The sequence below is a fragment of the Gordonia sp. AC31 genome, from assembly GCF_031844505.1.
GTDB lineage: Bacteria > Actinomycetota > Actinomycetes > Mycobacteriales > Mycobacteriaceae > Gordonia > Gordonia hongkongensis.
In genome coordinates this window covers 229,507-286,811 of sequence record NZ_JAUZVK010000004.1, presented here as the reverse complement: position 1 = coordinate 286,811, position 57,305 = coordinate 229,507, and the positions used below count along the sequence as shown (strand labels likewise).

Here is a 57,305-nt window from a genome sequence, read left to right as displayed (position 1 = left end):
CGAGGACGAGTCGGAGGACGACGAGTCCGAGGAGGCGACCGCGCCCGCCGCCGGCGGCGCGGCCCCGGCCGCCGCGAAGGCCGCGTCCAAGGACGAGGCCGCCGCCGCGAAGTCCGGCGACTTCGTCTGGGACGAAGAGGAGTCCGAGGCGCTGCGTCAGGCCCGCAAGGACGCCGAGCTCACCGCCTCCGCCGACAGTGTCCGCGCGTACCTGAAGCAGATCGGCAAGGTCGCCCTCCTCAACGCCGAGGAAGAGGTCGAACTCGCCAAGCGCATCGAGGCCGGACTGTTCGCCACCGAACGTCTTCGGCGCATCATGGATGCCGGCGAGAAGCTCAGCACCGCCCAGAAGCGTGACCTGAACTGGATCTCCCGCGACGGCAACCGCGCCAAGAACCACCTGCTCGAGGCGAACCTGCGCCTCGTCGTGTCGCTGGCCAAGCGCTACACGGGCCGCGGTATGGCGTTCCTGGATCTCATCCAGGAGGGCAACCTCGGTCTGATCCGCGCGGTCGAGAAGTTCGACTACACCAAGGGCTACAAGTTCTCGACGTATGCCACCTGGTGGATCCGTCAGGCGATCACCCGCGCCATGGCCGACCAGGCCCGCACCATCCGTATCCCGGTGCACATGGTCGAGGTCATCAACAAGCTCGGTCGCATCCAGCGTGAACTCCTCCAGGACCTCGGCCGCGAGCCGACGCCGGAAGAACTCGCCAAGGAGATGGACATCACCCCGGAGAAGGTGCTGGAGATCCAGCAGTACGCCCGGGAACCCATCTCGCTGGACCAGACCATCGGCGATGAGGGCGACAGCCAGCTCGGCGACTTCATCGAGGACTCCGAAGCCGTCGTCGCGGTCGACGCGGTCAGCTTCACGCTGTTGCAGGATCAACTGCAGTCGGTGCTCGAGACCTTGTCCGAACGTGAGGCCGGCGTGGTCCGCCTCCGCTTCGGACTGACCGACGGCCAGCCCCGCACCCTCGACGAGATCGGGCAGGTGTACGGCGTGACCCGCGAGCGCATCCGTCAGATCGAGTCGAAGACGATGTCGAAGCTGCGTCACCCGTCGCGCTCGCAGGTCCTGCGCGACTATCTCGACTAGTCGGTGACGACAACACCCTGATCGCCCCCGGAACCTCACGGTTCCGGGGGCGATGTCGTTCTGCCACCCACATAGACATCGATCTGTCAATAGTTCTGCGCGCTCCGATTTGGACACGACCGGATTCTCGGGCTTTCGGGGACGCACTACATAGGATGGCGCGGTGACTTACGCAGTGACCGGGAGCAGACGCGGCGCCATGCTGGTGCGTCGTGCCACCGTCGACCTGCTGCGCACAGCATCGATGCTGTGTCTGTGACGCGACAGACCCCACCCGAGGGCGAGAACGCCACCTGCGATCCCCTCCTTCGCGTTCCACTTCGTCGCGGGCACCGAGTGCCTGCCCCAGCCTCGTCACGTCCCTGACGACGTGACTTCCCGGAAAGACCCACTATGAGAACGATTGTCCTGATCGGCCTCGTCGGCTTCGCTGCTCAGCTCGTCGACGGCAGTCTCGGCATGGCTTATGGCGTCACCACCACGACCCTCCTCCTCGCCATCGGTACCAACCCGGCTGCCGCCTCGGCCACCGTGCACCTGGCCGAGATCGGCACCACGCTGGTCTCCGGCGTCTCGCACTGGAAGTTCGGGAACGTCGACTGGCGCGTCGTGCGCCGTATCGCGATTCCGGGAGCCATCGGCGCCTTCCTCGGCGCCACGATCCTGTCGAATCTCTCCACCGAGACCGCTGCGCCGGTCATGGCCGTGATCCTGCTGCTGCTGGGGCTCTACATCCTGGTGCGGTTCACTTTCCAGGGCATCCCCCGCCACAACCTCGGCAAGCCGCTGCGCAAGCGATTCCTCAGCCCGCTCGGATTCGTCGCCGGATTCGTCGACGCCACCGGTGGCGGCGGTTGGGGTCCGGTCGGCACCCCGGCCATCCTGGCCAGCGGCCGTCTCGAGCCCCGCAAGGTGATCGGTTCGATCGACACGAGCGAGTTCATCATCGCCGTCGCAGCGAGCCTCGGCTTCCTGTTCAGTCTCGGTTCGCAGGGAATCAACTTCGCATGGGTCGCGGCCATCCTCGTCGGCGGCGTGATCGCCGCTCCGATCGCGGCCTGGCTCGTGCGTCACATCCCGCCGCGTCTGCTGGGCGCCTCGGTCGGCGGCCTGATCGTCCTCACGAACACCCGCAGCCTGCTGAAGAGCGACTTCATCGACGCCCCCGGCTCGGTGCGCAACGTCTTCTACATCGTGATCGCCATCGCCTGGGCCGCGGCGTTCGCCTACTCGCTCCGCGAGTACCTGCGCGACCGGGAGAACGAGTCCTCCGACGCGGTCACCCATTTCCGCGAGGAGCAGGAAGAGGCGCTCGTGGGCGCCGAGGGCGCGGAACGCCCCGGCTCCGAGGGAACGTCGACGTCGGACATCCCGGCCGCCGACTCCGCACCCGAACCCGATGCGGGTGCGAGCGGAACACACACCCCCACGCGGACGAGCTGACCGAACGACTCGTCCCGCGCACAACGCGTAGAGTGGTGCGACCCGGCCCCATGGCCGGGTCGCATTGCGTTCGGGCGATCGTTGTCGAGTTGTTGCCTGGTGTAAACGGTGAGTGACGACACACCGAGAGCACCGTCGGAACAATACGAACGCCCCGAGCGTCTGACAGAGTGAGGTTGACGCATCGCCCGGATGTGTCGGCTCGAAGGGAAGGCGACCGGACACCCGGCGCCGGACCGGGACGGAGGAACGAACATGACTGACATCGCCACCACAGCCCCGATCTACCTGCCGCTCACTGCCGCCGATCGCTGCGATCGCTGCGGCGCCGCAGCCAAGGTACGGGCCGTCCTGCCCAAGGGCGGCGAACTTCTCTTCTGCCGCCACCACTTCAACGAGCACGAGGCCCGCCTTGTCGAGTTGAGCGCCACCGTCGTCGAATCCGCCGGCGAGCTGGTCTGACACCTCCGACGATCGAACGCGGGCTTTCCCTACGCGCACAGAGCCCGGCCGGAGCAATCCGGCCGGGCTCTGTCGTGTCCGGGGCCTGTTCCGGGCCGACCGACCAGCGCCGCTGCGCAGCCTCTGTCAGCGCCATTCGCGCAGTGTCTATCAGCGCCACTCGCGCAGTGCGGCGATCCGTTCCTTCAGCTGATCGGCGCTCGCCATGGCGGTCGGGGGCCCGCCCAGCCGAGTCCGCAACTCGTTGTGCACCATGCCGTGTGGTTTGCCCGTGCGGTGATGATGCATCGCGACGAGCGTATTCAGTTCCTTGCGCAGGGCGTGCAAATTCTCGCCGGTGGTTCCCGCCGGCCGGCCGGGAGTGGGCGGCTCGGCAGCCGACGACTCCGAGGACGACGCGACCGTCCGCGCCGTGACCTGTTCCTCCTGGCGTTTGCGCAGGAGGGCACGCACCTGGTCGGCATCGAGCAGCCCGGGCAACCCCAGATAGTCCGACTCCTCGTCGCTACCGGCGAACGTGGCCGTGCCGAACGAGGTGCCGTCGAAGATGACCTGATCGAGTTCGGCGTCGGCATGCAGCGACTGGAACTTCGGCTCGTCCTCCCCCGGCTCGTCCTCCTGCTTGTTGGCGTCGATCAACAATTGGTCGTCGAGGCCGTCGCTCTCGCGGTGCGGCTTGCCGAGCACGTGATCGCGCTCGACCTCCATCTGGCTGGCGAGGTCGAGCAGCACCGGGACCGACGGCAGGAAGACGCTCGCGGTCTCACCCGGACGACGCGATCGCACGAACCGTCCGATGGCCTGGGCGAAGAACAGCGGCGTCGACGAGCTGGTGGCGTACACACCCACGGCCAGGCGGGGGACGTCGACACCCTCGGACACCATGCGGACCGCCACCATCCACTCGTCGGTGGACGCGGCGAACTGGCCGATCCTCGACGACGACTTCGGGTCGTCGGAGAGCACCAGCGTCGGCGGCTTGCCGGTGATGGCGGTGAGGAGTTCGGCGTAGTCGCGGGCCGCGGTCTGATCGGTGGCGATGACCAGCCCGCCCGCATCCGGTGTGCCGGTCGCACGGAGCTGTCCCAGCCGCGTGTGTGCGGCGGTGAGGACCGCCGGAATCCAGTCGCCGTGGGCGTCCAGCGCGGTACGCCAGGCGCGGGTGGTGTGCTCCGCGGAGAGCGGTTCACCCAGCCGGGCGGTGTACTCCTCACCCGCGCTGTCGCGCCAGCTGGCCTCACCGGAGTAGGCGAGGAACACGACCGGACGGACGACGCCGTCCTTCAGTGCGTCGGCGTAGCCGTAGGTGTGGTCGGCCTTGGAGCGCTGATGCCCGCCGGCCTCCGGTTCGTAGGTGACGAACGGGATCGGCGAGTCGTCGGAGCGGAAGGGTGTACCGGTCAGCAGGAGCCGGCGCTCGGCGTCGTCGAAGGCCTCCCGGATCGCCTCGCCCCACGACTTGGCATCGCCACCGTGGTGGATCTCGTCGAGGATGACCAGGGTGCGATAGTTCTCGGTGCGCACCCGGTGCCGGGCCGGATGGGCAGCCACCTGTGCATAGGTGACAACGACGCCGTGGAAGTCCGAGCTGGTCTGTCCGGCGGCGTTGGTGAACCGCGAGTCGAGCGCGATCCCGACCCGCGCGGCGGCCTCGGCCCACTGGTGCTTCAGGTGTTCGGTCGGGGCGACCACGGTGATCTTGTCGACGGTGCGGTCATCGAGGAGTTCGCGGGCGATACGCAGGCCGAACGTCGTCTTTCCGGCGCCCGGCGTCGCCACGGCGAGGAAGTCCTTCGGCTTCTGCGTCAGGTACTTGGTCAGCGCACGACGCTGCCAGGCGCGGAGCTGGAGTTTCGGGCCGGCGGTGGATCCGGGGGGTTCGGCTGACGTCACCTTCTGGGCTGCTCCTCCACGCGTGCGGGTTTCCGGCCGGACATGAAACGACCCCTCGCGTGCGGGACCCGCGCCCGAGGGGACCCGCCAACTGTACCGCCGAAGCGCGACACCTCCCGCATCCCGACACCGGGCCGCGGCGTCCGCCGCGACGGGCGCCCGTGGGCGATCCGAACGACTCGCCTGGTGACCCGGGTACCCAATCGGCCTCCCGATCGGGGATATTGAACACATCACAACGCGCAAGAGGAATCCGGTCCCACTGGCCGACGACCCGTCGTCGGTGGTTCCCGCCGTCCCGCCGGGTCCCGTGTCGACTGCGGTCACCGCGCCGATCGGCGACCCACTCGCCGATGTCGGGGCCGCGACCGAACCCCTGCGCGCGCCGCTGCGGTCCGCCCCGGCGTCCGGGGACGTCGAAGTCCTCCGCGGCGCGAAGGGGTCGACCGAACCGGACGCTGGGTCGGAGAAGACCGGGAACGACGATCCGGAACGAACCGAGGCGGCGTCCGAACCGGGTCTGCCGGTCCTGCCGAACATCCATCGCGTGGTCTGGCGCACCATCGTCAAGTCCTGGGACGACGGGATCATCGGCTGGGCCGCCCAGGCCGCGTTCTGGCAGGCGCTGTCGTTGCCGCCGCTGCTGCTCGGGCTGCTCGGCTCGGTCGGCTACGTCGCCGGCTGGTTCGGCCCAGACACCGTCGACGTCGTCTATGCCCGCATCATCGACTTCGCCGGACGAACCTTCACCCCGACGGTCGTCGACGACCTGATCACCCCGACCGTCGACAGCGTGCTCGGCCGCGGGCGGATCGGACTGATGTCGGTCGGTTTCGTCCTCTCGCTGTGGGCGGGATCGTCGGCGGTCTCGTGCTTCATCGCCTCGATCGCGCACGCACACGACCAGCACGAGGTCCGACACCCGGTGTGGCAGCGGTTCTTCGCGCTGTTCCTCTACGTCGGCTTCCTGAGCGTCGCCGTGTTCCTGCTACCCCTCGTCGCGCTCGGACCGAACTACCTGCGGGCGATCGTGCCGGAGTCGTGGGGATCGTTCGTCACCACCCTCATCGACTACGGCTACTTCCCGTTCGTCGCGGTCCTCCTGCTGTTCGTCCTGACGACGCTCTACCACCTCGCGCTGCCCAATCCCCTGCCGTGGCATCGGCTGATCGGCGGGGCGATCGTGGCCGGCGTGTTCTTCTGGGTCGCGAGCTACGTGCTGCGCATCTACCTGACCAAGATCACCGAGGCCGGGGTCTCCTACGGGGCGCTGGCCACACCGATCGCGTTCCTGCTCTTCACGTTCTCACTGGGCTTCGGCATCGTGATCGGCGCCGAGTTCAACGCGGCCGTGCAACAATTCTGGCCCGCGAAGGCGTCGACCACCACGCAGGTCCGGCACTGGGTGAACTCCCAGACCTCCGACTTCACCGGACAACTCCGGACCCTGCCCGACCGGCTGTCCTCCGGCCCGATCCGCCGGCAGGCGCGGCACCGCGACCGCGGCTGACCGGCGACGCCCTCCGATCAGCCGCGTCGCGTCACTTGCGCATCTTGTTGTAGATCTTCTTGCACTTCGGGCAGACCGGCGACCCGGGCTTGGCCGACCGCGTGACCGGGAAGGTCTCGCCGCAGAGGGCGACGACATGATTACCCATGACCGCACTCTCGGCGATCTTGTTCTTCTTCACGTAGTGGAAGAACTTGGGGCGATCGTCGTCACCCCGGTCGGTCGCGTCGGCATCGGGACGCTCGTCGGTCTTGGTGTCGGACCATTCGTCGAGGTCCGGGCGTTCGATGGTTTCGGTTCCCATTCGTCCATTGTGCGTCACAGCCGGGCCGACGGAACACCCGAGTGCGATAGACCGACAAAAGGAGGACAGTGGAGAGGGTGTTCGAACAAAGGGAATCCATGGGTGAGTCCGGTCGCGGACAGCACGGCCGCAACAGCACGTCGCCGCACGTCGACGAGCACGGACATCCCGCGTCGAAACGTCAGGGCGCCGAGGCCTACCTGATCACCGACGCACCGGACTCGCTCGAGGCCCAGCACCGAGCGCGTGTGCGTAAGTACCTGTTCCTCATGGCTTTCCGCGTGCCGGCGCTCGCCATCGCCGGTATCGCCTACGGCATCACCGGGTCCGGACTACTGGCGCTGGCCATCGTCGCGATCTCCATCCCGCTGCCATGGGCGGCGGTCCTGATCGCCAACGACCGTCCTCCGCGCAAGCGCGGCGAGGTCCCCCAGTACAAGTACGGCGCCGACCATCACGTCGTCGGACCCCCGGCACTGACCGACACCGGCACCGACCACCAGCTGTCGCGCACCATCGACGGGCAGGTCGTCGATCCCGACGACCCCCGCGCCTGACACCTCCGGACCACGGGTCGGCACCGCGGCCCCGTGCGTTCCCCGCGTTCCCTCGGGTTCCCCCGCGCGCGACATCTCAGCAACTTCTCAGCCGGTTGTCGAGTCGCGAAAAAGAATGCGCAGGTCACCAAGCCTCGGCGATGTTTGCTCCGAACCACTCTCGGGAACTATCGCCCACACAAGGGCGTTGGACCCAGTGAACGCACTCAAGTCAGGAGGCCGCATGTCACGCTCGACAGTTGCACGTTCGACCCCGACCAAAGGTTTCGCCGAAGTCACCCCTCCGGGTACCCGGCCGGCGATGACCGAACAGGATCTCGACGCCCAGTCTCCAGCAGCGGATCTGGTCCGTGTCTATCTGAACGGAATCGGTCGCACCGCACTTCTCAACGCGGAGCAGGAGGTCGAACTCGCCAAGCAGATCGAGGCCGGGCTCTACGCCAAACACGTTCTGGCCAACAAGAAGCGGCTGTCCGCGGCCAAGAAGCGTGACCTCGCGGTCATCGTCCGTGAAGGCGAGGCCGCCCGGGCCCACCTGCTCGAGGCGAACCTCCGCCTGGTCGTGTCGCTGGCCAAGCGCTACACCGGCCGCGGCATGCCTCTCCTCGACCTGATCCAGGAGGGCAACCTCGGTCTGATCCGGGCGATGGAAAAGTTCGACTACGCCAAGGGCTTCAAGTTCTCGACCTACGCCACCTGGTGGATTCGTCAGGCGATCACCCGCGGAATGGCGGACCAGAGCCGCACGATCCGGCTCCCCGTCCATCTCGTGGAGCAGGTCAACAAACTGGCCCGCATCAAGCGCGAGCTGCACCAGCAGCTCGGCCGCGAAGCGACCGACGACGAGCTGGCCAACGAATCGGGCATCCCCGCGGAGAAGATCGCCGACCTGCTCGACCACAGCCGCGATCCGGTGAGCCTCGACATGCCGGTGGGCAGCGACGAGGAAGCTCCCCTGGGCGATTTCATCGAGGACGCCGAGGCCACCTCCGCCGAGAACGCCGTCATCGCCGGCCTGTTGCACTCCGACATCCGCGCCGTCCTGGCGACGCTGGACGAGCGCGAGCAGCAGGTCATCCGGATGCGCTACGGCCTCGACGACGGCCAGCCGCGCACCCTGGATCAGATCGGCCGCATGTTCGGGTTGTCGCGCGAGCGCGTGCGTCAGATCGAGCGCGAGGTCATGGGCAAGCTCCGCCACGGCGACCGTGCCGAGCGCCTGCGCGCCTACGCCAGCTGAGCGTCCCCGCACGCTCCGCCGCCTCCTTCACTGAGTCCACTCGGTCACCCGAGTCGCCTGGGTCCGGTGTCCCGCCTGTCGGGCACCGGGCCCACGCGTATGCGGGCATTGAGAACGGCCGCGCCGTCGACCGAGGCCAGGATCGGATCGCAGACCACCTCGCGGACCTCCGGGATGTCGTCGGTGAGCGTCGAGATGCGCAGCAGCAGATCGGCGAGCGCCTCCTTGTCGGCAGGCTCCTCCCCGCGGTATCCCGACAGCAGCGGTGCCGAACGCGGCTCCTCGATCAGTTCCCGTGCATCGAGTTCGGACAGCGGGACGGCGCGGTAACCGTGATCGCCCAGCAGATCGAAGGTCCGCCCGGACAGACCGAACGACATCACCGAACCGAACGACGGATCGTCGCGCACCCGGATGACCGTGCCGACGCCCTTCGGCGCCATCTTCTGCACGTGCAGCACGCGGTCGCCGGTGAGTTCGGTCAGTTCGGCGAACGCCGTCACCACCGTCGTCGCGTCGGGTAGGTCCAGGCGCGCGCCCTCGCGATCGAGACGACCGCGCCACTTGTCCGACGTCGCCTTCACCGCCACCGGCAGCCCGAGTTCACGGGCCGCCGCGGATGCCTCGTGCATCGTGGTCACCTCGCGGAACGGGACCACGTCGATCCCGTACCAGCGCAACAGCTTCGCCGACTCCACATGCCCCAGCAACCGTTCGGCTGGACGACCGGTCGCACCGTCGCCGACCATCGCCTCGCGCACGAACATCCGTGCGGCCTCGGGATCGGTGCCGTCGGGACGGTGGACCACCGATTCCGGCCGCAGGCGCCACCGGGCGTACTGCCACGCCCTCGCCAGTGACGCGGCCGCGCGCTCGGGCGAGCCGTACGACGGAATCGACCCCTTGGTCGGCATGCCGTTCGGGCCGGGCCGAGTCAACCCCGGCGGGATGCCGTCGACGGCTAGGAAGGTCGTGACGATCGGCTTGTCGGCGTCGGCGTCGGGGGTGTTGGCCGCCGCCATGAGCGCCCGGGCGTGCCAGTCGGCGCCGACCGCGACCGGCGGCACGAACACGACGATGATCCCGTCCACGCCCGGGTCGGCCATGGCCGCCGAGACCGTCGACTCGAACTCCTCCTCCGAGGCGCCGGCACCGAGATCGACGGTGTCGACGACCTCGAGGCCGCCGTTGCGCGCGGTGTCCGCCGCCAGGCTGCCCAGCACCGACGAATTGCCGATGATGCGGACGCGCGGGCCGCGCGGCAGCGGCTGATAGGCGAACACGGCCGCGCAGTCGAACAACTCGGGGATCGTGTCCACCTGGATGACGCCGGCCTGTTCGAGCATCATGCGGGCGATCTGGTCGTCGAGGGTGGCCGCCGAGCGCGCCGCCCGGACCGGCGTCATCGCACCCCGGCCGGATTTGACCGCGATGATCGGCTTCGAGCGTGAGACCCGCCGCGAGATCCGGGAGAACTTGCGCGGGTTACCGAAGCTCTCCAGGTAGAGCAGGATGACGTCGGTGGTGGCGTCGGTGTCCCAGTACTGCAGGAGGTCGTTGCCGGACACGTCCGCGCGGTTGCCGGCCGAGGCGAACGTCGACAGGCCGATCTGGCGACGGGCCGCGGTGTCGAGGATCGCGATGCCCAGGGCGCCCGACTGACAGAAGAACCCGACCCGGCCGGCGGCCGGGATGCGCGGCGCCAGGGTCGCGTTGAGCGCGACCGCCGGGTCGTTGTTCGCAACGCCCAGCGCGTTCGGCCCGACCAGTCGCATCCCGTGCTCGCGGACCTGGGCGACCAGGCGGCGCTCGTTCTCGAGGCCCTCCTCCTCGCCGGACTCGCCGAAGCCCGACGACACCACGACGAGCGTGCGCACACCCTTGACCAGGCAGTCGTCGAGCACGTCGTCGACGCGCGCGGCCGGCACCGCGACCACCGCGAGGTCGACGGGGTCGGGGATGTCGCGGACGGTCTCGTAGGCCCGGATCCCCCGCACCGACGGCGGTCGTTCCCGGGTGCGACGACGCGCCGGCGTCGGTTCGCGGCCGACACCGGGCCGTCCCGGCTCGGGCTCCTCCTCGACCCGGGCGGGGCCGTTGACCGGGAACACCGGCCCGGTGAATCCCCCGGCGATGATGTTGGCCAACAGGGCGTTTCCGACCTTGTTCGGGTCGGTCGAGGCCCCGATCACCGCGACCGAGGCGGGTCGCAGCAGATTGGCGACGCTGCGGGCCTCCGACGCGCGTTCACGGGCGTTGCGCACCGACAGCAGCGCCTCGGTGGGGTCGATGAGGAACTCGACGTGCACGGTCGAGCCGTCGAAGCTCCGTGCGAGTTGATACCCCGCGTCGCGGAACACCGCGACCATGTTCGGGTTCTCGCTGAGGACCTCGGCCTCGAAACGGGTGAACCCGTTCTCCGCCGCCGCACCGGCCAGGTGTTCGAGCAGGATGGGTCCGAGGCCGCGGCCCTGGTGTTCATCGGCGACGACGAACGCCACCTCGGCCGATTCGGGTTTGCCGTCGAAGCCGAGACCCTCGTAGATGCCGACCGCGATGATCTCGCCCCCGAGTTCGGCGACGATCGCGACACGCTGCTGGTGGTCGACGGTCGTCATCCGGGCCACCTCGCGCGGCGGCAGGGTCGGGGTCGGACCGAAGTACCGCATGTACCGGGTGCGCTCGGAGAGCTTGGAGTGGAAGGCCACGATGCGGTCGGCGTCGTCGGGCACGATCGGTCGCAGGTGCACGACGCCGCCATCGGAGGCCAGCACATCGGCGATCCAGTGCCGCGGATAGTCCCACGGGCTACGCGGTTCCGGCTGATCGGCCATGGCGGGAGCGCCTGCGGGCGCGGTGGCGTCGGCGGTCGAGGTGTCGTCAGTCACGGGGGTCCTCCGGGTCGAGACCGTGGAGCGGGTAGACCGCGCGTCGGGTGGCGAGGATCGCGCGGTCGGTCTGGCGTTGGGCGTTGGCCGCGACACCGTCGGGTGGTTCCTGGCCGGCGTCGCCGGCCCACGGCTGGTAGTCGACGATGCCCCCGTCGCCCATGACCCGAACGGGCGGGGCGGCATAGTCGGAGTGCACCTGCTCGGAGATCTGTTCGGCTGTGGCACACCAGGATTCGTCAATAACCGACGATACATCGACCTCGCGACCGAGGGCGACGCCCAGCAGATGCGTCCAGCTGCGCGGCACCACGTTGACGACGCCGTAGCCACCGCCGCCGACCGCGATCCAGCGGCCCTCGCAGTACTTGTCGGCGAGGTCGCGCATGGCGATCATCGCCGCCCGCTGTCCGTCGACGGTCAGCGAGAGGTCGGTCAGCGGATCGGCGCGGTGGCTGTCGGCACCGCACTGGCTGACGATGATCTGCGGCCGGAACTCGGCGATCAGCGACGGCACCACGGCGTGGAAGGCGCGTAGCCACAACCGGTCCTCGGTGTTGGGCATGAGGGCCAGGTTGACCGCGCTTCCCGCCGCGTCGCCGTCCCCGACCTCGGTCGGCCATCCGGTGCCGGGCCACAGGGTCGCCGGGTGCTGGTGCAGCGAGACCGTCATCACCCGCGGGTCGGCGGAGAACTCGACCTGGACGCCGTCGCCGTGGTGGGCGTCGACGTCGATGTAGGCGATGCGGTCGAAACCGTGGTCGAGCAGATATCTGATCGCGATGGCGCAGTCGTTGTAGATGCAGAATCCGGCGGCGCGCGAGCGCATCGCATGATGCATGCCGCCGCCGATGTTGACCGCTCTCGTCGCCGCCCCGGAGACGACCGTCTGCGCCGCGGCCAGCGTGCCGCCGACGAGCAGGCGCGCGGCCTCGTGCATCCCGGTGAAGACCGGGTTGTCGGCGTCGCCGAGGCCGAACAACCGCTCGAGCAACGGCCCCGACAGCGACGCCGTCCCCGAACCGACCGCACGGACCGCGTCGATGTAGTCGCGGCTGTGGACGACGGTCAGGGCGTCGTCGTCGATGGCCTGCGGCGGGATCGTCTCGACGTCGTCGAGGACTCCGAGGCTCTGCGCGAGGGTCATCGTGAGGGCGAGTCGGACCGGGTTCATCGGGTGCGTGTGGGCCCATCGGTAGGACAGGAAGTCCTCGCTCCAGATGACGGCCGTCGTCATCGGGCGCTCGTAGTGTTGATCACGACCTCAGGCTAGTGGTACACATCGCGCAGCGGCCACGGATGTCGCGTCGGACACGAGTGCGCGCCACGTACCGCCGCCCCGGGACTCCCCGGTCGCGGTGAGATCGCGGTCACCACTCCCGAAGAGGGTAATCTTGGCGGGGACGAAAGGGATTGCGCACAGTGAACGACCTGGTTGACACCACCGAGATGTACTTGCGAACGATCTACGATCTCGAAGAAGAGGGCATCGTGCCGCTGCGGGCGCGGATCGCCGAGCGTCTGGACCAGTCCGGTCCCACCGTGTCGCAGACCGTTGCCCGCATGGAGCGCGACGGTCTCCTCCGGGTCGCCGGGGACCGGCACCTCGAACTGACCGACCGCGGACGCACGCTCGCCGTCGCGGTGATGCGCAAGCATCGCCTCGCCGAGCGCCTCCTGGTCGACGTCATCGGAATGCCCTGGGATCAGGTCCACGAGGAGGCCTGCCGCTGGGAGCACGTGATGAGCGAGAACGTCGAACGCCGCCTGCTCGCGGTCCTCGAATACCCGACGACCTCGCCCTACGGAAACCCCATCCCGGGACTGGAGTTGCTGGGCGTGGAGGTGCCGAGCTCCGACGACGGCGCCACCCGCCTCGCCGACCTCCCGCCGGGCGAGACGGTGCCGGTCATCGTGCGTCGCCTGTCCGAACACGCCCAGTCCGACACCGAACTGATCGGCGCGCTGCGCGAGGCGGGCGTGGTTCCCAACGCCCGTGTGACGGTGTCGAACACGGCCGGCACGATCACGATCGACACACCCGGTCACGACGGCCTCGAACTCTCGTCCGACATGGCGCACTCGCTGTTCGTCGAGAAGGTCGTCGAGAAGGTCTGACACAGCAAGGTCTGACACAGCAAGGTCTGCAGTGGTCACCCGGCGGTACGCAGTGTCGCCGCCGGAATGACGACGCCGAGGCGTTTCGCGGCGTCGTAGGACTTCTCGATGGTGCCCCACAGCCTGGCCGGGCGGACACCTGCCCGCAGGGCGGTGTCGAGCAGCGTGGCCAGGTGGTCGGTGTCCGTGCCCGCAAGCGCGACGTCGAGGGCGACACCGGTGTAGGCGCCGTCCCCGCCGATGTAGTGCAGGTGTGCGAGAAGTGTTGCGGCGGTGGACCTTCCGCGTCCGGTCAGACGGCGGGTGAGTTCTCGCCAGAGGTGTTCGGCGGCTCCCCGGAGTTCGGTGACGGCCAGGGCGAGCGCGGCGTCGCGGACGTCGGGGCGCAGGATCGCCCGTTCCAGTCGGTCCAGTTCGCCACAATCCAGGGGTTGTTCCGCTTCGATCATCGCGCTGATGACCAGGTCGAGTGCCCGTGTCGAGGCCTCGACGTCCTCTTCCTCGGGTTCGAACAAATCGAGATCGCTCTGATCCAGATCGATGCCGCGGCACGCCCGACAGTCCGGCAGCGGACGTCCCGGACCGCATTCGCCGTCGAGCGGTTCGAGCATCGTCCGCATCTCCGAGCGCCGGGCAAGAATCCGTCGCCCCGAGCGCACCGCCTCCGCGACCGCGGTCGGACTCGTGTGCGGATCGTCGAGTTGTCCGGCCGACCCCGCGGACACGTCGACCGACCAGGCCCGGTCCTCCGGACACCAGATGGTCGACCAGTGCACGCCGGCATCGAAGCCCGGCATCACGAAGCCGGCGGCGACACCACCGACATCGGCGAAGTACCGGTCGCTCATCGCGAGGATCCGCCGATAGCGACGGTCGTCCGCCGGGTAGCGGTCATCGGCGATCACGACCACGATCTCCTCGATGCCGTAGGTGGACGTGATCTCCCCGAGTCCGGCGAGGACGACGACCAGTTCGCGCGTGGGGCTGCCGTCGGGTTCGAGGGCGAGGTCGTGCCGCATGGTCGCGTTCACCGTGCGGTCGCCGGCGATGGCGATCGCGATGATCGACCGCTCGGGGACGAACCCCAGTCGAGCGGGGATCGAGGTGAGCAGCGTCGTCGGGTCGTGGGGGCCGTGCGGTGGTGGTTCGAGGATCTGCATGGCGACAGCGTCACCCGCAGCGAAGCCGCTCGAACGGCGGTCGACACACGCTGTGGACAACCGGGGAAGGTCATCCACAGGGCGGTACTGGTCAGCCGAACGCGGCCGCGAGCGCCTTTCCGAACAGCGTGTCGAGCGCGGCGGACGCTTCGGGAGGTACGGGACCTGCTGCGGGCCAACGGTATTCGGTGTACACCCGGACGCCGTCCCGCTCGCCGAGCAGCGTGAGAGCGCTCGTGGTGGACGGGACACCGCCGCCGGTCACGATCGTGCGGCGGATCGTCGCGGTGTCGACCCCGTCCGGCGCCGGCGGTGGGGGCAGCACCTCGGTGGTGATCGTCGAAGACGCCCCGAACGTGGTCGTGGTGGTCTCAGGGCAGCGCTCGGCCGACTCGACCACGTCGCCGAGCGGCGTCTCGACACCGGCCACGACCGAGGTGAGGGTGGCCCGCTCCCCCGGGCCGGGACCCAGGAACGCGACCGCTCCGTCCGCGGAGACGGACGCGGGTGCACACTCCGGCGGCGACACCTCGGTGCCCGTCTGTCCGGGCATCGGCGCCCCGGTCACGTCGGCCAGCGCGTTCGCGACCGCCGACGTCGGGATGGGACTCGCGGCGCCGTCCGGGAAGTCCGCGGCCTCGACCGATCGCGCGGACAGGTCCGGACTCGACGGCTCCGGCTGACCGCCGACCGAGCAGGCGGACAGCAGGAGCGCCGCGGCGACGAGACCGGCCACCGCGCCGGGAACGAGGCGGCCGGACAGGGACAGGCGCAGTCGGGGCGCATGCGGCTCGATCACAACGGTCTACTGTGCCACCGGCGCCTTCGCCAGGTGTCGAGGACACACCCCTGGGGAACAACAAACAGGAACACCAACTGGGGGAATCACCGGTGTGTCGAGGTGGTTGCACCGAGGCGAGTGGCCACCGCCGGGTGCGGTGCGAGACAATGGACGTTCAGCTGTCTCTTCCGGGACAGCTGCCAGCAGAAGGAGGGACGACGTGGACGAGCAGCCCGCGCGCAACGACGCGCTGTATGAACTCGCCTTTCCCGCTCCGCAGGTGACCCGGCCCGACGGCACGGGTCCGGTACTGATCCACGCGCTCGAGGGCTTCGCCGACGCCGGGCACGCGGTCGCGCTGGCCGCGACGCACCTCCGCGACAGCCTCGAGTCCGAGTTGGTCGCGACCTTCTCCTCCGACGAGCTGATGGATTACCGGTCACGCCGGCCGACCATCTCGTTCAGCGGCGAGACCTTCACCGACGTCGAGATGCCGACGCTGGCGCTGCACGCGATCCGCGACAACTCGGGCAAGGGTTTCCTCCTGCTCGCCGGTTCCGAACCCGACCTCCGGTGGGAGCAGTTCGTCGACGCGGTCCGACGCCTGAGCGACGGACTCGGCGTCACCGATGTCATCGGCCTCAACGCGATCCCGATGGCCGTGCCGCACACCCGACCGCCGTCGATCACGGCGCACGGCAGTGATCCCGACGCCCTCGGTGACCTGCCCCGGTGGGGATCGGCGATGAAGCTGCCCGCCAGCGCGTCGATGCTCCTCGAGTTGCGGATGGGCGAACACGACTACCGGGCGTCGGGCCTGTCGGTACATGTCCCGCACTATCTCGCGCAGACCAACTACCCGGCGGCGTCCGCACGCCTGCTGGCGGCGGTCGCCGAGCTCGCCGGTCTCGACCTCCCCCTCGCCGCTCTCGACAGCGCCGCCGAGAAGGTACGCGCACAGGTGGACAACGAGGTCGAGGGCAACTCGGAGATCGAGTCCGTGGTGGCTGCGCTGGAGACCCAGTACGACACGTTCACCCAGGCCGCGCAGGAACGCTCGTCGCTGCTCGCCGCCGAGGAATCGCTGCCCAGCGGTGACGAACTCGGCGCCGAACTCGAACGGTTCCTGGCCGAGCAGACCGGCGACGGTGAGGCCGACCCCGGGGACGAGGGTCCGCGATCACCGATCTGATCCCGGACACCGCACCGATACCCGCGCCGCACGTCCTGGTCCCCACCGACGACGAGGACACCGCACTCGAGCGGTACACCGAGTGGTGGACGGGACGCGGCCTCGACCTCTACCCGCATCAGGAGGAGTCGCTTCTCGAGCTCCTCGCCGGCAGCCACGTGATCCTGGCGACGCCGACCGGCTCGGGCAAATCACTCGTCGCGGCGGGCGCGCTGTACTTCGCGCGCTGCCGCGGCGAGCGTGCGTTCTACACCGCACCCATCAAGGCGCTCGTCAGCGAGAAGTTCTTCGAGCTGTGCGCCATGTTCGGCGCCGACCAGGTCGGACTGCTGACCGGCGACGCCGCGGTCAACGCCGACGCGCCCATCGTGTGTGCGACCGCCGAGATCGTCGCCAACCTCGCCCTCGCCGCCGGCGGTGCGAGCGACATCGGCACCCTCGTCGCCGACGAGTTCCACTACTACGGCGAACCCGACCGCGGCTGGGCCTGGCAGGTCCCGCTCATCGAATTGCCGTCGACGCAGTTCCTGCTGATGTCGGCGACGCTCGGCGACGTGTCGTTCTTCGTCGACGACCTGACCCGGCGCACCGGACGCGAGACGGTCGAGATCACCGGCGCCGAGCGTCCGGTCCCCCTGGACCACGCCTACGCGATGACCCCGATCCACGAGACGATCGAGGAGCTCGTCGACCGGGGACGGGCGCCCATCTACGTGGTGCACTTCACCCAGGCCGCCGCGGTGGACCGCGCGCAGGCGCTGCTCAGCGTCCGGATCTGCGACAAAGCGGAGAAGGCGGCGATCGCCGAGGCGATCGGTGACTTCCGGTTCTCCACCGGCTTCGGCAACACACTGTCCAAACTGCTGCGCGCCGGTATCGGCGTCCACCACGCCGGGATGCTCCCCCGTTACCGCCGTCTGGTCGAACGTCTTGCGCAGCAAGGGCTGCTGAAGGTGATCGCCGGCACCGACACCCTCGGCGTCGGCATCAACGTGCCGATCCGCACGGTCCTGTTCGCGGCCCTGAGCAAATACGACGGACGGCGGGTCCGGCGGCTGCGGGCACGCGAGTTCCATCAGATCGCCGGCCGGGCCGGGCGGGCCGGTTTCGACACGATCGGCTATGTCGTCGCGCAGGCTCCCGACCACGACGTGGAGAACGCCCGTGCGGTGGCCAAGGCCGGCGACGATCCCAAGAAGCTCCGAAAGCTGGTGCGCAAGAAGCCACCCGAGGGTTTCGTCTCGTGGGGGGAGAAGACCTTCCTCCAGCTCGTCGATGCGCCCGACGAGCCCCTGCGCAGCCACTTCCAGATGACGACGGCCATGCTCCTCGAGGTACTCGGCCGACCGGGCGACTGTTTCGCCGCGGTCCGCCACCTTCTCGAGGACAATCACGAACCGCGCGACCGCCAGCTGCGCACCATCAAGCACACGATCGAGCTCTACCGGGGGCTCCGGGACGCGGGCATCGTCGTGCAACTCGCCGAACCCGACGACACCGGCCGGCACATCGCCCTGAGCGTGGACATGCCGGAGAACTTCGCGTTGACCAACCCGCTGTCCGCCTTCGCGCTGGCGACGTTCGAGATCCTCGACCCCGAGTCGTCCACTCACGCACTCGATGTGGTCTCCATCCTCGAATCGACCCTGGAGAACCCGCGACCCCTGCTGCTGGCCCAGCGCAAGGTCGCGCGCGACGCCGCGATCGCGGAGATGAAGGCCGACGGCATCGAGTACGAGGAGCGGATGTCGCGCCTGGAGGAGATCACCTGGCCGCAGCCGCTGGCCGAGGAGATCTACGCCGCGTTCGACATCTATCGTCGCGGGCACCCGTGGGTGTCGTCGTTCCCGCCGGCGCCGAAGTCGGTGCTCCGCGAGATGCTGGAGAAGGCCATGACCTTCACCGAGCTGATCTCCGCGTACGGGCTGGCGCGCAGCGAGGGCGTGCTGCTGCGCTATCTGTCGGACTGCTATCGCGTTCTCCGGCAGGGCGTTCCGACGAGCGTCGTGACCCCCGAGATCGAGCGGATCGTCGAGGAGCTGGGCACCATGGTCCGTGAGGTCGACTCGAGTCTCGTCGACGAGTGGGAGGCTCTCGCCGCACAGGCGGCCGCGGCCGAGATGGCCGGCGGCACGGTCTAGAGCGCGGACACGGCACCGGTCGCGCCGACGAGATCGCCGATGAGAGAGCCCAGTTCGCGGTAGGCCTCGTCGTGGCGCGCGGACGCCCGGAAGACCAGGCCGATCCGCCGCCCCGGCCGCGGGGCCGCGAAGGTCGCGGTGGCCAGATCACCCGACGCCGTCTCGGAGGCCACCGCCGTCTGCGGGATGAGCGTCACGCCGAGTCCGCCGACGACGCAGTGCACCGCGGTGGTCAGCGAGGCGGCCCGGGTCTGACCCAGATCGGGCCGCACGCCCGCGAGCCGGCACACCTCGAGCGCCTGATCGCGCAGACAGTGCCCCTCGTCGAGGAGGAGGAGCGGCAGGTCGGCGAGCGCGGTGGGATCGACGCGGCGGCGTCCGGCCAGCGCGTGACCGGACGGGAGTGCGAGAACGAAATCCTCACGATAGATGGGAACTTCGACGATGCCGGGCATGTCGACGGGGAGAGCGAGCAGCGCGACGTCGAGCGTGCCGGTGCGCAGTTGTTCGATGAGGCGGGCGGTCTGTTCCTCCACCACCCGGGGTACGAGGTCCGGGAGCCGTTGCCCGAGTCCGCGCAGCAGCGTCGGCAGGACGTAGGGCGCCACCGTGGGGATGACCCCCAGCCGCAGCGGCCCGCTGAGCGGTCGGCCCGTTCCGGCGGCCGCCGAGGTGAACTCGTCCATGGCCTCGGTCACCGCGATCGCTCGCGGGAGGAGTTCGTCACCCTCGGCGGTCAACAGGACACGCCGCGTGGTGCGTTCGACGAGGGTCACACCGAGACCGGACTCCAACGCCGACAACGCCTGCGACAGCGATGGCTGACTGACACCGAGATCGGCTGCCGCAGTGCCGAAGTGGCGTCGATGCGCGAGTGCGACGAAGGCACGCAACCCGGCCACGGTCGGCTGATAAGTTCTATCGGACATGCTTATCAGTGTAGTGCTAGTCATCACGTTTCGTTTTCGACCGGAATCCGGCACGATGGTACCCGTACGTCGCGAAACTCATTCGCGCGCAGATTCCGTACATTCACCAGCTGAAGGAGCGACACATGGCCCTGCTCACCATCGGTGACCAGTTCCCTGCCTACAACCTCACCGCCGTCATCGGTGGCGACCTCAGCAAGGTCAATGCCCAGCAGCCCGACGACTACTTCACCACCGTGTCGTCCGACGATCACCCCGGTCAGTGGCGCGTCGTGTTCTTCTGGCCGAAGGACTTCACCTTCGTGTGCCCGACCGAGATCGCCGCGTTCGGCAAGCTGAACGACGAGTTCGCCGACCGCGACACCCAGGTGCTCGGCGCCTCGGTGGACAACGAGTTCGTCCACTTCCAGTGGCGCGCACAGCACGAGGACCTCAAGACCCTCCCGTTCCCGATGCTGAGCGACCTCAAGCGCGAACTCGCCACCGCCGCAGGCGTTCTCAATGCCGACGGCGTCGCCGACCGCGCCACCTTCATCATCGACCCGAACAACGAGATCCAGTTCGTGTCGGTCACCGCGGGCTCCGTGGGCCGCAACGTCGACGAGGTCCTGCGCGTCCTCGACGCACTGCAGTCCGACGAACTGTGCGCCTGCAACTGGAAGAAGGGTGACCCGACGATCGACGCCGGCGAGCTCATGACGGCCGGCGTCTGAGAGGAGAACAGATGAGCATCGACAACCTGAAGGAAGCACTTCCCGAGTACGCCAAAGACCTCAAGCTCAACCTCGGTTCGATCAGCCGCACCACCGCGCTGACCGAGGAGCAGCTCTGGGGAACCCTGCTGTCGACCGCTGCCGCCACGCGAAACGCCAAGGTGCTCAGCGAGATCGCCGACGAGGCCGCCGACACGCTGTCCGCCGAGGCCTACAACGCCGCGCTCGGCGCCGCGTCGATCATGGGGATGAACAACGTGTTCTACCGGGGTCGCGGCTTCCTCGACGGCAAGTACGACGACCTGCGTCCGGGCCTGCGAATGAACATCATCGGCAACCCCGGCGTCGACAAGGCCGTTTTCGAGCTGTGGTCGTTCGCGGTGTCCTCGATCAATGGCTGCGGTCATTGCGTCGCCGCGCACGAGAACACCCTGCGCGAGGCCGGCGTCGACCGTGAGGCGATCCTCGAGGCGCTCAAGGTCGCGTCGATCGTCAGCGGTGTCGCCCAGGCGATCGCGACCACCGAGGTGCTCGCCAACGCCTGATCCGTCGCATGTGAGACGACGACGGGGCCCGGCTGCGCTACGCAGCCGGGCCCCTTCGTGACGCGCCCTCCGCAAGCTCCATGCGCTCCTCAGGGAGCAGAACGAGACGCGCCCTCCGCAAGCTCCAGGCGCTCCTCAGGGAGCAGCACGAACGGGCGCCCCAGGGTCAGCTCAGCGCCGCGCGCATCCGGTCGGCGAGTTCGCCGACCTCGGCGGTCGTCATCACGAACGCGGGCGAGATCTGCAGCGCCCCTTGACCTGCGGCCCGGGTGCTCACCCCGTGTTCGCGCAGCTTGACCACCGTCGCCGGGGCCGTCGCGGGGTCGGCCAGCTGTACCGCGGTGACCGCGCCGAGTCCGGTCCGGACCTCGGCGACCGTGTCGAGGTCGGCGAGCGGCGACAGCGCGGCGGCGAGGTCGCCCTCGAGCCGTGTCGCCTCGGCGAGCAGGTTCTCTCGCCGGATGATCTCGAGGTTCGCGAGGGCCGCCGCCGCCGCGCCCGCGTGGCCGCCGTAGGTGTACCCGTGCCGCCACCAGACGCCACCGGCGAAGAACGGCTCGGCGATCCGCGGTGCGATGAACACCGCGCCCATCGGGACATACCCCGAGGTGAGCCCCTTGGCGGTGGTGATCATGTCCGGTTCGAGGCCGAATCGTGCGGAGGCGAACCAGGATTCGCCGCCGATGCGGCCGAAGCCGGTGACGACCTCGTCGACGACGAAGAGGATGTCGTGGTCGCGGCAGATGCCCCGCACCTCGGCGAGGTAGCCCTCCGGCGGGAGATAGATGCCGCCGGCCCCGATGATGGGCTCGCAGAAGAACGCGGCGATGTTGTCGGCGCCCACGCGCTCGATGAGACCGAGCAGGCTCTTCGCGTCGTCCCAGTCGACGTTCTGGACGTCGTGCATGAGTTCGCCGTAGCCGTCGTGGTTGAGCGGGATGCCCGCCAGCGAAGTACCCGCGGCATGCATCCCGTGATAGGCCTTGGTGCGGCTGACGACGACCCGCTTGGACTCGCGTCCCTGTTCCACCCAGTAGCGGCGGGCGAGTTTGACCGCAGTGTCGATGGAGTCGCTGCCGCCGGAGGTGAAGAAGATCTTCGATCCGGGTACCGGCGCGATGGCGCCGAGCTCCTCGGCGAGCCGCAGGGTGACGTCGCTCGCGAAGTCACCGAAGTTGGAGTAGTGCGCGAGGGTGCCGAGCTGGCGCGCGACGGCATCGGCGATCTCGGTCCGGCCGTGCCCGACGTTGGTGAACCACAGTCCGGCGGTCGCATCCAGGTAGGAGTTGCCGTCGCGGTCGAAGATCCGCGCACCCTCTCCCCTGGTCACGACGAACGGCCCGCTCGCGGTCACCGCACCCATGTCGGCGAAACCGTGCCATAACGATCCAGTACCAGTGCTCGAACCATCAGCCATGGCCCCATGATGCCGGTCCACGCGGCCCACGCGGCCACTGGGGTGAACCGGCCTCGGCGCTTCCCCATATCCTGGAGTGATCATGTCGGCCCCGTCCTCGTCACCTGACCCGTCCCCGTCTCCACCGGACACCGCTGCATCGGACATCCCCCGCTCGGATCTGCTCCGCGCACTCGACGACCTGGGCCTCGTCGACGCCGACCGGTTGCGTCGTCGCATCGATCGGCTCGCCGCGCGCCCGGATGCCGCGAAGTGGCGACAGTTGGTCGCCGATGTCGACAAGGCACGCGCCCGTCTCGACCGGCGGCGCGCGACCGTGCCGTTTCTGCGCTTCCCCGACGAACTACCGGTCTCCGCCGCACGCGACGAGATCGCCGAGGCGATCCGCAACCACCAGGTCGTGGTCGTCGCGGGCGAGACCGGCTCGGGCAAGACCACCCAGCTCCCCAAGATCTGCCTCGAACTCGGGCGTGGCATCCGCGGGTCGATCGGGCACACCCAGCCCCGGCGCATCGCCGCGAGCTCGGTCGCCAAGCGCATCGCCGACGAGACCGACACCGAACTCGGCGACGCGGTGGGCTACTCCGTCCGGTTCACCGACCGGTCGGGCGCCGACACCCTCGTCCGGGTCATGACCGACGGCATCCTGCTCCGCGAGATCGCCACCGACCCCATGCTGCGCCGCTACGACACCCTCATCATCGACGAGGCCCACGAGCGCAGCCTCAACATCGATTTCATCCTCGGCTATCTGCGCCGCCTGCTGCCCCGACGCCCCGATCTGAAGGTGATCATCACCTCGGCGACGATCGAACCGGCGCGCTTCGCACGGCATTTCAGCACGCCGAAGACCTCGGTCCCGGTCATCGAGGTATCCGGACGCACCTATCCGGTCGAGATCCGGTACCGACCGCTGAGCCTGCAGGAACGCCCCGACGACGGGGACGACGCCGGCGGCGGCGAACATGCCGACCTCGACCAGATCCAGGGCATCGACGCCGCCGTCGACGAACTGTGGGCCGGTGGCCGCGGCGACATCCTCGTGTTCCTGCCCACCGAACGGGACATCCGAGAGACCGCCGAGGCGCTCCGTCGACGAACCGGCGGCAGCAAGGGTCCCGGTGCCGAGATCGTGCCGCTCTATGCGCGACTGTCGATCGCCGAGCAGCAGAAGGTGTTCTCCCCCTCCGACGGACGCCGGATCGTGCTGGCGACCAACGTCGCCGAAACGTCGGTGACCGTGCCCGGCATCCGCTACGTCATCGACACCGGCACCGCCCGTATCAGTCGGTACTCGACCAGGACCAAGGTCAATCGTCTTCCCATCGAACCGGTCTCACAGGCCAGTGCCCGGCAGCGGGCCGGTCGATGCGGTCGTGTCGCCCCGGGCGTCTGCATCCGTCTCTACAGCGAGAACGACTTCGACTCCCGGCCGGCCTTCACCGACCCGGAGATCCTGCGCACCAACCTCGCGGCGGTCATCCTCCAGATGACCTCGCTGAAACTGGGTGAGATCGCCGAGTTCCCGTTCGTCCAGCCGCCCGACGACCGCGCGATCCGCGACGGTATGGGTGTTCTCACCGAACTCGGCGCCATCACCGTCCCGCGCGAGGGCGGGCCCCCGCGACTGACCCCGATCGGCCGGTCGATGTCGCGGATCCCGGTCGATCCCCGGGTCGCCCGGATGCTCATCGCCGGACACGAACTGGGTTGTCTCGACCACCTTCTCGTGATCGCCGCCGCGATGTCGCTCCCCGATCCACGGGAACGGCCGGCCGAGCACCGGGAGGCCGCCGACGCCCAGCACCGGCGCTTCGTCGTCCCGCAGTCGGACTTCCTGTCCTACGTGGAGCTGTGGCGGTACCTCGGCGACCAGCGCAAGGAGTTGTCCGGCAGCCGCTTTCGGCGCATGTGTGAGCGCGAGTACCTCCACTTCCTGCGCATCCGGGAGTGGCAGGACCTCCACCGGCAGCTGACCGATATCGTCAAGGACCTCGACTGGTCGGTCGCGCCCACCGAACTCGACGCGGACGCCGTCCACCGATCCATCCTGTCCGGGTTGCTCAGCAACATCGCCGCCCGCAACACCGAGGGCCGCGAGTTCACCGGTGCGCGCAACACCACGCTGATGATCTTCCCCGCCTCTCCGCTCGCCAAGAAGCCACCCGCCTTCATCATGGCGGCCGAGGTCCTCGAGACGTCGCGCCTGTTCGCCCACACCGTCGCCGGGATCGATCCGCTGTGGGCCGAGAAACTCGCCGGGGATCTGGTGAAGCGCACCCACAGCGAGCCGCACTGGTCGGCGAAACGCGGAGCGGCGATGGCCTACGAACGCGTGACCCTCTACGGGGTCCCGCTCGTCGCCCGCCGGCGCGTCGACTACGGCCCCATCGACCCGGTGGTCTCCCGGGAGCTGTTCATCCGGCACGCTCTCGTCGAGGGCGATTGGCGGACGCAGCACGCCTTCTTCGACCGCAATCGCACGCTTCTCGAGGCCGCCTCGGACGTCGAGAACCGCACGCGCACCCGGGGTCTCGTGATCACCGAGGACCAGCTCTTCGAGTTCTACGACCAGCGGCTACCGGCCGAGGTCACCTCGGCCCGGCACTTCGACACCTGGTGGAAGAAGGCCCGCCGGGCCGAACCGGATCTGCTGGATCTGCGCCCCGAGGACGTCACGGGAGGCACCGACGTCGCCCCCACGGACTATCCCGGCGCCTGGCAGCAGGGCGACACCCGACTCGAACTGCGCTACCGGTTCGAACCGGGCGCACCCGACGACGGCGTCACCGTCGTGATCCCGCAGGCACTGCTACCCCATGTCCGACCGGCCGGCTTCGACTGGTCGGTCCCGGGCATGCGCGCCGAACTGGCCACCGCACTGGTCAAGTCGCTGCCGAAACAGCTCCGCAAGAGCATGTCGCCCGCGCAGCGGTTCGCCGAACTCGCGCTCGGCCGGCTCACCCCGCGCAAGGAGCCGCTGGCCACCGGGCTGGCCCGCGAGCTCTCGGCGATCACCGGGATGCGGGTGACCGCGGGCGATTTCGACACCGACCGGGTACCGCCGCACCTGCGCATGCATTTCGCGGTGGCCGACGACTCCGGGCGGATCGTCGCCCGCGCCGACTCGTTGCCCGAACTCCAGCAGACCGGAACGCCCGCGGCGCCGAAGACGGTGTCGCGCACCCTGTATCGGACCTGGACCGCAGACGGGATCGGTTCGCTCGCCGAGCAGACGACGGTCGATGTCGCGGGGCAGCGGCTGACCCGGTACCCGACGATCGACGTGGTCTCCGACGAGAAGGGCCACGCGCGGGGCGTCGTCGTCGTCGATGCGGCGAGCCCCGAGACACGGGACCGCCTCCTGCGACGCGGGATCGTCGCCCTCCTCGACCTCGCGATACCTCCGCTGCACAAGCGGATCGCCGGCTCGCTGAGTCCGGTCGAACGACTCGCCCTGAGCCAGAGCCCGTACTCGACCATCGAGGCACTGCTCGCCGACTGCACCCGCCGGGCGACCCGGGACACGGTCGCCGACATCGACGACGCAGAGCTCGCCGCGGTTCGCTCACCGCAGTCCTTCTCGGCGCTGCTCGAACAGATCCGGCCACGGGTCGCCGCGGCCGCACCGGACTACTTCTCGCTGGCCGTCGCGGCCCTCGAACGGATGGCCCCGCTGCGGGCGGCGATCGACCGGCACGCCGGTTCGCTGGCTGCCGACGACGTCGCCGAACAGGTCGCCCACCTCGTGTTCGATGGATTCGTGGCGGCCACCGCGCGACGCCACCTGGAGAATCTGCCGCGCTATCTCGACGGCGCGCAAGCACGTCTGGAGGCACTACCCGCGTCCGCGGCACGCGACCAGGCCGGGGTGGCCGCCGTCGATCGCGCCGTCGAACGGTGGGCCCAGCGCATCGAACAGGTACCCGAGCACCGGCGGGCGGTGGTCGACGACGAAGCGCAGTGGCTCGTCGAGGAGTTGCGCGTGGGGCTGTTCGCCCAGCGTCTCGGTACCGCGTTCCCGGTGTCGGAGAAACGGGTCCTACGAGCTCTGGACCGACTCGGCTGACACGGGTTCGGCGAGCGCGCTCCCGGTACCCGATGCCGCCTTCAGGTCGTCGATCTCGCGCTGGAAGTCCTCCACCGAGTCGAACGACCGGTACACCGAGGCGAAGCGCAGATACGCCACCTCGTCGAGATCGCGGAGCGGACCCAGGATGGCGAGTCCGACCTCGTTGCTGGGGATCTCGGCCGATCCACTGGCGCGCACCGTGTCCTCGACCTGCTGGGCGAGTTGCGCGAGCGCGTCCTCGGCGACGTGGCGGCCCTGACAGGCTCGCCGCACGCCGCGCATGACCTTCTCCCGGCTGAACGGTTCGGTCACGCCGTTGCGTTTGACCACCGCGAGCACGGCGCTCTCCACGGTCGAGAACCGGCGACCGCACTCCACACAGGAGCGACGGCGGCGGATGGCCTGCCCTTCATCTGCGACACGCGAGTCGATGACCTTGGTGTCGTCGTTCTTGCAGAAGGGGCAGCGCATCGTGTCCTCACGCAGGTCGCGGGACGCTGGAACGCACCCGAAGCGTGCGCCCCGCCGCTTGTCGGCCGGCCCCTGTGACATCGAGGATACCGCCCGGCCTCAGCGGTACCGGGGGGTGAGCAGGGGCTGGCCCACCTGCAGCGCGCTCGACCCCAGATCGTTCATCGCGACGATCTCGTCGATCACGACCTCGCGCGGCATCTCGGGTGCCACCCGGCCGGCGATCGAGCTGAGCGAGTCCCCCGAGCGCACGTGGACGACCTCGGCACTCACGGCGGACGGGGTCAGCGAGTCCGAGTAGTTCTGGCCCACGACACCGAACACCCACACGACGAACGCCAGCCCGACGCCGGCGAGGAGCGCGACCGCGGTGCGGCGGCGGCGACGGAACACCGCCGCGTCGGGTCCGACCGGGCCACGCCCGCGCACCCCGACCGAAGAGCCACAGTGGGTACCGCCCACCCGCGGGGTCACCGGCGACGCACCCCGCGGTCGGGTGCCGGCCGGCCGGTTGTCTACCGGGCGGCCGCCGTCGGACAGCGGGGCGCGCGTCCGGACCCGATCGGCGCGGTCGGTGGGGGGCCGGACAGCGTCGGGACGGTCGGTGCGGACGGGAGCGACGAGAGTGGCGGTGCGCATGGTGCCCTCCGGTGTTCTGGTGTCTGGATCGTGCGGGGTGTGGCGGTCGGTGTTCGAACATCGATCAGATGTTCGATGCACTGATGTTCGAATTTGTAGCACGACGTCCCGACAAAGTCTCGCGACACATCGAACAAATGTTTGAGGTGCCGGTCGCACTCCGCTAGGCTCGGACCCGGCGCAAGCCATCTACCAGCACGTTCCGAAGACGAGAGGAACCGAACATGAGTGACACCGGCGATAGGCGCGGCCGAGCGCGGGGCGCCGACGACGAGGCCCCGTTCGACGCCGCCGCCGCCGAGGCCTCACTCACCCCGCGACAGGCCGGGGTCCTGGAGGTGATCCGCCGCTCGGTGCGCGAGCGCGGTTATCCGCCGAGCATCCGGGAGATCGGCGACGAGGTCGGCCTGGCCTCGACGTCGTCGGTGGCCCATCAGTTGCGGACGCTGGAACGCAAGGGGCTGCTCAAGCGCGACGCGAACCGTCCCCGTGCGGTCAACATCGCCCCGAGTGACACCCCGTCGCCGGACACCCCGACGGCCGGCCAGCTTCCCGAGCCGACCTTCGTGCCGGTTCTCGGCCGTATCGCGGCCGGCGGTCCGATCCTGGCCGAGGAGGCCGTCGAGGACGTCTTCCCACTGCCCCGTGAGCTCGTCGGCGAGGGATCGCTCTTCCTGTTGCGCGTCGTCGGCGAGTCGATGATCGACGCCGCGATCTGCGACGGCGACTGGGTCGTGGTCCGGCAGCAGAACGTCGCCGACAACGGCGACATCGTCGCGGCCATGATCGACGGCGAGGCCACCGTGAAGACCTTCAAGCGTCAGGGCCCGAACGTCTGGCTCATGCCGCACAACGAACTGTTCGATCCGATCCCGGGCAACGATGCCGTCATCCTCGGCAAGGTCGTCACCGTGATGCGGCGAGTCTGACCTCTCCACCGACCGAACCGTCGAGCACCGCCGCGGCAGCCTCGCGCGCCGCGGCGGGATCCGAGGTGGCCAGGGCAGCCTCGGCGGCGGCCCGGCAGTCCGGTGCGGACACCTCGCCGAGCCGGGCCCCCACGGCCGCGGCAGCAGCCGGCGCGCTGGACAGCGAGGTGACCCCGAGACCGACGAGCACGCAGGCGAGGTTCGGATCGGCGGCGGCCTCGCCGCACACCCCGACCGGCTTTCCCTGACGTGCACCCGCTGCCGCGACACCCGCGATGAGGCTCAACACGGCCGGTTGCCACGGGTCGGTCAGTCCGGCGAGATCGGCCGACATCCGATCGGCCGCCATCGTGTACTGGGTCAGATCGTTGGTGCCGATGGATACGAAGTCCACCTCGGCGAGGACGGCTTCGGCCAGGATCGCCGCCGCGGGCACCTCGATCATCACCCCGGCGACCAGACCACGGCCGCGGACCTCGGCGGCGAAGGTGCGCGCCTCCGCCGGCGAGGCGATCATCGGCGCCATGACCCACGGCGCGACGGCCGACCCCGACGCGGCCTGCGCGATCGCGTCGAGCTGATGCGCGCGGATCTCGGGGTGCGCCAGCGCGATCCGATCGCCCCGCACGCCGAGCGCTGGGTTCGATTCGTCGGGATGGGTCACGAACCGGAGCGGTTTGTCGGACCCGGCGTCGAGGGTGCGGATGACCACCTTCTGCCCGTCGAACGCATCGAGCACCTCCCGGTAGATCGCGGCCTGCTCGTCCACCGACGGTTCGTCGGCACGCTCGAGGAACGCGAGTTCGGTGCGGAAGAGCCCGACGCCCTCGACGGGGTACCCGGCCGCGGCGCGTGCCGACGATCCGTCGGCGACGTTGGCGAGCACCGCCACGGCCACCCCGTCGGCGGTCTGCCCCGGACCGGTCCAGCCGGCGACGAGTGCGGCATGCCGCCGATCCTCGTCGACGCGAGCCCGGGCCGCCTCCGCATCGGGCTCCACCTCGATCCGCCCGGTGCTGCCGTCGACGAGAACGGTTGTGCCGGGCTCGATCTCGTCCAGGTCGGCCACCGCCACCACGCACGGGATCCCCAGCTGGCGCGCGATGATCGCGGTGTGGCTGGTCGGTCCGCCGAGGCGGGTGACGAGGGCGATGGTGCTCGTGGGGTCGAGGCCCGCGGTGTCGGCGGGCGCGAGGTCGTCGGCGAGCAGGACCGACGGCACCTCCGGAGTGGGCACACCAGGTTCGGGTAGGCCGAGCAGTTCGGCGAGGACCCGGTCGCGCACGTCGTTGAGATCGGTGACCCGCTCGGCCATCAGTCCGCCGAGCTTGGTGAACACCGCCGCGAACTGTTCGGTGGCCGCGACGGCAGCGGCCTCGGCGGGGGCGCCCTTGCCGATGAGCGCGGTCGCGGCACCGATCCAGCCGCGGTCCTCGGCCAGGCCCGCCGTCGCGGCGAGCACCTCGGCCGTCACCCCGGTGTTCTGCGACGCGCGCGTGCGCAGCCGCGCGGCGACGGCGCCGGCCGCGGTGGCGAAGCGCGTGACCTCGTCGGCGCGCCGTTCCTCGGCGATCTCCACACCGACGCCGAGCTTCTCCGGCGAGTGGTCGGGTCGCTCGCCCGGCCACAGCGCGGGACCGTGGGCCAACCCGCCGACCACCGGGGTTCCCGTCAGGATCTGCGCCATCGTCTTGCCTCTCACTCGACTACCGATGTGACCACCGTTACAAAAAGTGCTTGACTTGTCAACACAAACAGGCGTAAACACAATTACTACAACATCCAATCCCACACGCCTCAACAAGCGGGTTGGTCGAAACCGGAGATCGGAGCGGTGTGTACGCCGAGGAGAGACAACAGGCGATCGTCGACGAGGTGCGACTCGCGGGGCGGGCATCCGTGGCCGCGCTCGCCGAGAAATTCGACGTCACCAGCGAGACCGTCCGACGCGATCTCGCGGTACTGGAACGCGCCGGACATCTCCAGCGGGTCCACGGCGGCGCCGTGCGCGCCGAGATCATGCGCACCCTCGGCGAGCTCGGGATCGACGAACGGGAGTCGAGCCAGATCGAGCAGAAGACCGCGATCGGCCGGGCGGCCATCCGGTTCCTGCCGCCCGACGGCGGCTCGGTGCTCTTCGACGCCGGCACCACCACCTACCGCGCGGCCGAGGCGACCGCTCCCGATCGGAGGCTCACCCTGTTCACCAACAGCCTGCCCATCGCCGGCCTGCTCGCGGGAACCCATCCCGACGGTCTCCATGCCCTCGGCGGACGCGTACGCGGTCTCACCCAGGCGACCGTGGGCGTCGACACCGTGGACGCGCTTCGCCGACTGCGCGTGACCACCGCCTTCATCGGGACGAACGGCCTGAGCGAGGCCCACGGGTTGTCGACACCCGACCCCGACGAGGCCGCGGTCAAGGCGGCGATGGTCGCAGCCGCGCAACGGGTCGTGGTCCTTGCCGACAGCTCGAAGATGGACCGCGAGGACCTCACCTCCTTCGCCGGACTCGACGACGTCGACGTCCTCATCACCGACTCCGGGATCGACCCGGCCTATTCGGCGGCCCTGTCCGCGCGTGGCGTCGAGGTCGTGATCGCATGATCGTCACCGTCACCGCCAACCCGAGTCTCGACCGCACCCTCGAACTCGGCGCACCGCTCGCCCGCGGCGAGGTGCAGCGCGCCGGCGTGGTCCGCACCGAGCCGGGCGGCAAGGGCGTCAACGTGGCCCGGGTCGTCGCGGCCGCGGGCCTGGCCACCCGCGCACTGCTCCCGGCGCGGCCGGGCGACCCGCTGCGGGCCGCACTCGACGACCTCGCACTCCCCTACGACGCCGTGCCGGTCGACGGCGAGGTCCGGTCCAACATCACCATCGCCGAATCCGACGGGACGACCACCAAGATCAACGCACCGGGCGTCACCTTGACGGGCCCGGACCGCGAGGCGCTCGTCGGGCTGATCCGTGAGCACGCCGGCTCCGCGCAGTGGGTCACCCTCTGCGGGTCGCTGCCTCCCGGCGTCCCCGACGACTGGTACCGCTCGATCGCCGACGACCTCGTCCTCGCCGGCTGCCGGGTCGCGGTGGACACCTCGGGCGCTCCCCTCCGTGCCAGCGTCACCGGTCGCGTCGACCTGATCAAGCCCAACGAGGACGAGCTCGCCGAACTGACCGGCGCCGACCCCGGACAGCTCCGAGAAGCACTCGCGCGCAACGATCTCGGACCGGTCATCGACGCCGCTGCGACCATCGCCGAACAGATCGGGGGCAACGTCCTCGCCACCCTCGGCGCCGTCGGGGCCGTGTTGGTCACCGCATCCGGCGTGTGGTCGGCGACCCCGCCGCCGATCGTCCCGCGCAGCACCGTCGGCGCCGGCGACTCGTCACTGGCCGGCTACCTCATCGCGCAGAGCACCGGGGCCGCGCCCGCCGACTGCCTCCGGTCGGCCGTGGCGTACGGCGCGGCGGCCGCATCGCTCGCCGGCACCCAGGCCCCCACGCCCGACCACCTCGACCTCCCCGGCGTGCGGGTGACCGAACTGTCGGGAGCCGCGCGCATGACCTGACGGCACCGTCCCGGCGAGTCTCCACATCCATCCAACACCGCACCCATCCAGCACCGACTCCATCCACCATCGACCCACCCAGCACCGACCCCACTCTTTCCACCGAAGGACATCCCATGACCGAGCAGATCATCACCGCGCAGACGGTGAGTCTCGACGTCGACGCCGGCGGCGATCCCGCCGCCGTCATCACCACGCTCGCCGACGCCCTCGCCGCGGCCGGCCGGACCACCGATCCCGCCGACCTCGCGCGGGCCGCACTGGACCGAGAAGCCAAGTCCGCCACCGGACTTCCCGGCGGCATCGCCATCCCGCACGCCCGTACCGCGTCGGTGACCGCGGCCAGTCTCGCCATGGCGCGGCTGTCCCGCAAGGTCGACTTCGGCGCACCGGACGGGCCGGCCGACCTGGTCTTCCTCATCGCCGCGCCCGAGGGGGGTGCCAGTGCGCACATGAAGCTCCTCAGCTCGCTGGCCCGCTCACTCGTCCGGCCCGACTTCGTGGCCTCGCTCCGCGCGGCCGAGAACGAGGAGCGGGTCATCGAATTGGTCAACGAGGCCATCGACCCCGCGCCGCCGGCCGCGAGCACCGCCGCGCCGACCGCCACCCCGTCCACCCCTGCCCCGTCGACCACGAAACCCGAAGGTGCGCCGGCCCACCCGGACTCGGACCGGACCCCGGACCCGGGACCGGCCAAGCCGCGCATCGTCGCGATCACCGCGTGCCCGACCGGCATCGCCCACACCTACATGGCGGCCGACGCCCTGAAGTACGCCGCCGAGCGGGCCGGCGTCGAGTTCGCGGTGGAGACCCAGGGGTCCTCGGCGACCACGGCCTTCGATCCGGACGTGATCGCCTCGGCCGACGCCGTCATCTTCGCCACGGACGTCGGGGTCAAGGATCGCAACCGGTTCCGCGGCAAACCCGTCATCGCATCCGGGGTGAAGCGCGCCATCAACGAACCCGACGCCATGATCGCCGAGGCGGTCGCGGCGGGGCGCGACCCGAACGCGGCGCGCGTCACCGGCGACGGCGCGGACGCGGACGCGGCCGACTCGTCGAAGTCGGGCATCGGTCTCGCCGGCCGTACACGCCAGGCACTCATGACCGGTGTGAGCTACATGATCCCGTTCGTCGCGGCGGGCGGACTGCTCATCGCGCTCGGCTTCCTGCTCGCCGGCTACGAGGTCGCCAACACGAACCTCGACGACGGCGGCACCCTCAGCGACGGCGCGTTCATCGCCCTGAACAACAGCCTCTGGGATCTGCCGGCGGGCGGGCTGCTGCAATACCTGGGCGCGGTGAGCTTCGCGATCGGCTCGGGCGTGATGGGTCTGGCCGTACCGGTCCTCGCGGGCTACATCGCGTTCGCGATCGCCGACCGCCCCGGTATCGCACCCGGTTTCGTGGCCGGCATCGTCTCGCTCGCCGTGGGCGCCAGCTTCATCGGCGCGCTGATCGGCGGTCTCATCGCCGGCGTGGTGTGCCTGTGGATCGCGCGGACCCCGGTGCCCCAGTGGGTTCGTGGTCTCATGCCGGTCGTGGTCATCCCGCTGTTCGGCAGCATGATCGTCGGCGGACTGCTCTACATGGTCCTCGGCAAACCGCTCGCCTGGCTGACCGAGCAGATGAACAGCGGCCTCGAGAGCATGTCCGGCGGATCGGCCATCGCCCTCGGCATCGTGCTCGGCCTGATGATGTGCTTCGACCTCGGCGGACCGGTCAACAAGAGCGCGTACCTGTTCGCCACCGCCGGGATCGCCGACGCGGCAACCGCCGGACCCGCGCAATTCCAGATCATGGCGGCGGTCATGTGTGCCGGCATGGTGCCCCCGCTCGCCCTGGCTCTCGCCACCGTCGTCCGACCGGGCCTGTTCACCGAACCGGAGCGCGAGAACGGCAAGGCCGCATGGCTCCTCGGCGCGTCGTTCATCTCCGAAGGTGCCATCCCGTTCGCCGCGGTCGACCCCTTCCGGGTCATCCCGTCGATGATGGCCGGTGGTGCCCTCAGCGGTGCGCTGATCATGGCTTTCGGCGTCGAACTGCGCGCCCCGCACGGCGGCATCTTCGTCTTCTTCGCCATGAACAACTGGGTCCTGTTCCTCGTCGCGCTGGTCGCCGGTACGGTGCTGTCCGCTGTCCTGGTGGTCGCGGCCAAGCAGGTGCACCGCAGTCGCGACGCCGTCGCCTTCGACGAACTCGAGGCGGTCGCCGTCTGACACCCGATCACACGACCACCTGACATCCGGGGCGCTCCCCGGCACCGAATCGCCCGACAACCACCACAGAACACACGACAACACTCGAAGGAGTTACCATGCCCAGCACCACCGCCACCGTCGGCTCCGCAGTCGGACTGCACGCCCGCCCCGCCACGATCATCGCCGAGGCGGTCGCCGAGACCGGCAGCCCGGTGACGCTGGGCCTCGAGGGCGGTGACCCGGTGGACGCGGGGTCGGCGCTGATGATCATGACGCTCGGGGCCGAGAAGGGCACCCGCGTGGTCGTGACGGCCGACGACCAGGCCGCGCTCGACACCATCGTCGGTCTCGTCGAGAAGGATCTCGACGCCGACTAGGTCCGTACAGCCGACTGGGTCCGTACAGCCGGCGAAGCGCTCACATCCGGAGGTCCGCGATCTCGCCCGCGAAAGCGGCCGGGACGCGGACCTTCATCGTGGTGCCGGTCTCGGTGTGCTCCGACGAGATGACCTCGCCCTCGCTGTGGACGCGAGACACGACATCACCCCGGTCGAACGGCACCTCGATGGTCATCTCGACGTCCTCGCGACCGACGAACTCGCGCACCCGCCCGAAGAGTTCGGGCAGTCCCTCACCGGTTCGGGCGGAGATGAACACCGCATCCGGACCGAGCGCGCCACGCAACTCGGTGAGGCGGTTGCCGTCGATGGCGTCGATCTTGTTGATGACCAACAACTCCGGCGGCGCGGTGACGCCCTCTTCGGCGACGATCTCGTTGATGACCTGACGGACGGCCGAGATCTGCTCCATCGGGAAGGCGTCCGCACCGTCCACGACGTGCAGAAGCAGATCGGCGTCGACGACCTCCTCGAGCGTCGACCGGAACGCCTCGACGAGCTGGGTCGGCAGATGCCGGACGAACCCGACCGTATCGGTGAAGACGACCGCGCGGCCGTCGTCGAGCGTCGCCCGCCTGGTGGTGGGATCCAGGGTCGCGAACAACGCGTCCTGCACGAGGACACCGGCGCCGGTCATCGCGTTGACCAGGCTGGACTTGCCCGCGTTGGTGTAGCCGGCGACGGTGATCGTCGGGATCGAACCGCTCTTGCGCGCAGCACGTTTGGTGTTCCGCGCCTTCTTCATGCCACGGATCTCGCGCCGCAGCTTGGCCATCCGCTCCCGAATGCGGCGACGGTCGGTCTCGATCTTGGTCTCACCGGGACCGCGCAGGCCCACACCGCCGTTGCTGCCCGCCCGGCCACCGGCCTGCCGGGACATCGATTCACCCCAGCCGCGCAGACGCGGGAGCATGTACTCCATCTGCGCGAGGGAGACCTGCGCCTTGCCCTCGCGAGAGGTCGCGTGCTGGGCGAAGATGTCGAGGATCAGCGCGGTGCGGTCGATGACCTTCACCTTCACCACCTTCTCCAGCGCATTGAGCTGGGCGGGCGTGAGCTCACCGTCGCAGACGACGGTGTCGGCGCCGGTCGCGAGGACGATCTCGCGTAATTCCTCGGCCTTGCCACTGCCGATGTAGGTGGCGGGATCGGGTTTGGAGCGACGCTGGATCACCGCGTCCAGGATCTGGGAACCGGCTGTCTCGGCGAGGGCGGCCAGCTCGGTCATGTTGGCCTTCGCGGCAGCCGCGCTGCCCTCGGTCCACACGCCGACCAGGACCACGCGTTCGAGTCGTAGCTGCCGGTACTCGACCTCGGTGACGTCGGTGAGTTCGGTGGAGAGTCCCGCGATGCGCTGCAGTGAGGCGCGCTCGGACAGCTGGAGTTCGCCGGTGGTGGGACCCGCGGTGTCGCGGATCCCGAGATCGGCCGCGGACATGATCTGTGCTTCTGATTCGGTCATACGGGAACCATGGTCTCACGACCGTCCAGGACCGAGCACGCGAATATCGAGCTCAGCGCTCCCAGCCGGGCCGCAGCACCCCGTCGGCGACCAGCATCGACGGCCCGCGCAGGGTCGAGCCATCGGGACGGATCGTCACGGTGACCTCACCGCCGGGGATGCCGATGCGCAGCTCGCCGGTGTCCGCGCCGCGGGCGTCGAGAGCGGCGCGCGTCGCCGCGACCAGGCCGGTTCCGCAGCTGCGCGTCTCCCCGACGCCCCGCTCGAACACCCTCATCCGCGCGGTCAGGCCGCCGTCGGGGCCTTCCACGGGTGGGGTCAGCAGCTCGACGTTCGCGCCGTGCGGGAAGTCGGCGGCCTCGATGATCACGCCGGCGGAGAAGTCGACCGCGTCGAGGTCGGCCGCGGTCATGTCCGCGACGACGCACGCCAGGTGGGGGTTCCCCACGTCGACCATCGCACCGGGGTAGATGTCGTCACCGATGCGGACCACCGACGACCCGTCGATCCGCGCCGGACCCATCTCCACCGTGACCTCGGCGTGCACGGCGTCGAAGGAGTGGATGGTGACGCCGCGGGCACCCGCACGGGAACCGACGGAGAACGTGTCGGTGTCGACGAGTCCCGACGCCCGGACGTAGTGGGCGAAGACGCGTACCCCGTTGCCGCACATCTCCGCGATCGAACCGTCGCCGTTGCGGTAATCCATGAACCAGTCGTCGGCCGACACGTCGTTGGGCAGGGCGTCGAGGACACCGGCCGCGACGAGGGCGCCCGAGCGGGCGACGCGCAGCAATCCGTCGGCGCCGATCCCCCGTTGCCGGTCGCACAGCGCCGCGACCGTAGCGGCGTCGAGCGCGATCTCGGCGTCGGGGTCGGCGAGGACCACGAAGTCGTTCTGGGTGCCATGACCCTTGACGAAGTGCAGGCCGTCGCTCGCACTGCTCTGCGGGGCGGAAGTCACGGATCACAGCCTACGGGGAAGGCGCGTCGACGATGCGCAGCGCTCGGTCGAGCAGATCGGGTGCGGCGGCGTCGAGCCACTGCGCCCGGTGATCGCGGCGGAACCACGAGCGCTGCCGACGGACATAACGCCGGGTGCCGATGAAGGTCAGCTCCTCGGCCTGCGCGAGGTCGTACTCGCCGTCGAGCGCCGCGAGGACCTGTTTGTAACCGATCGCCTGCGACGCGGTGCGTCCCTCTCGCAGGCCGCGGGAACAGAGGTCCTCCACCTCGTCGACGAGGCCCTGCTCGAACATCGCTCTCGTCCGACGGCGGATCCGGTCGTCGAGTTCCTCGGTGTCCCGGTCGAGGGCGAGGATGATCGTGCCCCAGCGCGGTTCGCCGATGGTGGGCTGCGACGCGGCGAAGGGTGCACCGGTCAGCTCGACCACCTCCAGCGCCCGCACGATGCGGCGACCGTCGGTGGCCAGGATGGTCGACGCCGCGGCCGGGTCGACCTCCGCGAGCAGCCGGTGCATCTCGCCCACTCCGCGCTCGTCGAGCAGGTCCTCGTAACGCCGGCGGACCTGCGGGTCGGTGGGCGGGAACTGCCAGCCGTCGAGGAGTCCCTGGACGTACATCATCGATCCCCCGACGATCACCGGGACCCGACCCGCGGCGCGCAACCGGTCGACGTCGGCCCGCGCGGCCTGCTGATAGCGCGCGACGGTCGCCACCTCGGTCACGTCGAGCACGTCGAGCTGGTGATGCGGGATGCCGCGGCGTTCGTCGGGCGGGAGCTTGGCCGTCCCGACGTCCATGCCGCGGTACTGCTGCATGGCGTCGATGTTGACGATCTCGCCGCCGAGCCGTTCGGCGAGGTCGAGGGCCAGATCGGACTTGCCGCCGGCAGTGGGTCCGACAACAGCGATCGGGGTGGGCGGCGCGGTCATCGGGCGTGCTCGCCGTCGTTGACGGTCCAGGTCGCGACCACGTAACCCACGCCGAAGGGCGCGTCGGCGAAGTCGGGTACCGCCCGGACCGACCGGTCGCCGACGAGGCCGGCCGCCACCTGCCACGCGACCCGGCCGCCGACGCCCTCGGCATCGCACTTCGCAGGGTCGAGTGCCATCAGCGTGTCCGTGTCCGCCGATCCGAGCGCGGCCACGATCGCGTCGTTCAGCGCCACCGCCGATTCCCGACGCCCCCCGCCGGGGGCCTTGTCGGTCAGCGCCGTCGACCCGTCGCCCACCACCAGGACCCCGACGGCGTCCGAGCCCTCGTCGAGACGGGCGGCCAGCCGGGTACCCACCGCGACGCACTCCGCGGGCGGCGTGGCGGAACCGACGCTGCACACGCTCAGCGGACCCAGCGACATCCGCTCGGCGATCCACCCGGCGATCAGCGCCGACAGACTCATCCGGGGCAGCGGGTCGGTGACCGCGACATCGGCGATAGCAACATCGGTGATCGCGGAGTCGATCGTGACCGGGACGTCCACGCCGAACCGCGCGAAGGTGCCGCGCAAGGGCTCGCCCACGAGGCCAGCGGTCGACCCGTCGGCGGTTCCGATCGCCACCCAGCGGTCGACGCCGAGCGCGCCCGCGACCGCGTCGAGAGCTGCGCGCCGCACCGGCTCGGTGTCGGAGGCGGCCGGTCCGGCCAACTCGGGGACGAGCAGCGGGGCACTCGGAACGAAGACGACGGCCGCAAGCACACCACGACGCTAGTCGACCACACGAGGCCCGCTCGCTCCGCTCCCGGCGCCGGTGACATTCGGCCCGCTCGCTCCGCTCCCGGCGCCGGTTACCCCGCGCCGCGACCCACCAACTCGGCACGGACGCCACATCGACGGGCCTGAACTGCTTGAATGGAACGGTACTTGTCGGCGATCGCGGGCGTAGGATGCCCGGCGAGAACCGACTCCAGCGACCGGCAGCCGTGACGCGCGGCACCACTGAGCGGCAGGACACGTGCACATGAGCAACCCGACCGAATCGGCTTCCGAACCCCAGCAGGCACCCGCCGGGCAGGACACACCGAAGCCGGGACCCAAGCCGGGACCCCGGCCCAAGCCCGGACCCCGCCCAGGCATCGCGTCCGAACCGGTCGTCACGCATCTCGTCACCGGTGATCCGCACCGCTTCGGTCGTATCGACGAGTCGGGTGTCGTGTGGCTCAAGACCGACGACGGCGAACGCGAGATCGGTTCGTGGCAGGCCGGCACGGTCGAGGAGGGGCTTGCGCACTTCGGACGCCGGTTCGACGACCTCGCCACCGAGGTCGAGATCCTCGAGGAACGGCTCACCGCCCGCTCGGGAGACCCGCGTAAGGCCCAGCAAGCCGCCAAGCACCTGCTCGACGAGTTGCCCAACGCGCATGTGATCGGTGACGTCGCCGCGCTGCAGCGCCGCCTCGAGGCGATCGTCGGCAGCGCCGACGAGGTCGCCGAGACCATCCGCGCCGAGCGCGAGAAGACCCGGTCGGAGGCCATCGCGCGCAAGGAGGTCCTCGCCGCCGAGGCCGAGCAGATCGGCGCCGACGCGACCAACTGGAAGAGCGCGGGCGACCGGCTGCGCGAGATCCTCGACGAGTGGAAGTCCATCAAGGGCGTCGACCGCAAGACCGACGACGCGCTGTGGAAGCGGTACGCCAAAGCGCGCGACGCCTTCAATCGCCGGCGAGGTGCGCACTTCGCCGAACTCGACCGCGAGCGCGCCGGTGCGAAGGAACGCAAGGAAGCACTCATCGCCCGCGCCGAGGAGCTGTCCGGCTCCACCGACTGGGGCCCGACGTCGGCCAAGTTCCGGGAACTGCTCGGTGAGTGGAAGGCGGCCGGCCGCGCCCCGCGGGACACCGACGAGGCCCTCTGGCAGCGGTTCAAGGCCGCACAGGACGTCTTCTTCGGCGCCCGCAACGCGGCGTCGTCGGAACGCGACGCGGAATTCTCCGCGAACGCGACCGCCAAGGTCGCCCTGCTCGATGCCGCCGAGAAGGCCATCGACCCTGCCACCGATCTCGACGCGGCCCGCCGCGAGTTCCGGTCGTTCCGCGATCAGTGGGACGAACTGGGCAAGGTCCCGCGCGATCAGATGCACAGCCTGGAGGCCCGCGCGCGGGCCCTGGAGAAGCGCATCCGCGACGCCGAGGACGCTCAGTGGCAGCGGACCGATCCCGAGGCACTGGCGCGGGCGGCGCAATTCGCCGACCGCGCAGCGCAACTCGAGGACCAGGCGCGCAAGGCGGCCGAACGCGGAAAGGACCGCGACGCCGCAAAGTTGCGCGATCAGGCTGCGCAGTGGCGCGAGTGGGCCGCCGCCGCGGAGAGTGCCGTCACCGACCGCTGAGTCCGGTCGGGGCCCGCCGGATCAGTCCTCGTGCGGGTTCTTGCGGTACAGCGCTGCGGCGTAGGCCTCCTGCTCGGCGGCCTGCCGGCGCCGCTCGTCCTCGAGCGCGAGCTGGTAAGAGCTCCGCGCCCACACGACGCGGGACCAGTGGAACGTGAGCACGAAGACCGCGATCCAGCCCAGCACGAGGCCGATGCCGACGCCCGACGGCGGCTCGACGCCACCGACGCCCGGCGTGTTCCGCGACCACCACGCCAGCATCCCGGCGACGCACGCGATGGCGCACCCGCACAGCGCGATCCACGCCAGGAACCACCGGCGGGTGAGCAGCGCGAGCATGGAGACGACGATGCCGAAGATCGTCACCAGGTAGACGAAGATCCTCGACACGATCGTGACGCGCTCGGCGGCCGCCTCGGGCGTGAAGGTGAGGACCTCGAGCCCGGTGACGGATCCCGTGTGCGGCAACACCATCGACACCATGGCGAGGACGACTGCCACGGCGACGACGACCGCGCGCGCACCCGGGTCGATCTCGCCGGCCACCCGCCGTTCCGCCTTGCGCAGGTCGTTCTCGTACTGCTCGAACGCGGCCTTCTCGGACCCAGAGCTGCCGGACGCCTCGTTGTCGGACGCCGAATTCTCGGACATGGTCATCGCCTCACTTCGTGATGGTGGTCAGCTGCCGCAGCCACTGCCGCAGCCGGCGTCGGCCGGGACGGCGGCGGGGGCACCGAACCCCGGCAGCCCGAGCCCGACGCCGACGGGCGCGGTGGTGGGGGTACGGCTCTGTTCGTGTGCGTCGCCGGCGCGGGTGCGGCGGTGCGCGAGAACGCCGGAATCGGCGATCAGATGGTGTGGTGCCGCTGCGGTGAGCTGCGTGTGCACGACGTCACCCGGGCGGATCCCCGACGCCGTTCCGGGCGCGAAGTGCACCAGGCGGCCGTCCCGGGCGCGGCCGGTCATGCGCTGGGTCTTCGCCGACTTGCGCCCCTCGTCGGCGACCACGAGCAACTCCACCTCGGTCCCGACCAGCGCCTCGTTCTCGGCCAGGCAGATCCGCTCCTGCAGCGCGATGAGACGCCGGTAGCGATCGGCCACGACCTCGGGCGGCACCTGATCGGCCATCGTCGCGGCGGGCGTGCCGGGGCGGGGCGAGTACTGGAAGGTGAACGCGCTCGAGAAGCGGGCGCGCTCGACGACGTCCAGGGTGGCCTGGAAGTCCTCCTCGGTCTCGCCGGGGAAGCCGACGATGATGTCGGTGGTGATCGCCGCATGCGGCATGGCCTCGCGGACCTTGTCGAGGATGCCCAGGAACTTGGTCTGCCGGTAGCTGCGGCGCATCGCGCGCAGGATGCGATCGGACCCCGACTGCAGCGGCATGTGCAGTTGCGGACACACATTCGGCGTCTGGGCCATCGCCTCGATCACGTCGTCGGTGAACTCGGCGGGGTGCGGTGAGGTGAACCGGACGCGTTCGAGCCCCTCGATGTCACCGCAGGCGCGCAGCAGTTCGGCGAAGGCGCCCCGGTTGCGGGGCTGATCGGGATCGGCGAAGGACATCCCGTAGGCGTTCACGTTCTGGCCCAGCAGCGTCACCTCGACGACACCCTGGTCGACGAGGGCCTGTACCTCGGCGAGCACCTCGCCCGGCCGGCGGTCGACCTCCTTGCCGCGCAGCGACGGCACGATGCAGAACGTGCAGGTGTTGTTGCACCCCACCGACACCGACACCCAGCCCGAGTAGGCGGAGTCGCGCTTGGCCGGCAGGGTCGACGGGAACCGCTCGAGCGCGTCGAGGATCTCCACCTGGGCGGCGTCGTTGTGGCGGGCTCGATCGAGCAACGCGGGCAGCGACCCGATGTTGTGTGTGCCGAAGACGACGTCGACCCACGGGGCCCGGGACAGCACCGTGTCCTTGTCCTTCTGCGCGAGGCAGCCGCCGACGGCGATCTGCATGCCGGGCCGGTCGGATTTGACCGGGGCGAGGTGCGACAGGTTGCCGTACAGCTTGTTGTCGGCGTTCTCCCGGATCGCGCAGGTGTTGAAGACGACGAGATCGGCGGGGTCGTCCTCACCCGCGCGCACGTACCCGGCGTCCTCGAGCAGACCGGCGATGCGCTCGGAATCGTGGACGTTCATCTGGCAGCCGTAGGTACGGACCTGATAACTGCGCGCGGCGGGTGCTGCCTGCTCAGGCCGATCCGACAACTCGATACTCACCCCTACGAGGGTACGGGGCGCACGCAAATCGACTCCCACAGGACACCCTGTTCCACGTCGGCCGATAGGGTGCCCCAATGACCGTTTCGCCGAGTAAGTCCGCGGACCCAGGGTCCCAGCCGATGATCGCGATGCGCGGGGTGCAGAAACACTTCGGGTCGTTGCACGTCCTCAAGGACATCGATCTCGAGGTCCCCGCCGGTCAGGTCGTGGTGGTCCTCGGACCGTCGGGCTCGGGCAAGTCCACCCTCTGCCGCACGATCAATCGCCTCGAGCCGATCGACGGCGGCGAGATCCTGGTCGAGGGTCAGGTGCTGCCCGCCGAGGGCAAGGACCTCGCCCGGCTCCGCGCCGACGTCGGAATGGTCTTCCAGTCCTTCAACCTGTTCTCGCACAAGACGATCCTCGAGAATGTCACGCTCGCGCCGATCAAGGTGCGCAAGAAGAGCAAGGACGAGGCCGGCAAGCGCGCCCTCGAACTGCTCGAGCGCGTCGGCATCGCCAGCCAGAAGGACAAGTACCCCGCCCAACTCTCCGGCGGCCAGCAGCAGCGCGTGGCCATCGCCCGGTCGCTGGCGATGAACCCGAAGATCATGTTGTTCGACGAACCGACCTCGGCCCTCGACCCGGAGATGGTCAACGAGGTGCTCGACGTGATGGTGTCCCTCGCGAAAGAGGGCATGACGATGGTGGTCGTCACCCACGAGATGGGCTTCGCGCGCAAGGCCGCCGACCGCATCATCTTCATGTCCGACGGGGCGATCATCGAGGACTCCGATCCGGAGACGTTCTTCAGCAACCCGTCGACCGATCGCGCCCGGGACTTCCTCGGCAAGATCCTGGGGCACTGACATGACACAGCGAACCACCCGCCCGATGCGGACCGCGGGCCTGGTCCTCGCGGTCGGCGCCCTGCTCGCCACCGTGTTGTCCGCCTGCGGCAGCACCGAACCGCGCAACCTGCTCGACTCCATCCGCGAGGGATCGGTCGTGCTGGGCGTCAAGTTCGACCAGCCCGGTCTCGGCCTCTACGAGCCGGACGGCAACGTCGAGGGATTCGACGCCTCGGTGTCGCGCTATGTCGTCAACCACATCGCCGACGACCTCGGTGTCCCCCATCCCGAGGTCACCTGGCGCGAGACCCCCTCGGCGCGCCGCGAGGCGATGATCGACAACGGTGAGGTCGACCTGATCGCGGCCACGTACTCGATCAACGCGGCGCGCTCGAAGAAGGTGTCCTTCGGCGGTCCCTATCTCGTCACGTACCAGGGTCTGATGGTGCGCGCCGACGACAACACGATCGACGAACTCGCCGACCTCGACAAGGGCAAGAAGCTCTGCTCGGTGACCGGCTCGACACCGGCGCAGAACGTCAAGGCACAGCTGCCCGCGGTCCAGTTGCAGGAGTACGACTCCTACTCGGCCTGCGTCGAGGCGCTGCGTCGCGACAAGGTCGACGCGGTGACCACCGACGAGGCGATCCTCGCCGGCTACTCCAACTTCTGGGAGGGCGAGTTCAAGCTCGTCGAGATGACCTACCTCAAGGACGCCTGCGTGAAGGATGCCCTGAAGACCGCGGGCAGTCCGTTCTCCACCGAGCGCTACGGCGTGGGGCTGGCTCTGGACGACACGGCGTCGCAGAACGCCGTCAACACGGCACTCGACGCGATGCTCGCGCCTTCCGTCGACGGCGAGTCGGCCTGGAACGCCGCGCTGCGCGAGGCACTCGGCAATCCCTACGTGGACGAGATCATCGCCCGCGCCGACCGTCCGGACTCGAAGTTCCCCTACCTGCCCGATCCCGGCGACCTCGACTTCCTCGACTCGCCCTCCACACCGTGCCCGCCCGGGCTGCAGTGAGCGACGGAGCTACCGATGAATGACGTCTCTCTGTGGGAGAGCATGGGTCCAGAGCTGTGGCCCGCCTTCTGGGTGACCATCCAGCTGACCTTCTACTCGGCGATCGGCTCGCTGGTGTGGGGCACGATCCTCGCGGCCATGCGGGTCTCCCCCGTGCCGGTGATGCGCGGCTTCGCCGAGGTCTACGTGAACATCGTCCGCAACACGCCGCTGACACTCGTGGTGCTGTTCTGTGCGATCGGCCTGTACCAGAACCTGGGCCTGACCTTCGCGCCGACGATCGAGTCGAACAACTTCTGGCTCGCCGTCCTCGCCTTCGTGCTGTACACCTCGACGTTCGTCTGTGAGACGCTGCGCTCCGGCTTCAACACGGTCCCGCTCGGGCAGGCCGAAGCCGCTCGCTCCCTCGGCCTCTCGTTCACGCAGGTCTTCGGGGTCATCGTGCTGCCACAGGCGATCCGGTCGGTGATCGGTCCGCTGGGCAGCGTCCTGATCGCGCTCACCAAGAACACGACGGTCGCCTCGGTGATCGGCGTCGCCGAGGCGGCGGCTCTGATGAAGACCGAGATCGAGACCTACTCCGACCAGCTGTTCGTCATCTTCGGCGTCATCGCGGCGGGATTCATGATCATCACACTCAGCGAGGGTGCCGTCTTCGGCTACCTCGCCAAGCGACTGGCGGTGAAACGATGAGCGCTGACTCGACCGTCCTCTACGACGCCCCGGGACCACGCGCCCGCACCCGGAACCGCTTGCTGGCGATCGCGTTCATCGCGGTCCTGGCCGCGATCGCGATCTACGTGATCGCCGTCCTCGCCGCCAACGAACAGTTCACCGCCGAGAAGTGGTCGCCGTTCGTCACGTGGAGCACTTGGACCGGCTACATCCTGCCGGGCCTGTGGCGGACCCTCGCGGCCGCGGCGGTCTCGATCGTGCTGTCGTTGTTGCTCGGTGCGGTCCTCGGTATCGGCCGACTCTCCGATCACCTGTGGGTACGCACCATCGCGGGCCTGTTCGTCGAGGTGTTCCGCGCCATCCCGGTGCTGATCCTGATGGTGTTCACCTGGTTCCTGTTCGCGATCTACGGGGTCTTCCCGTCGTCCTTCCTGGCGTTCGCGGCGGTGGTCACCGGACTCACCCTGTACAACGGGTCGGTCATGGCCGAGATCCTGCGATCCGGTATCAACTCACTGCCCAAGGGACAAACCGAGGCGTCGATGGCCCTGGGTCTGCGCAAGAGCCAGATGATGCGCATCATCCTTCTGCCACAGGCGATCACGGCGATGATGCCCGCACTGATCTCGCAGATGGTCGTGGCGCTGAAGGACAGTGCGCTGGGCTACATCATCGGTTACTCCGAGGTGGTCCGCAGCGGCCTGCTCTCGGCGTCGCGCTACGGCAACTACATCCCGGCACTGATCGTCGTGGCCATCATCATGATCCTGATCAACTTCGGGCTCTCGACCTTCGCCACCAGCCTCGAACGCCGGCTCCGGCAGGGGCGCCGGTCGTCCGCACCGCCCGCGGATCCGGAAGAGACCGAACTCGCTGCGTCGGAGAACCTGCCGACCGGCAGGTGACACCCGCACGATCGTCGTGTGGGGGCGCTCAGCCGCTACGCAGCTCGCTGAGCGCCTCCCCCACGACGTCGAACGCCAGGGATTGGGAATAGCCGCGCCGCACCAGCATTCCGACGAGACGTCGCATCGCCTTGTCGCGTTCGGCGCGATCCTCGGCTATCCGGTCGACGACCGAGGGCGTGAGTTTGCGCACGACCAGACCCGACGCGATCTCACGTTCGTCGTCGGGGTCGATGTCGGCGAGGGCCTCGGCGATGATCGACTCGTCGATCCCCTTGGTGCGGAGCTCGTGTCGTAACGCGACGCGCCCCTTACCGGAGTTGAGGTGGCGGGATCGTACCCAATCGGAGGCGAACTCCTCGTCGTCGAGGAGGTTGTGTTGCTCCAGGCGCGCCATCACGTCGTCGACCGCCTCGGGTTCGAAACCCTTGCGCGTCAATCGCTCTCGCATCTCCTGGCGTGAACGCGCACGGACCCCGAGCAGTCGGAGCGCCGAGTCCCATGCGCTGGGTCCCTTACGGTCGGGGTCGTTGTCCCGCCGTGTGCGCGTCTGCCCGGGGTCCGTTGCCTCGCTCACGGTCTACCTGAACTCGCCTTCGATGTCAGAATTCGACTGGGGCGGGGGCGATGTCGTCGGCGTCGACGGTTGCGCCGATGCCCAGCTTCTCTTTGATCTTCTTCTCGATCTCGTCGCGGATGTCGACGTTCTCGAGCAGGAACTTGCGCGCGTTCTCCTTGCCCTGGCCGAGTTGATCGCCCTCGTAGGTGAACCACGAACCGGACTTGCGGATGAAGCCCTCCGCGACACCCATGTCGATCAGCGAGCCCTCCTTGCTGATGCCCTGGCCGTAGAGGATGTCGAACTCGGCCTGCTTGAACGGCGGTGCGACCTTGTTCTTGACGACCTTGACGCGTGTGCGGTTACCGACCGCGTCGGTCCCGTCCTTGAGGGTCTCGATCCGGCGGACGTCGAGGCGCACCGACGAGTAGAACTTCAGCGCCTTTCCGCCCGTGGTGGTCTCGGGCGAACCGAACATGACGCCGATCTTCTCGCGTAGCTGGTTGATGAAGATCGCGGTGGTCTTCGACTGGTTCAGCGCGGAGGTCATCTTCCGCAGGGCCTGGCTCATCAGGCGGGCCTGCAGACCGACGTGGCTGTCGCCCATCTCGCCCTCGATCTCGGCCTTGGGGACCAGCGCGGCCACCGAGTCGATGACCAGGATGTCGAGCGCGCCCGATCGGATCAGCATGTCCGCGATCTCGAGCGCCTGCTCACCGGTGTCGGGCTGGGACACCAGCAGCGCGTCGGTGTCGACGCCGAGTTTGGCGGCGTAGTCGGGATCGAGTGCGTGCTCGGCGTCGATGAACGCGGCGATGCCGCCCTGCGCCTGGGCGTTGGCGACGGCGTGCAGGGCGACGGTCGTCTTACCCGAGGACTCCGGACCGTAGATCTCCACGACGCGGCCGCGGGGCAGTCCGCCGATACCGAGGGCGACGTCGAGCGCGATGGACCCGGTGGGGATGATCTCGATCGGCTGACGGGTCTCCTCGCCGAGCCGCATCACCGAACCCTTGCCGAAGTTCTTGTCGATCTGCGCGAGGGCGAGGTCGAGAGCCTTCTCGCGGTCTTGGGGCGCAGGTGCCATGGGAGTTCTCCTCGGTTGTGAGCCGGATTTCCGGCGGGCGGTCTGTGCGGTCCGGGCGTTCATGTGATGAAAGTAGCCGGTGGGTCCGACAACTCTTCAGACGCAGACTCGGCCCGTGTGGTTCCGTCTGATTTCACCTCTGGGCACCAGGATGGACGAACACCTGTTCGATGGCAAGTGTGACACGCGGTGCGCGTCACCAGCGATGGCGCGGTACGTCGAAGTCGCGACAGATCGCGATCCAGACGTCGCGCGGGTCGACCCCGTCGTCGATCGCCTGGGCACCCGTGCGTCCGCCGACCTCGATCAGGATGTGATCGGACAGGATCGAATCCGCCGACGGCACACCGAATTCGGTGGTCATCAACTCGGTGAACTCGGTCAGACGCACGGGTCCAGCCTAGGTGACGCCGCCAGAACGCGATGCGCGACCGCCACCGGGTCGACGACGTCGGTCACCGACTCCCCGATCGCACCCGCTGCGCGTGCATGTGCCGGATCGTCCAGGACGGCCCGCACGGCGTCGGCAACCGCGTCCGCGGTGACCGGACGCACCGCCTGCCCCGCGCCGGCTCGTCGGATCCGGGCGGCGAGCTCCCACTGGTCACCCCCACCGGGTACCGCGACGACCGGCACCGTCGCGAGCATCGCCTTCGCGAGGATCCCGTGCCCGGAGCCACAGATCAGCAGGTCGGCGTGCGCGAGCACCTCGTCCTGCCGGCCCGGCCCCGCCGTGATCAGTTCCCCGCGGAAGCGGGCGAGATCAGCCCCGTCGGGGTCGCGGAGCCCCGAGACCACCACCCGCACGGTCCGGCCCAGTGTGTCGGGCGACAACGCTTCGAGAGCCTCGCCGAGCATGTCGGCGGCGCCGGTCTGCGCGGTCGACGGGGCGACGACGACGAGGGGGTGATCGCCGGGAGGCACGGTGAAGTGATCGTCGGTGGGCTCCCACACCAGGGGTCCGACGAGATGCGCGTCGGTCGGCCAGTCGGGGCGCGGGACCTCGAGGCCGGGAAGGGTGGCGATGAGTCGCGCCGCCGGTTCCGCGTCGACATCACCCAGCCCGATCGTCCGCCGGGCAGCGTCCCGCTGCCGCACGCCCTGGCGGATCGACGACGCGGTGGCGGCGCGCATCAGCGTGTCGCGCAGCCGACCCCCGACGCCGCGACCCGGTTCGAGCCCGGACCCGATCGGCGGTAGTCCCCGGGACGGCCGGTACAGCGGATGCGGCGACAGCTCGATCCAGGGCAGTCCACACAGTTGAGCGGCCCAGCCCCCGCCCACGGTGATGACGTCGGAGATGACGAGTTGCGACCCGGCCGCACGCAGCGGCCCGACGAGTTGCTGGGCCATGCGCGCGGCGCGGGCACTCAGTTTGGCTCCGGCGTCGGAGTCGTCGTCGGAGTCCTCGGCGCGCAGCCCCGGGAGATCAGCGATGTCGATCCCCCGGCGGCGCGCGGCCTCCGACCATGCGAGGGAGGTGAACACGACCGGTGTGTCACCGGCGGAGCGGAACCGCTCGGCCAGCGCGAAAGCCGGGAAGGCATGCCCGGCGTCGGAGCCCGCGACGATCGCGACGCGCACGGGTTCGTCGTGCACGCGTGCGCGATCTGTCAGTTCTGCTGGGGCGGCTCGGTGGTCGGCGGCGCGGACTGGGTCGCCGGCTTCTGCAGACCCGGTGCGGTCGTCCCGGCGGCGGGCAGCGCGTCACCGCGCATGCTCGCGCGGATCTGTTCGAGACGAGAATGTCCGGCCATCTGCACGCCGGCCTGCTCGACCTCCTGCATGCGGCCCTGCACGGAGTTCTTGGCCAGCTCCGCCGAACCGAGCGCGTTCGCGTAGCGTCGTTCGATCTTGTCGCGGACCTGGTCGAGGCTCGGCGTGTTGCCGGGTACCGACAGCTCGCTCATCTGGTTCAGCGACGCCGAGACCTGCTCCTGCATCTTCGCCTGCTCGAGTTGACTGAGCAGCTTCGAACGCTCGGACAGCTTCTGCTGCAGGATCATCGCGTTGCGCTCGACGGCCTTCTTGGCCTGATCGGCCGCCTGGAGCGACTGGTCGTGCAAGGACTTGAGGTCCTCCACGCTCTGCTCGGCGGTCACCAGCTGGGCCGCGAACGCCTCGGCGGCGTTGGTGTACTCGGTCGCCTTCTGGGTGTCGCCGGCCGCGGCGGCCTGATCGGCCAGCGTCAGCGCCTGGCGGGTGTTCGCCTGCAGCCGCTCGACGTCCTCGAGTTGCCGGTTCAGCTTCATCTCGAGCTGACGCTGGTTGCCGATCACCGAGGCCGCCTGCTGCGAGAGCGCCTGGTGCTGGCGCTGGGCGTCCTCGATCGCCTGCTGGATCTGGACCTTCGGGTCAGCGTGCTCGTCGATCTTCGCGTTGCCGAGTGCTGTGAGGTAGCGCCACAACTTCACGAACGGGTTCGCCATGCTCGTCGTACTCCATTCAGGGGTCTGAGAACTCTGGTGACCAATCTAGCGTCTGCGAGTCCGGTGTTGAGTCGGTGTCGTTCAGACGGTGCGGGTCAGGCAGCCGCGAGAGCCGTGGCCTCCCGGCGGCCGGCGGGAGCCGGGATCACGACCTTGGTCGCGGTCAGTCCGGCCTCGGTGGCTTCGACGCCGTCACCCATCGGCTCGGCGCCGACCACGACGGGTTCGGCACCGGCCGGACGCATTGCGCTGCCGACTTCGAGGAGCAGGTCGGCGATCTCGACGTCGAGCGCGTCGCAGATCGCGGCGAGCAGTTCGCTCGACGCCTCCTTCTGACCGCGTTCGACTTCCGAGAGGTAGCCCAGACTCACCCGCGCACCGGTGGACACCTCGCGCAGGGTCCGGCCCTGCTGCGTCCGGACCCGACGCAGGCTGTCGCCGAGCGCCTCGCGTAAGAGCATCGCCATCGAGTCTCCTCCCTACTGAACGTCTCGGCCCAACTGAACTGCTCGGCGCCCACCGAACCGGCGGCGCGCCTGCTGCCCTACCCAACGCTTCGCGGTCCCGACGGGTTCCCCGCAGCACCGGCGGCGTCGGCACCCACGGTCGGGTCAGCACCGTCTGATCGACGATAGTCGAAGTCAGCGACCGCCGCCGGTTCCTCCCACAGCACGTCCGTGCGGTGCCACCGGCCGGGGTGCGGTCTCATCGCGATCGGACCGGACCTTGACCGCCTGCCAGGTGTAGTCCAGACCCGTGTAGATCGTCACCACCACCGCCAGTCCCATCAGGATGTCGGCGGCGAGCTGCCACGGTCCGCCGAGCGGGAGCAGGTACAGACCGATGGCGAGCGCCTGCAGCAGCGTCTTGAGCTTGCCGCCGCGGCTGGCCGGGATGACCTTGTGCCGCAACACCCAGAAACGCAGCGCCGTCACCCACACCTCGCGGGCGACGATCACCACGGTGACCCACCACGGCAGGATGCCGAGGATCGACAACCCGACGAGGGCACCGCCGATGAGGGCCTTGTCCGCGATGGGGTCGGCCAGCTTCCCGAAGTCGGTGATCAGGCCGCGCTGCCGCGCGATCATCCCGTCGTACCGGTCGGTCAGGGCCGCGACCCCGAAGACGATCGTGGCGATCGTGCGCCACAGCGTCGACTCGCCCGACTCCATGAACAGCGCGACCAGGAACACCGGCACCAGGACGATCCGGAACACCGTGAGTGCATTGGCGATGTTGACCACCGGCACCGGGTCCACCGGGTCGGTGATGTGGTCGGGCCCGCGGCCCGCATTGGCGATGCCGTTCTCTTCGACGGCGCGCCGGATCCGGTCGGTCATGAGCTCGCTCCTGACCGCGGCGTCGTGCCGCAGTTCAGGGCAGTCCTCAAGTACACGCCCATCAGGGTATCGGCAGTCCCGGCGAACGACGTGCACAGGTCGCCCCATCGCAGAGACTAAGCTGAATTCCCATGTCCCCCGCCGATCACGTCGTCATCCGTCGTGCGCGCACCTCCGACGTCCCGCGGATCAAAGAACTGATCGACCAGTACGCCGGGAAAATCCTCCTCGAGAAGAACCTCGTCACGCTCTACGAGTCCGTCCAGGAGTTCTGGGTCGCCGACGTCGACGGCCTGGTCGTCGGTTGTGGTGCGCTGCATGTGCTCTGGGCCGATCTCGGCGAGGTCCGCACGGTCGCCGTCGACAACGCCCACGCCGGGCGCGGCATCGGCCACCTCCTCGTCGACCGGCTCATGGCGGTCGCCCGCGAACTGCAGCTCTCGCGCGTCTTCGTGCTCACGTTCGAGACGGCCTTCTTCGCGCGGCACGGTTTCGCCGAGATCCAGGGCACCCCGGTCACGCGCGAGGTGTTCGAGGAGATGTGCCGGTCCTATGACACCGGCGTCGCAGAGTTTCTCGACCTCAGTTACGTCAAACCCAACACCCTGGGCAACACCCGGATGCTGGCAACCATCGAGCAGGAGTGACCATGCCGTTCTTCGCCGTGCAGTACACCTATCGCCCCGCCAAGGCCGCCCTGCGGGATCAGCACCGGCCTGTGCACCGAGAGTGGCTCGCGGAAGAACATTCGGCGGGCAACGTGCTGATCGCCGGCCCCTATCCCGACGGGTCGGGCGCGCTCATCGTCATCCGCGCAGCCGACCTCGAGGCGGCCGAGGCATTCCTGGCCAACGACCCGTTCCAGGCGCATCAAGCCGTCGACGCCATCCGCATCGACGAGTGGACGCAGGTGTTCGGGCCGTTCCCGGGCTGATGCCACGTCCACCCGTCGGCGACGGGTGGACGTGGACGGGTCAGGAGTCCTTGGACTTCGGTGCCGGGGCGTCGGTCGTGTCGCCGGCGGATTCGACCTCCGGCGACTTCGCCATCCCGCGACTCTTGATCAGGCTGGCCACCGTGGTGATCACCAGGACACCGAGGATCACCGACAGCGACAGCCCGGTCGAGATCTCGGGGACCGCCACGTGCTCGCCACCGTTGATGAACGCCAGGGTGTTCTCGTGCAGGGCGTGGAGGACCAGCTTGACGCCGATGAAGGCCAAGATGATCGACAGGCCGATGGACAGGTACACCAGGCGGTCGAGCAGTCCGCCGATGAGGAAGAACAGCTGACGCAGACCCATCAGGGCGAACGCGTTGGCGGTGAAGACCAGGTAGGGCTCGGACGTGAGGCCGTAGATGGCCGGGATCGAGTCGAGCGCGAACAGTACGTCGGTGAAGCCGATGACGATGAGAACCATCAGCATCGGGGTCGCGAGGCGCTTGCCGTTGACGCGGGTGAACAGCTTGTCGCGGTCGTACGAGTCATGCGTGCGCAGGTAACGCTTGACGAAGCGCTCGAGACGCGTCTCGCGCTCCTCCTCGTGCTCGACCGGGTCGTCGCTCTCGCGGAGCAGCTTGACGGCGGTGAAAATCAGGAACGCGCCGAACAGGTAGAAGACCCAGCTGTAGGCGTTGATGGCGGCCGCACCGACGGCGATGAAGATGCCGCGCATGATGAGGGCCATCAGGATGCCGAGCAGCAGGACCTTCTGCTGGTACTCCTTCGGCACCGCAAACTTCGCCATGATGATGACGAAGACGAACAGGTTGTCCACCGACAGCGCCTTCTCGGTGACGTAACCGGCGAAGTACTCACCGCCGAAGGTCGATCCCCAGTTCCACCAGACGAACAGACCGAAGATGACGGCGAATCCGATGTAGATCGCCGACCAGATGCCCGACTCCTTGAGCGACGGCGCGTGGGGCACCCGCACGTGGGTGAAGAAGTCGAACGCGAACAAGGCGAGGATCACCGCACAGGTGATCAGCCATACGGACAGCGAAACATCCACTTGTAACCTTAAGGCAGCATGAGCTGACGAGCCAGAGGTCTCTCCCACCGAACGGGGGCCGACGCTCCGGGTCAGGGCCGCGACGATGATCGGCATCGTTGCGAATCGTGACCGTATTGACGGAGACGCCGCTTTGGGGATACTCCCCTCATGGATCTCCGGCTACCTTATACAAACCGCAGGAAGCCTGCAGAAACCGCAGGTCAGCAACCCGCGTCAGGTGCCGGAACTGTCCGTTTCGTCGCCGCCGCCGGTGATCGAGGCGATCACCCCCGCCAGATCGTCGGGCTTCACGAGCACCTCACGCGCCTTGGAGCCCTCGCTGGGGCCGACCACTCCCCGCGTCTCCATCAGGTCCATGAGACGGCCGGCCTTGGCGAACCCGACCCGCAGCTTGCGCTGCAGCATCGACGTCGACCCGAACTGGCTCGACACGACCAGTTCGATCGCCTGCAGGAGATCGTCGAGGTCGTTGCCGATGTCGCTGTCGATGTCCTTCTTGTCGCCCGCCTTCGCCGCGGTGACACCCTCGGTGTACTCCGGCTCGGCCTGCTCCTTGGAGAAATCGACGACCGCGGCGATCTCCTCGTCGGTGATGTAGGCACCCTGCATGCGGATCGGCTTGTTGGCGCCCATCGGGAGGAACAGGCCGTCGCCCATGCCGATCAGCTTCTCGGCACCCGGCTGATCCAGGATGACGCGTGAGTCGGTCAGCGACGACGTCGCGAACGCCAGCCGCGACGGCACGTTGGTCTTGATCAGACCGGTGACGACATCGACCGACGGACGCTGCGTCGCGAGCACCAGATGGATGCCGGCGGCGCGCGCCTTCTGGGTGATCCGCACGATCGCGTCCTCGACGTCGCGGGGCGCGGTCATCATCAGGTCGGCGAGCTCGTCGACTATGGCCAAGATGTACGGATACGGCTTGTAGACGCGTTCGCTGCCCAGCGGGGCGGTGATGTCTCCCGACCGGACCTTCGAGTTGAAGTCGTCGATGTGGCGCACCCGCGAGGCCTTCATGTCCTGGTAGCGCTGCTCCATCTCCTCGACGAGCCAGGCGAGTGCGGCAGCGGCCTTCTTCGGTTGCGTGATGATCGGCGTGATGAGGTGCGGGATTCCCTCGTACGGGGTGAGCTCGACCATCTTCGGGTCGATCAGGATCATCCGCACCTGCTCCGGCGTCGCACGGCTGAGCAGCGACACGAGCATCGAATTGACGAAGCTCGACTTGCCCGAGCCGGTCGACCCGGCGACCAGCAGGTGCGGCATCTTCGCCAGGTTGGCGCTGACGAAATCACCCTCGATGTCCTTGCCGAGCCCGATCACCAACGGATGCTTGTCCTTCCGGGTCGACGGCGAATTCAGCACGTCGGCCAGGCGAACCATCTCACGGTCGGAGTTGGGGACCTCGATACCGACCGCGGACTTGCCGGGGATCGGCGCGAGCAGGCGCACGTTGTCCGTTGCCGCGGCGTAGGCGATGTTGCGTTGCAGCGCGGTGATCTTCTCGACCTTCACGCCCGGGCCGAGTTCGATCTCGTATCGCGTGACGGTCGGCCCGCGGGTGTATCCGGTGACCGCGGCGTCGATCTTGAACTGCTCCAGCACGCCGGTCATCCGGTCGATCATGTCGTCGTTGGCGCTGCTGCCCATCTTCGGCGGATCGCCCTCGAGGAGAAGGTCGGCGGGCGGCAGGCGATAGTCCCCGTCCGCGGTGGGATCGGACGGGATGAACGCCTCGTCGTCCGACATCCCCTCGTCCGTCATCTCGTCGTCGAGATCGGGTTCGTGCCGGGGCTCCGGTTCGGGTGCGGGACGCGGCGCGGATCGCGCGGTGGCCCGCCGGGCCGGGGTGGCGCGGGTACGGGGGCTCGGCGCGATCACCTCGGTGACCTGCTGGTCGGCATCCGCGAAGTTCTCGGTGACGGCCTCCTCGAGCGGGGCGACGTCGGCGACGTCGGCGGGCTTGCGCCGCGACGTCCGTCCCGAGGTCCGCGCCGGCGCCGAATCCGGCGGGTAGTTGTCGTACGGGTTCGACGAGTACGGCCGACGCCGGGACCGCGACTCGAGCGCACCGGAGTCCCAGGGATCCGACTCGGCGCTGTCGGTCTCGGTATCGGGGTCGTCGAAATCCGGATCGTCGTAGTTCTCGGCGTCGGCATCCCACTCGTCGTCGTCCCAGGGCGCGTCGTCCGCTCGTCCGACACCCAGCCCGAGGTAACCGGCGGCGGCGTCGACGACCTCGCGGACGGTTCGGCCGCTGAGGATGAGTACGCCGAATGCCATGCACAACAACAGGATCGGCACCGAGACCCACGCGGTGACACCCGCGGTCAACGGTGTGCCCACCGCGAAGCCGACGAACCCGGCCGCGCCGGACCGTCCGGGGAGGTCGACCGGCGCACCGGCGACGAGGTGCATCAGACCGAGCAGCGGAAGGATCACCAGGAACCCACCCGACAGGTAGCGGCCGCGTCGCTCCGGGGCGGCCGGCCGTCGCATCAGGACGACTGCCAGCGCGAGGAGACCGACCGGCACGAGCACGGCCGCCGACCCGATGACCGCGCGGATGAGGGCCTCGATGAAGGCGCCCACCGGACCCGCCGCACCGAACCAGACACTGGCGCCGACGAGCAGACCGAAGGCGAGGAGACCGAGTGCTGTCCCGTCCCGCCGATGGCTGTGACCGCCGGGCCGGGGTCGACCGTTGCCGTCGGGCCCGTCGTCGAACTCCTCGAAGTCCGGGTCGGTGTCGTCGATGTCGTCGAACTCTCCGACGGCTTCGGTGCGCGGTCCGCGGCCGACGCCCGAGCCCGCCCGGGCGGCGCTGCCGACGCCGCGCGCGAACAACGACCATCCGGCACCGATACCCTTGCCCACCGCGGACGCCCCGGCCGCGGCGACGGAACGACGATGCAGGTCCACCGACTCCGCTGGTGCAGCGGACCGGGAACTCTTTCGCGATGCCCCGGCCTTCGACCTCGTCGAGGCACCGGCGCCCGTCTGACGACGCGAGCCACCGCTCTTCGAACCGCCGCTCTTCGAACCGTCACCCGTCGAGCGGCGAGCGGCGGTCGAACTCCCTCGAGCCGAACTCGCCCGCCCCGAACCACCGCGAGCGGATTTACCGCGCGTGGAACCAGCAGCGCCGCGCGCGGAGGACGCGCGTGTACCCGTGCTTGCCTTCGAAGCCATACCGACAGACTAGTGGGCAGCGGTCACATCAGTCACACGGGCAACACAGACAACGGATGCGTGTCGAAGTTGTGATCGCTCAGAGGCCGCGCGAACTCTCGCGGACGCCCGTGATCGCGGCGGCGTCACCGGCGAATGTGACGTCGACCGGTGTACGGCCGAACGCGAACAGCACCAGCTCACCGACACGACCGGTCACGATGACGTCGTCACCCGATCCCGCCGTCACCAGATCCTCGCCGTCCGGGGTGCGCAGGGTCACGCGGGCCGGGACCTTCTTGAGCGTCATCCGGCCCATCGACTTGGCCGGCGTGCGCAACTCCGCCTCGAGTTCGGGGGCCAGCGACCGGGGCGTCCACGGCCCGTCGGGGTCGGCGCCGCCACGCAGGACGTCTTCGTGGTGGACGAACATCTCGGCCAGGTTGGCGAATCGGTCGACCAGCTTGAACGGCGAGTAGACCGGCGGCCCCGAGGCGAGCAACGCCAGTTGGGCATCCCAGTCCTTCGACGTCGCCTGGGCCCGCACCTTCTCGGTGTGGCCGGCGAAAGCCGGGATGAGGATGCCCGGCCCGGTGTCCGGGCG

The 57,305-nt window shown here is 69.2% G+C and carries 51 protein-coding genes (2 of these 51 only partly in view); 24 read left to right on the top strand and 27 right to left on the bottom strand.

Annotated elements, in window-relative coordinates:
- The 3 genes from Q9R39_RS07260 to Q9R39_RS07250 all read left to right on the top strand — a co-directional run.
- On the top strand, window positions 1–1,105 hold the 3' portion of the coding sequence (locus Q9R39_RS07260; protein ID WP_211538848.1) for an RNA polymerase sigma factor. It extends 458 nt beyond the left edge of the window; 1,105 of the gene's 1,563 nt are visible here — the last part of the coding sequence; its start codon lies beyond the left edge, outside the window; it ends in the stop codon at window positions 1,103–1,105.
- A gap of 393 nt (window positions 1,106–1,498) precedes the next feature.
- On the top strand, window positions 1,499–2,548 hold the full coding sequence (locus Q9R39_RS07255; RefSeq protein WP_058250216.1) for a sulfite exporter TauE/SafE family protein: 1,050 nt from the start codon (window positions 1,499–1,501) through the stop codon (window positions 2,546–2,548).
- 255 nt (window positions 2,549–2,803) lie between these two features.
- A complete protein-coding gene (locus Q9R39_RS07250; protein ID WP_004018852.1) occupies window positions 2,804–3,010 on the top strand; it encodes a hypothetical protein in 207 nt (68 codons plus the stop codon).
- 150 nt (window positions 3,011–3,160) lie between these two features.
- Here the strand turns inward: Q9R39_RS07250 and Q9R39_RS07245 are convergent, their stop codons facing one another.
- Entirely contained in the window at window positions 3,161–4,903 is a 1,743-nt protein-coding gene (locus tag Q9R39_RS07245) for a DEAD/DEAH box helicase (RefSeq protein WP_078112309.1), read from the bottom strand.
- Between the two features lie 310 nt (window positions 4,904–5,213).
- Between Q9R39_RS07245 and Q9R39_RS07240 the strand changes: the two genes are divergently transcribed.
- Complete coding sequence (locus Q9R39_RS07240; protein ID WP_307848057.1) at window positions 5,214–6,413, top strand: YhjD/YihY/BrkB family envelope integrity protein; 1,200 nt, start codon at window positions 5,214–5,216, stop codon at window positions 6,411–6,413.
- A gap of 31 nt (window positions 6,414–6,444) precedes the next feature.
- On the opposite strand, the gene Q9R39_RS07235 is transcribed toward Q9R39_RS07240, so the two are convergent.
- Window positions 6,445–6,717: a DUF3039 domain-containing protein gene (locus Q9R39_RS07235; RefSeq protein WP_058250213.1), complete on the bottom strand. Its 273-nt coding sequence runs from the start codon at window positions 6,715–6,717 to the stop codon at window positions 6,445–6,447.
- Window positions 6,718–6,815: 98 nt separating this feature from the next.
- On the opposite strand from Q9R39_RS07235, the gene Q9R39_RS07230 reads away from it, so the two are divergent.
- Both Q9R39_RS07230 and Q9R39_RS07225 read left to right on the top strand, forming a co-directional pair.
- Entirely contained in the window at window positions 6,816–7,274 is a 459-nt protein-coding gene (locus Q9R39_RS07230; protein ID WP_211538839.1) for a DUF3099 domain-containing protein, read from the top strand.
- 301 nt (window positions 7,275–7,575) lie between these two features.
- Window positions 7,576–8,514 carry a sigma-70 family RNA polymerase sigma factor gene (locus tag Q9R39_RS07225; protein WP_171011532.1) on the top strand — a complete coding sequence of 313 codons (939 nt, stop codon included), beginning with the start codon at window positions 7,576–7,578 and terminating at the stop codon, window positions 8,512–8,514.
- 44 nt (window positions 8,515–8,558) lie between these two features.
- Here the strand turns inward: Q9R39_RS07225 and Q9R39_RS07220 are convergent, their stop codons facing one another.
- Entirely contained in the window at window positions 8,559–11,348 is a 2,790-nt protein-coding gene (locus Q9R39_RS07220; RefSeq protein ID WP_240199188.1) for a bifunctional GNAT family N-acetyltransferase/acetate--CoA ligase family protein, read from the bottom strand.
- Window positions 11,349–11,394: 46 nt separating this feature from the next.
- Window positions 11,395–12,639 (bottom strand): acetoin utilization protein AcuC, encoded by a 1,245-nt coding sequence (locus tag Q9R39_RS07215; RefSeq protein WP_205333977.1) that lies wholly within the window; start codon window positions 12,637–12,639, stop codon window positions 11,395–11,397.
- Between the two features lie 185 nt (window positions 12,640–12,824).
- Between Q9R39_RS07215 and Q9R39_RS07210 the strand changes: the two genes are divergently transcribed.
- Complete coding sequence (locus Q9R39_RS07210) at window positions 12,825–13,520, top strand: metal-dependent transcriptional regulator (protein ID WP_065628906.1); 696 nt, start codon at window positions 12,825–12,827, stop codon at window positions 13,518–13,520.
- A 35-nt stretch (window positions 13,521–13,555) separates the two neighbouring features.
- Here the strand turns inward: Q9R39_RS07210 and Q9R39_RS07205 are convergent, their stop codons facing one another.
- Window positions 13,556–14,680: a DUF4192 domain-containing protein gene (locus Q9R39_RS07205; protein ID WP_058250208.1), complete on the bottom strand. Its 1,125-nt coding sequence runs from the start codon at window positions 14,678–14,680 to the stop codon at window positions 13,556–13,558.
- 91 nt (window positions 14,681–14,771) lie between these two features.
- Window positions 14,772–15,479, bottom strand: coding sequence for a hypothetical protein (locus Q9R39_RS07200; RefSeq protein ID WP_311277255.1), 708 nt, complete (start codon window positions 15,477–15,479; stop codon window positions 14,772–14,774).
- Window positions 15,480–15,681: 202 nt separating this feature from the next.
- On the opposite strand from Q9R39_RS07200, the gene Q9R39_RS07195 reads away from it, so the two are divergent.
- Both Q9R39_RS07195 and Q9R39_RS07190 read left to right on the top strand, forming a co-directional pair.
- The gene (locus tag Q9R39_RS07195; protein WP_058250207.1) at window positions 15,682–16,653 is read left to right on the top strand and encodes a proteasome assembly chaperone family protein; all 972 of its coding nucleotides are present in this window, start codon (window positions 15,682–15,684) and stop codon (window positions 16,651–16,653) included.
- Between the two features lie 17 nt (window positions 16,654–16,670).
- Window positions 16,671–18,794, top strand: coding sequence for an RNA helicase (locus Q9R39_RS07190; protein WP_176455902.1), 2,124 nt, complete (start codon window positions 16,671–16,673; stop codon window positions 18,792–18,794).
- Here the strand turns inward: Q9R39_RS07190 and Q9R39_RS07185 are convergent.
- Window positions 18,791–19,723, bottom strand: a complete 933-nt coding sequence (locus tag Q9R39_RS07185; RefSeq protein ID WP_311277254.1) for a hydrogen peroxide-inducible genes activator — start codon at window positions 19,721–19,723, stop codon at window positions 18,791–18,793. The genes Q9R39_RS07190 and Q9R39_RS07185 overlap by 4 nt on opposite strands.
- Window positions 19,724–19,848: 125 nt before the next feature.
- On the opposite strand from Q9R39_RS07185, the gene Q9R39_RS07180 reads away from it, so the two are divergent.
- Both Q9R39_RS07180 and Q9R39_RS07175 read left to right on the top strand, forming a co-directional pair.
- The gene (locus Q9R39_RS07180) at window positions 19,849–20,436 is read left to right on the top strand and encodes a peroxiredoxin (protein WP_058250204.1); all 588 of its coding nucleotides are present in this window, start codon (window positions 19,849–19,851) and stop codon (window positions 20,434–20,436) included.
- An 11-nt stretch (window positions 20,437–20,447) separates the two neighbouring features.
- Window positions 20,448–20,981, top strand: a complete 534-nt coding sequence (locus Q9R39_RS07175) for an alkyl hydroperoxide reductase (RefSeq protein WP_058250203.1) — start codon at window positions 20,448–20,450, stop codon at window positions 20,979–20,981.
- Between the two features lie 166 nt (window positions 20,982–21,147).
- On the opposite strand, the gene Q9R39_RS07170 is transcribed toward Q9R39_RS07175, so the two are convergent.
- Window positions 21,148–22,398: an aminotransferase class III-fold pyridoxal phosphate-dependent enzyme gene (locus Q9R39_RS07170; protein ID WP_311277253.1), complete on the bottom strand. Its 1,251-nt coding sequence runs from the start codon at window positions 22,396–22,398 to the stop codon at window positions 21,148–21,150.
- Between the two features lie 82 nt (window positions 22,399–22,480).
- Between Q9R39_RS07170 and hrpA the strand changes: the two genes are divergently transcribed.
- Complete coding sequence (gene hrpA / locus Q9R39_RS07165) at window positions 22,481–26,467, top strand: ATP-dependent RNA helicase HrpA (RefSeq protein ID WP_311277252.1); 3,987 nt, start codon at window positions 22,481–22,483, stop codon at window positions 26,465–26,467.
- Here the strand turns inward: hrpA and nrdR are convergent.
- Complete coding sequence (gene nrdR, locus Q9R39_RS07160) at window positions 26,441–26,941, bottom strand: transcriptional regulator NrdR (protein WP_311277272.1); 501 nt, start codon at window positions 26,939–26,941, stop codon at window positions 26,441–26,443. The two genes, hrpA and nrdR, sit on opposite strands and share 27 nt — an antisense overlap.
- 99 nt (window positions 26,942–27,040) lie before the next feature.
- Window positions 27,041–27,580 (bottom strand): LysM peptidoglycan-binding domain-containing protein, encoded by a 540-nt coding sequence (locus tag Q9R39_RS07155; RefSeq protein WP_311277251.1) that lies wholly within the window; start codon window positions 27,578–27,580, stop codon window positions 27,041–27,043.
- A 224-nt stretch (window positions 27,581–27,804) separates the two neighbouring features.
- Here Q9R39_RS07155 and lexA point away from each other — a divergent pair, with 224 nt between their 5' ends.
- On the top strand, window positions 27,805–28,509 hold the full coding sequence (gene lexA, locus Q9R39_RS07150) for a transcriptional repressor LexA (RefSeq protein ID WP_058250198.1): 705 nt from the start codon (window positions 27,805–27,807) through the stop codon (window positions 28,507–28,509).
- Here lexA and Q9R39_RS07145 read toward each other — a convergent pair.
- Complete coding sequence (locus tag Q9R39_RS07145) at window positions 28,487–30,196, bottom strand: phosphoenolpyruvate--protein phosphotransferase (protein ID WP_137808721.1); 1,710 nt, start codon at window positions 30,194–30,196, stop codon at window positions 28,487–28,489. The two genes, lexA and Q9R39_RS07145, sit on opposite strands and share 23 nt — an antisense overlap.
- A gap of 149 nt (window positions 30,197–30,345) precedes the next feature.
- Here Q9R39_RS07145 and Q9R39_RS07140 point away from each other — a divergent pair, with 149 nt between their 5' ends.
- From Q9R39_RS07140 to Q9R39_RS07125, 4 genes are all read left to right on the top strand, one after another.
- On the top strand, window positions 30,346–31,116 hold the full coding sequence (locus Q9R39_RS07140) for a DeoR/GlpR family DNA-binding transcription regulator (protein ID WP_058250196.1): 771 nt from the start codon (window positions 30,346–30,348) through the stop codon (window positions 31,114–31,116).
- Window positions 31,113–32,078, top strand: coding sequence for a 1-phosphofructokinase family hexose kinase (locus Q9R39_RS07135; RefSeq protein WP_065628914.1), 966 nt, complete (start codon window positions 31,113–31,115; stop codon window positions 32,076–32,078). Before Q9R39_RS07140 ends, Q9R39_RS07135 begins: the two co-directional genes overlap by 4 nt.
- A gap of 116 nt (window positions 32,079–32,194) precedes the next feature.
- Window positions 32,195–34,297, top strand: a complete 2,103-nt coding sequence (locus Q9R39_RS07130; protein WP_311277250.1) for a fructose-specific PTS transporter subunit EIIC — start codon at window positions 32,195–32,197, stop codon at window positions 34,295–34,297.
- A gap of 98 nt (window positions 34,298–34,395) precedes the next feature.
- On the top strand, window positions 34,396–34,656 hold the full coding sequence (locus Q9R39_RS07125) for an HPr family phosphocarrier protein (protein ID WP_058250193.1): 261 nt from the start codon (window positions 34,396–34,398) through the stop codon (window positions 34,654–34,656).
- 40 nt (window positions 34,657–34,696) lie between these two features.
- On the opposite strand, the gene hflX is transcribed toward Q9R39_RS07125, so the two are convergent.
- The 4 genes from hflX to Q9R39_RS07105 are packed head-to-tail and all read right to left on the bottom strand — an operon-like array spanning window position 34,697 to window position 38,798.
- A complete protein-coding gene (gene hflX / locus Q9R39_RS07120; protein WP_277242947.1) occupies window positions 34,697–36,139 on the bottom strand; it encodes a GTPase HflX in 1,443 nt (480 codons plus the stop codon).
- 52 nt (window positions 36,140–36,191) lie between these two features.
- Window positions 36,192–37,103 carry a diaminopimelate epimerase gene (gene dapF, locus Q9R39_RS07115; RefSeq protein WP_226513126.1) on the bottom strand — a complete coding sequence of 304 codons (912 nt, stop codon included), beginning with the start codon at window positions 37,101–37,103 and terminating at the stop codon, window positions 36,192–36,194.
- A 10-nt stretch (window positions 37,104–37,113) separates the two neighbouring features.
- Window positions 37,114–38,034 (bottom strand): tRNA (adenosine(37)-N6)-dimethylallyltransferase MiaA, encoded by a 921-nt coding sequence (gene miaA / locus Q9R39_RS07110; RefSeq protein WP_311277249.1) that lies wholly within the window; start codon window positions 38,032–38,034, stop codon window positions 37,114–37,116.
- Window positions 38,031–38,798: a hypothetical protein gene (locus Q9R39_RS07105; RefSeq protein WP_311277248.1), complete on the bottom strand. Its 768-nt coding sequence runs from the start codon at window positions 38,796–38,798 to the stop codon at window positions 38,031–38,033. The genes miaA and Q9R39_RS07105 overlap by 4 nt, the downstream gene beginning before the upstream one ends.
- Before the next feature lie 262 nt (window positions 38,799–39,060).
- Between Q9R39_RS07105 and Q9R39_RS07100 the strand changes: the two genes are divergently transcribed.
- Window positions 39,061–40,428, top strand: a complete 1,368-nt coding sequence (locus Q9R39_RS07100) for a DUF349 domain-containing protein (RefSeq protein ID WP_311277247.1) — start codon at window positions 39,061–39,063, stop codon at window positions 40,426–40,428.
- 21 nt (window positions 40,429–40,449) lie between these two features.
- Here the strand turns inward: Q9R39_RS07100 and Q9R39_RS07095 are convergent, their stop codons facing one another.
- Both Q9R39_RS07095 and miaB read right to left on the bottom strand, forming a co-directional pair.
- Window positions 40,450–41,085, bottom strand: coding sequence for a hypothetical protein (locus Q9R39_RS07095; RefSeq protein WP_374100843.1), 636 nt, complete (start codon window positions 41,083–41,085; stop codon window positions 40,450–40,452).
- A 21-nt stretch (window positions 41,086–41,106) separates the two neighbouring features.
- Complete coding sequence (gene miaB, locus Q9R39_RS07090) at window positions 41,107–42,639, bottom strand: tRNA (N6-isopentenyl adenosine(37)-C2)-methylthiotransferase MiaB (RefSeq protein WP_068969901.1); 1,533 nt, start codon at window positions 42,637–42,639, stop codon at window positions 41,107–41,109.
- A gap of 134 nt (window positions 42,640–42,773) precedes the next feature.
- Between miaB and Q9R39_RS07085 the strand changes: the two genes are divergently transcribed.
- Genes Q9R39_RS07085 through Q9R39_RS07070 form a run of 4 tightly spaced genes read left to right on the top strand, consistent with a single transcriptional unit; the run spans window position 42,774 to window position 46,091 of the window.
- The gene (locus Q9R39_RS07085) at window positions 42,774–43,502 is read left to right on the top strand and encodes an amino acid ABC transporter ATP-binding protein (RefSeq protein WP_165630857.1); all 729 of its coding nucleotides are present in this window, start codon (window positions 42,774–42,776) and stop codon (window positions 43,500–43,502) included.
- A 1-nt stretch (window position 43,503) separates the two neighbouring features.
- Window positions 43,504–44,511 carry a glutamate ABC transporter substrate-binding protein gene (locus Q9R39_RS07080; protein WP_065628923.1) on the top strand — a complete coding sequence of 336 codons (1,008 nt, stop codon included), beginning with the start codon at window positions 43,504–43,506 and terminating at the stop codon, window positions 44,509–44,511.
- 15 nt (window positions 44,512–44,526) lie between these two features.
- The gene (locus Q9R39_RS07075; protein ID WP_058250184.1) at window positions 44,527–45,204 is read left to right on the top strand and encodes an amino acid ABC transporter permease; all 678 of its coding nucleotides are present in this window, start codon (window positions 44,527–44,529) and stop codon (window positions 45,202–45,204) included.
- On the top strand, window positions 45,201–46,091 hold the full coding sequence (locus Q9R39_RS07070; protein WP_068969884.1) for an amino acid ABC transporter permease: 891 nt from the start codon (window positions 45,201–45,203) through the stop codon (window positions 46,089–46,091). Before Q9R39_RS07075 ends, Q9R39_RS07070 begins: the two co-directional genes overlap by 4 nt.
- 28 nt (window positions 46,092–46,119) lie before the next feature.
- Here the strand turns inward: Q9R39_RS07070 and Q9R39_RS07065 are convergent, their stop codons facing one another.
- The 7 genes from Q9R39_RS07065 to pgsA form a co-directional block, all read right to left on the bottom strand.
- Window positions 46,120–46,668: a regulatory protein RecX gene (locus tag Q9R39_RS07065; RefSeq protein ID WP_159370671.1), complete on the bottom strand. Its 549-nt coding sequence runs from the start codon at window positions 46,666–46,668 to the stop codon at window positions 46,120–46,122.
- A 25-nt stretch (window positions 46,669–46,693) separates the two neighbouring features.
- The gene (recA, locus tag Q9R39_RS07060) at window positions 46,694–47,737 is read right to left on the bottom strand and encodes a recombinase RecA (RefSeq protein ID WP_006866461.1); all 1,044 of its coding nucleotides are present in this window, start codon (window positions 47,735–47,737) and stop codon (window positions 46,694–46,696) included.
- A 196-nt stretch (window positions 47,738–47,933) separates the two neighbouring features.
- On the bottom strand, window positions 47,934–48,128 hold the full coding sequence (locus tag Q9R39_RS07055; protein WP_058250181.1) for a DUF3046 domain-containing protein: 195 nt from the start codon (window positions 48,126–48,128) through the stop codon (window positions 47,934–47,936).
- Window positions 48,119–49,321: a glycosyltransferase gene (locus Q9R39_RS07050; protein WP_159371894.1), complete on the bottom strand. Its 1,203-nt coding sequence runs from the start codon at window positions 49,319–49,321 to the stop codon at window positions 48,119–48,121. The genes Q9R39_RS07055 and Q9R39_RS07050 overlap by 10 nt, the downstream gene beginning before the upstream one ends.
- A gap of 29 nt (window positions 49,322–49,350) precedes the next feature.
- The gene (gene pspA / locus Q9R39_RS07045; protein WP_058250180.1) at window positions 49,351–50,166 is read right to left on the bottom strand and encodes a phage shock protein PspA; all 816 of its coding nucleotides are present in this window, start codon (window positions 50,164–50,166) and stop codon (window positions 49,351–49,353) included.
- 95 nt (window positions 50,167–50,261) lie between these two features.
- Window positions 50,262–50,633, bottom strand: coding sequence for a helix-turn-helix domain-containing protein (locus Q9R39_RS07040; protein ID WP_058250179.1), 372 nt, complete (start codon window positions 50,631–50,633; stop codon window positions 50,262–50,264).
- A gap of 174 nt (window positions 50,634–50,807) precedes the next feature.
- Window positions 50,808–51,509, bottom strand: coding sequence for a CDP-diacylglycerol--glycerol-3-phosphate 3-phosphatidyltransferase (pgsA, locus tag Q9R39_RS07035; RefSeq protein WP_058250178.1), 702 nt, complete (start codon window positions 51,507–51,509; stop codon window positions 50,808–50,810).
- A gap of 131 nt (window positions 51,510–51,640) precedes the next feature.
- Here pgsA and Q9R39_RS07030 point away from each other — a divergent pair, with 131 nt between their 5' ends.
- Window positions 51,641–52,156, top strand: coding sequence for an amino-acid N-acetyltransferase (locus tag Q9R39_RS07030; RefSeq protein WP_058250177.1), 516 nt, complete (start codon window positions 51,641–51,643; stop codon window positions 52,154–52,156).
- 2 nt (window positions 52,157–52,158) lie between these two features.
- Entirely contained in the window at window positions 52,159–52,443 is a 285-nt protein-coding gene (locus Q9R39_RS07025) for a YciI family protein (RefSeq protein WP_058250176.1), read from the top strand.
- Between the two features lie 40 nt (window positions 52,444–52,483).
- Here the strand turns inward: Q9R39_RS07025 and Q9R39_RS07020 are convergent, their stop codons facing one another.
- The 3 genes from Q9R39_RS07020 to Q9R39_RS07010 form a co-directional block, all read right to left on the bottom strand.
- Window positions 52,484–53,524, bottom strand: coding sequence for a TerC family protein (locus Q9R39_RS07020; protein WP_058250175.1), 1,041 nt, complete (start codon window positions 53,522–53,524; stop codon window positions 52,484–52,486).
- A 216-nt stretch (window positions 53,525–53,740) separates the two neighbouring features.
- A complete protein-coding gene (locus tag Q9R39_RS07015; protein WP_311277246.1) occupies window positions 53,741–56,722 on the bottom strand; it encodes a DNA translocase FtsK in 2,982 nt (993 codons plus the stop codon).
- 79 nt (window positions 56,723–56,801) lie between these two features.
- On the bottom strand, window positions 56,802–57,305 hold the 3' portion of the coding sequence (locus tag Q9R39_RS07010) for a TIGR03085 family metal-binding protein (RefSeq protein ID WP_058250173.1). It continues 129 nt past the right edge of the window; 504 of the gene's 633 nt are visible here — the last part of the coding sequence; the start codon falls outside the window, past its right edge — the gene reads right to left on this strand; the stop codon is at window positions 56,802–56,804.

Excerpts from the sequence above, each read along its gene's own strand:
- Q9R39_RS07255 (WP_058250216.1), top strand. The coding sequence starts at position 1,499 with ATGAGAACGATTGTCCTGATCGGCCTCGTCGGCTTCGCTGCTCAGCTC.
- Q9R39_RS07250 (WP_004018852.1), top strand. The coding sequence starts at position 2,804 with ATGACTGACATCGCCACCACAGCCCCGATCTACCTGCCGCTCACTGCC.
- Q9R39_RS07235 (WP_058250213.1), bottom strand. The coding sequence starts at position 6,717 with ATGGGAACCGAAACCATCGAACGCCCGGACCTCGACGAATGGTCCGAC.
- Q9R39_RS07230 (WP_211538839.1), top strand. The coding sequence starts at position 6,816 with ATGGGTGAGTCCGGTCGCGGACAGCACGGCCGCAACAGCACGTCGCCG.
- Q9R39_RS07225 (WP_171011532.1), top strand. The coding sequence starts at position 7,576 with ATGACCGAACAGGATCTCGACGCCCAGTCTCCAGCAGCGGATCTGGTC.
- Q9R39_RS07220 (WP_240199188.1), bottom strand. The coding sequence starts at position 11,348 with ATGGCCGATCAGCCGGAACCGCGTAGCCCGTGGGACTATCCGCGGCAC.
- Q9R39_RS07215 (WP_205333977.1), bottom strand. The coding sequence starts at position 12,639 with ATGACGACGGCCGTCATCTGGAGCGAGGACTTCCTGTCCTACCGATGG.
- Q9R39_RS07205 (WP_058250208.1), bottom strand. The coding sequence starts at position 14,680 with ATGCAGATCCTCGAACCACCACCGCACGGCCCCCACGACCCGACGACG.
- Q9R39_RS07185 (WP_311277254.1), bottom strand. The coding sequence starts at position 19,723 with ATGTCCGATAGAACTTATCAGCCGACCGTGGCCGGGTTGCGTGCCTTC.
- Q9R39_RS07180 (WP_058250204.1), top strand. The coding sequence starts at position 19,849 with ATGGCCCTGCTCACCATCGGTGACCAGTTCCCTGCCTACAACCTCACC.
- Q9R39_RS07175 (WP_058250203.1), top strand. The coding sequence starts at position 20,448 with ATGAGCATCGACAACCTGAAGGAAGCACTTCCCGAGTACGCCAAAGAC.
- Q9R39_RS07170 (WP_311277253.1), bottom strand. The coding sequence starts at position 22,398 with ATGGCTGATGGTTCGAGCACTGGTACTGGATCGTTATGGCACGGTTTC.
- hrpA (WP_311277252.1), top strand. The coding sequence starts at position 22,481 with ATGTCGGCCCCGTCCTCGTCACCTGACCCGTCCCCGTCTCCACCGGAC.
- nrdR (WP_311277272.1), bottom strand. The coding sequence starts at position 26,941 with ATGCGCTGCCCCTTCTGCAAGAACGACGACACCAAGGTCATCGACTCG.
- Q9R39_RS07155 (WP_311277251.1), bottom strand. The coding sequence starts at position 27,580 with ATGCGCACCGCCACTCTCGTCGCTCCCGTCCGCACCGACCGTCCCGAC.
- lexA (WP_058250198.1), top strand. The coding sequence starts at position 27,805 with ATGAGTGACACCGGCGATAGGCGCGGCCGAGCGCGGGGCGCCGACGAC.
- Q9R39_RS07145 (WP_137808721.1), bottom strand. The coding sequence starts at position 30,196 with ATGGCGCAGATCCTGACGGGAACCCCGGTGGTCGGCGGGTTGGCCCAC.
- Q9R39_RS07135 (WP_065628914.1), top strand. The coding sequence starts at position 31,113 with ATGATCGTCACCGTCACCGCCAACCCGAGTCTCGACCGCACCCTCGAA.
- Q9R39_RS07130 (WP_311277250.1), top strand. The coding sequence starts at position 32,195 with ATGACCGAGCAGATCATCACCGCGCAGACGGTGAGTCTCGACGTCGAC.
- Q9R39_RS07125 (WP_058250193.1), top strand. The coding sequence starts at position 34,396 with ATGCCCAGCACCACCGCCACCGTCGGCTCCGCAGTCGGACTGCACGCC.
- hflX (WP_277242947.1), bottom strand. The coding sequence starts at position 36,139 with ATGACCGAATCAGAAGCACAGATCATGTCCGCGGCCGATCTCGGGATC.
- miaA (WP_311277249.1), bottom strand. The coding sequence starts at position 38,034 with ATGACCGCGCCGCCCACCCCGATCGCTGTTGTCGGACCCACTGCCGGC.
- Q9R39_RS07100 (WP_311277247.1), top strand. The coding sequence starts at position 39,061 with ATGAGCAACCCGACCGAATCGGCTTCCGAACCCCAGCAGGCACCCGCC.
- Q9R39_RS07095 (WP_374100843.1), bottom strand. The coding sequence starts at position 41,085 with ATGACCATGTCCGAGAATTCGGCGTCCGACAACGAGGCGTCCGGCAGC.
- Q9R39_RS07085 (WP_165630857.1), top strand. The coding sequence starts at position 42,774 with ATGATCGCGATGCGCGGGGTGCAGAAACACTTCGGGTCGTTGCACGTC.
- Q9R39_RS07080 (WP_065628923.1), top strand. The coding sequence starts at position 43,504 with ATGACACAGCGAACCACCCGCCCGATGCGGACCGCGGGCCTGGTCCTC.
- Q9R39_RS07075 (WP_058250184.1), top strand. The coding sequence starts at position 44,527 with ATGAATGACGTCTCTCTGTGGGAGAGCATGGGTCCAGAGCTGTGGCCC.
- Q9R39_RS07070 (WP_068969884.1), top strand. The coding sequence starts at position 45,201 with ATGAGCGCTGACTCGACCGTCCTCTACGACGCCCCGGGACCACGCGCC.
- recA (WP_006866461.1), bottom strand. The coding sequence starts at position 47,737 with ATGGCACCTGCGCCCCAAGACCGCGAGAAGGCTCTCGACCTCGCCCTC.
- pspA (WP_058250180.1), bottom strand. The coding sequence starts at position 50,166 with ATGGCGAACCCGTTCGTGAAGTTGTGGCGCTACCTCACAGCACTCGGC.
- Q9R39_RS07040 (WP_058250179.1), bottom strand. The coding sequence starts at position 50,633 with ATGGCGATGCTCTTACGCGAGGCGCTCGGCGACAGCCTGCGTCGGGTC.
- pgsA (WP_058250178.1), bottom strand. The coding sequence starts at position 51,509 with ATGACCGACCGGATCCGGCGCGCCGTCGAAGAGAACGGCATCGCCAAT.
- Q9R39_RS07030 (WP_058250177.1), top strand. The coding sequence starts at position 51,641 with ATGTCCCCCGCCGATCACGTCGTCATCCGTCGTGCGCGCACCTCCGAC.
- Q9R39_RS07025 (WP_058250176.1), top strand. The coding sequence starts at position 52,159 with ATGCCGTTCTTCGCCGTGCAGTACACCTATCGCCCCGCCAAGGCCGCC.
- Q9R39_RS07015 (WP_311277246.1), bottom strand. The coding sequence starts at position 56,722 with ATGGCTTCGAAGGCAAGCACGGGTACACGCGCGTCCTCCGCGCGCGGC.